Raw genomic sequence first — 47,672 nt, 5'->3', positions numbered from 1 at the left:
TACAATATGAAAATTAAGGGTACATCGTGCCGCTGAAAACAAACGATAATTTTAAAGGCAATTCTGATTAATGAGGGTACAGTGACACCTGGCTTCAGACATTGATAGGCCGACGCCCGGTCAAGGTTGCTGCAGTGGCCGTTGCACACAAGACGGCTCGCGCACTTTTTTGGGCCATGATCCGGCGTGAGGAGACGTACCGGAAGCCCGCCGTGTTAGAAGCCGCCGCCTGACAGAGATCGGCGCCGCTCAGGACGCGGCGCTGGCTTGCAAGGGAAGCAAGCGATGATGGCAGACCCGAGCAACCGGGGTTTGGCAAAGGCCCATGAAATGACATGAGCCGACGTGAGCTCGTCCATTTGTCTGGCCGCCGAACCGCGGAAACCATCAAGGCCAGTGACGATGACGATGACGCCGCACAGGCAGGCCGGATACACGACTGCAAGCACGGGTATCGCCATGGTCGAATAAATCCCTTGCAAAGAAGAGGTGGTCCATACACGTCGTTCTGCTCGCACAGCACGGCGCCGATCAGGCGCATGATGGACGGCTCGTCGAGAAAGATGCCAACCACGTCTGCGCGGCGCTTCAGCGGCGCATCGAGAAATCACTTGCAGGGGAAGGCAGTTCATACATACCCCAAAAATCGGACAGTGACATAAGCTACGATGTGACGTCTGCTGGTCGCCAGAACGAGGACAAGATGAATCACCAACGAGACTTGTGCATCAGAGCCCCTGTGGAGGGTACACGATTGTACGAATATTTTAAGAAATGGATGCCGGATGTTTGCAAAGTGGTGTGACTTTGACAGACATATACGGAAACAACGGCAAGGATGTCAGGATCGCGTGTAGTTCATCAGTGCTGTCGACATCGAACAGGCTGACGTTAGCGTAGCGCCCTACCACGCGATATATGCCAATCCACTGGCCGCTGGTCTGATAACTCTTTGCCAGTGCGGCCTCTGCCGTCTGAAGCTGCTTCAGTTCATCATTTCCGATGGTGTTTGGAATGGAAATGTCGATTTCGACCATAAAGAACATCAAATCTTCCCTTCTGTTGAGGCACTTTTGTAGATTCGGCGTCACGCGCGTGCCAAGCGACAATTCATCAGCCATGCTCACAGTTTTTTTCATGCAACCTAGGATCCGTGGACAATCATCGTGAGGCGATGAGAGTTGTTGCGAGGTTACAACAGGAGGCATAGCTGCAGTCTGTCTTCAAAAAGCGCCAGATCCTGTCCAGGGAATGGGGAGCACCTCACCTCGCGCGCTCCGGCATCCAGATCGACCGCAGCACCCTCGCGGATTGGGCCGGGACAGCCGCGTTCCACCTCGGCCCTGTCGTTGATCGGCTTTCCGAGCACCTGAAGAGATCGGCCAAACTCTTCATGGACGAAGCGACGGCGCCTGTTCTCGACCCCGGCCGGGGCCGGACCAAGACCGGCTACCTCTGGGCCCTGGCTCGAGATGATCGAGGATGGGGTGGCGATGACCCGCCCGGGGTCGTCTTCACCTACCAACCCGGCCGTGCCGGTGCCCATGCCGAACAGATCCTGCAGGGCTTCGATGGTATCCTGCAGCTCGACGGCTACACCGGTTATGACCGGCTGACGCGCCCCTCCCGCAAGGGCGGCGCGCCGATTACGGTTGCCCATTGTTGGGCCCATGCGCGTCGGAAGCTGAAGGAAGTCTTCGACCGCGACGGCTCGGAGATCGCCGCCGAGGGCTTGCGCCGGATCGCCGAACTCTACCGCATCGAGGCCGAGAGCCGTGGCATGGGCCCCGGTCAGCGTCTCTCCGCCCGCCAAGCCCGCAGCGCACCTATCGTCGCCGAGTTCGGCGACTGGCTGCAGGCACAGCGCCTGCGTGTCTCGGCCAAGTCACGGCTGGGTGAGAAGCTGACCTATATCCATCGCCAGTGGGGCGGTCTGCAAACCTTCCTTCACGATGGCCGCGTCGAGATCGACTCCAATTCCATCGAGAACTTGATCCGTCCGATTGCCCTGACGCGAAAGAATGCGCTCTTCGCCGGACATGATGAAGGCGGCCGAACCTGGGCCCGCATCGCCTCACTGATCGCGACGGCAAAGATCAACGCCGTCGAGCCCTTCGCCTATCTGAAAGCTACCCTCGAGGCGATCTCGGCCGGTCACCCGGCCAGCAGGACCGACCAGCTGCTTCCCTGGAACTTCACCACATCAAGCTGAACAAGTGTGAGGCGCAGACACCGCTTACCGAAATTGGGCTATCTCAGCCCTATGGCATTTGAGGAAAGCGCTGTGCAAACCTAACTCTGTGTCCACGGAACCGGCAGCAGGCCAAGTAGCTCATGGAGCCTATTCGTTGAGTTTTCGTAACTGTTGCATTGATAATTTGTGACGTGCACATTCAACCCCTTTGGCAGTAAAGTCTTCCACTAAATCGGCCTTCAAAATGCTTCTAGGCCTGTTTGGGAGGTGGCAATGAAATAGTTCGGTGCTTGGGCTAGTGGCCTTTCAGGGCCCAGTGTAAGCGAACGAAATCGTTAGCTTGGCTTTGAACAATCCTAAGTTTGTGGTCTCGCGTTATCAGTATGTGTTAAAGGTTTGGCCCTCTTCGGCCCCCAAATTGCGACGACCTCTTCGGTGAGGCCGAATTTCTTCTATACTCTTTCGTTCCTTTGGGCGCCGTGTGGCAAAGACTGGTCTGACTGCGACGGATGAAACATCTTCCAATACCCGACGATACGAACCGGCTGTTCGCGTGTTCAATCGCAGCGACTGCCAATGATTAAGGAAAAAGAGCATGCCCGCAGACACTACCACCTACAAAATCTTTATTGAAAACGAATGGCACGATAGCGCTTCGGGTGAACATTTCGAAACCAGAAACCCCTTCACGGGCGAGGTTTGGGCTCGCATCCCGAAGTGCGGCCCTGAAGATGTGAATGTGGCGGTGGAGGCAGCCCACAAAGCGCTGCGCACTGGAGCATGGCCCAACTTGACAGCTACACAGCGCGGCCATCTTTTGCGCCGCTTGGGTGATCTCATCAATCGTGACGCCGACAAACTCGCCGCAATCGAGGTTCGCGACAACGGGAAGCTTTTTGCTGAGATGTCTGCCCAGCTTCGCTACCTACCACAGTGGCTTTATTTCTACGCAGGTTTGGCTGACAAGATCAATGGTTCTGTCCCACCGATCGACAAGCCGAAAATGTTCACCTATACGCGTCGCGAACCGGTGGGAGTAGTGGCTGCGATCACTCCCTGGAATTCTCCCTTGATGCTTACGGCATGGAAGCTTGCCCCGGCGCTGGCGGCGGGCTGCACTCTAGTCGTTAAGCCGTCCGAATACACTTCGGCGTCTATGCTGGAATTCGCGGCCCTAGTCGAGGAGGCGGGCTTCCCGCCTGGTGTAGTCAATGTCGTGACTGGCTTTGGCGCCGATGTAGGTGATCCTTTGATTCGCCACCCCAAAATCAACAAAGTGGCCTTCACTGGTGGCGAGTCAACCGGGAGCCGAATCGTAGAGGCCTCGGCACAAACCTTTAAGCGGTTGACACTGGAGTTGGGTGGCAAATCTGCCCAGATCGTTTTTGCCGACGCGGATTTGTCATCCGCAGTTTCGGGGGCAGTCTCGGGGATCTTCGCTGCAACTGGCCAGACCTGTATCGCGGGATCGCGTCTTCTTGTCCATGAGAGCATACTGAAAGAGTTCACTGAAAGCTTCATCGAATTGGCCAGAAGCGCGCGCATGGGTGATCCGATGCTGCCCACGACGCAGGTTGGTCCCGTCACCACACGCCCTCAATATGAAAGAATTTTGTCCTACATCGACATTGCCAAAAATGAGGGTGCGCAGTGTCTACTTGGCGGGGTAGCTGCTCAACGACCCGAATGCGGCAATGGTTGGTTCATTGAACCTACGGTTTTTGGAAATGTTGACAACTCCATGCGTATCGCTCAGGAAGAAGTTTTTGGCCCGGTTGTCTCTATCATACCATTCCGCGACGACGAAGACGCGTATCGTATTGCAAACGATACTGATTATGGGCTAGCCGCCGGCATCTGGACCAACAGCTTCGAGCGCGCGTTTGAAGCACCAAAGCGGCTTCAGGCAGGCACGGTCTGGGTCAACACTTATCGTGCAGTCAGCTTCCTGGCGCCGTTCGGCGGGATCAAGAATTCGGGGATAGGTCGCGAAAGTGGGACTGAAGGTATCAACCAGTATCTTGAAACAAAAACCGTCTGGCTTTCGTGGGGAGAGACGCCTGCTAACCCCTTTGTAATGCGGTAGCGTGTTGATTTGACCTAATGGGATGAACTGCCTTCCCACCAACCCGCTGCTACCGTGGCGGGCATAGGTGGAGAGAGGAGCATCTGATGGACATCAAGGTTCTGGGCATTGATTTGGGCAAGACTGTTTGCAGTCTTGCCGGGCTGGATGAAGCGGGAGCGCTCGTGTTTCGCCAACGCCTCTAGCGGCATCGGCTGCTGGACATTCTTGACACGCTCCTGCGCTGCATCGTTGCGGTGGAAGCCTGCGGCGGGGCGCATCGCATCGGGCGCTTCTGCCTTCAGAAGGGGCATGAACCTCGGTTGATGTCGCCTCTGTATGTCCGGCCTTATATGAAGGTTCACAAAAACGACGACCGTGATGCGGAGGCCATTGCCGAAGCCGCGACCCATCCAACGATGTCATTCGTCGCAATCAAATCCGAGCCAGGGTCACAGACTACAACACCGCAAGGCCCCCTTCGGCCCTCGGCTATCAGACCCCGGCAGGCTTCGCCCTGCACCTAACCACCGCAATCACCCGACCCGCTGCACGCGACAAAAGTTCCCCGCGCCGGGCGATGGCTCAAACCGCGCCAACAGGTGTAAATAACCACCGGGCTCTTGTCGCAGCTGAATGAAAGTCAAGTGGCAGTTAACGCTTTGCGAAAACGTTTCCAAAATTTGGATACCCAAAATTCGGCTCACCAGTTGCAAGCGCTGAACAGCTAGGGTAGTGCGTGCACACGGTCTACCGCTGCAATGGAGGCCTTCGGGCTGCGTGCCGAGTGGCATTCTGCCTCTAGCCAGCACTGGAACCGGCGCAAAGCGACGTTCCGAAGTCGATTGCGTGGATATACAAGATAGTATGTAAAATCCTCGCGGTCCACGGTCGGTCCGAAAGGTTGCACCATAAGCCCGGCGGCGAGTTCGCGCTCAAAGAGACTTTTCTGTGCCAACATGATGCCCTGGTGATCCAGTACAGCCTGCGCCACTAGCATCGAGCTTGCGTATTTTGGCCCAGCGTACCAGTCGATCTGCCCGGCCATGCCCGCAGTCTCTATCCAGCTTCGCCAGTCCTCGGGCCGTGCCATCGAATGCAGTCGCCGTGTTCGAATTAGATCCCGTGCAGAGCACAACGCCACCTGGTCAGCATATTTCGGCGTGCAAAGCGGAGCAAGATTGTTCTCGACCAACCGGATGGTTTCGAGCCCCGGAAATCTGCCATCCCCAAGCCTGATCGCGGCATCCACGCTTTCGCGCTCGAAATCCACTGCCTCGACAGAGGTTGACATGCGAATCTCGATCTCCGGATAAGCCTCCGCGAAAGATGACAGACGGGGAATCAGCCATTGCCCGGCAAAAGTGGTATAGACCCGTAGATGAACGATTTCTTGCAGTTTACCTCCAACCAACATCTTCGTTGCATGGGCAATCTCGTTTAGGTGTAGAGTGATAGATTCGAAATATTGGTCTCCTTCAGCTGTGAGAGAAATCTCACTCGGTAGGCGGTGGAAAAGGATATGCCCGAGAAAGGTTTCGAGCGCCTTTACTTGCCGACTTATAGCCCCTGGCGTCACAAATAATTCTTCAGCTGCCTTCCGCATGGATTTGTGTCGGGCGGCAGCCTCAAAGGCACGAAGTGGGTTAAGTGGCGGAAGGTTCTCCATTGCCAACCTTTTTTCCATCAGTCCGCACCATGCGAGATGATCTGGCTCCGAAAGATCCTAAAAGCGCCCTGTGCTGTGGCGATGAGTTGGCCATCTTCGCAGGTTACCTCGCCTGTCGCGAAATACAGTCTCTTACCCGTTCGTGTAAGATTTCCTCGTGCAATTAGACGGCCTGTGCTGACCTTGTTCACGAAGCTAACGTTGAGGGTCACGCTTGCCGAGTTTTCAATTGCAACGCTGTGGGATGGATCCAACCCGCTATACCCGCAGGCAACGTCCAGCAAGGTCGCGATGACCCCTCCCTGAAGGTTGCCCTGGCGGTTCAAATGGTAATCCGTAATCGCAAGATGGAACTCCGCCTCGCCTCGCTCCCAGCGGATGAGCTGGACGCCGAGGAACTGGAGCAGCGGATTTTCAAAGGGGATGTGACTTGCCATGATGTGCCTTGTTCATGAAAGCGCTGGCCGCATGTGGCGCGGCCAGCCTTTTTGTTACCTCTTTTTCGTGGGCCCGTATTCAGCGGCCCGGCAGGAACAACACGATGTCGGGGACCAGCCAGACCAGCGCCAGAACCATCAGCACCACGATTAGAGATGGAATCGCCGCGCGGACAATGACCTCGATCCTTTCGTCCGGCAGGATCGATTTGAGCGCGAATAGATTCATACCAAGCGGGGGGGTAATCACCGCCATCTCCATATTGATGACCATCATGATCCCGAACCAGACGGGGTCGAGCCCGTAAGCGAGAGCGATTGGCACGAAGACTGGCACGGTTATCAGGATGATCGAAATCACCTCGAGGAAGCAGCCCAGCACGAGCCATATGACGTTCATGATCAACAGAACGGCCCAGACTGGAACCCCGGAGTCCATGATCCAATTCGAAAGGTACTGCGGCAGCCCGATCAGGGTCAGCGCCGAACCCAGCACCAGTGCCCCGACGACTATGGCTAGCAAACCCGCCGAGTGGCGCGTCGCGCTGATCAGAACATCAGGCAGTTCTTCTAAACTGAGGCTGCGACGCAGAACCACCGTCAGAAAAAGAGCCAAGACGACACCGATCCCAGCAGCTTCGGTTGGGGTGTATATCCCGGCATAGATACCGCCAAGTACAATCGCCGGAAGAGCTAGGTCGGGGAGCGCGCCGAAAGTGATGCTAAGGGCATCCCGCGCCGACCACCGGTCGACTTTCGCCGAGCCTTCTTTCGGCGCAACCAAGATGACCCAAATCGAGAGCAGCCCGGCGATGATCAGCCCAGGAACAATCCCCGCGAGGAACAGCTCAGAGGGCGACGCCTCGGCAAGAGATGCATAAAGGATGAGGGGAATCGAGGGAGGAATGAGAATCCCCAGCGATCCTCCAACGACAGTCAGGCCGTATTGCAGCCGTTTCGGGTAGCCGACCTTCTCCATTTCCGGCAAAGCCACACGACCGATTGTCAGCACTGAGGCCATGGATGAACCGACGATCGCCGCGAAAAAAGTGAAGGCCGTCACGGCCGATACCCCGGTGCCACCGCGCAGGCGCCCCACCCAGGCATTCGCAACGTTAAATAGCTGCTGTCCGACACGGCCTTGATAGAGAATCTCGCCCATCAGGATGTACATCGGAATGGCCAGGATAACCGGGTCAGCTAGGGCACGCTGCAATGTCAGCGGCACCTGAATGAGAAAAGGTATTCCGGCAGCAACCACGATAGTCGTCGCGCCGGCGAGCCCCAGGGAGAAGGCGATAGGGACCCCTGCTATTAGGCACACCAGAAGAACCCCGATTAGCACAAGAATGATCGAACCCGAAATCATCTAGTTGCCTCGCTGCCATGTTCGGAGCAAATGATGCCATAGCAGCGCTGCGCCACTGCAAGCACCAGCAGGGCACCCCCGGCCGGAACAATTACGTAGACCATCCACAGCGGCACCTGTAGGAGCGTGGGCGAGAGCATTCCGCGTTCGAAAGCGCGGATCGTATATGCTGCGCCAAACCAGGTTAACACCCCAGCGTAGGGCAGTATGGTAAGGGCCGCGATGCACTCCGTCACCCGGCGAGTCAGGCCGATACGGCTTTCGATCCAGAACGTCACCCGCAGGTGATTCCCGTCAAGCAACAGCGCTCCCGGAGTCATAAAAACAAGGAACTGAAGCAGGTAGATCGATATTTCCGTCGCCCAGATCGTTGGCGTGTGAAACACGTATCTCACCAGAACGTCGTAAAAGGTGATCGCCGGAAGTGCTGCCAGGGCCGCCGCCGCCGCATAGAGCACGGCGACTTGTATCGCAGATACAGTCGATAGGATCGGTCTCATGTTAAGCCTTTGGTATCGGGAAAGTTTGGGCGGGCCGATCTGGCCCGCCCCCGCGCGCAACTTCGCCAGGATCGAAGGCGGGGCTTGGATCAGCCAACCGGATGGGCTGCGTTCGCCTCGGCGACCGCCGAGAGAATCGCTTCGCCCTCCGCACCGTTCTTGGCAAGGTAATCATTGAGCACCGGCTTGGACGCGGCGGCCCAAGCCTGACGTTCTTCAGGAGAGGGATCCGTGATCTCCATGCCCTTCGCGCGCAGTTCCTCGGCGACTTGTTCATTGTCGGCGCGGCATTGCTCCCGCGAGGCTTCCTTGGCGACCATCGCCGCAGCCGAGACGGCCGCACGCACGTCTTTCGGCAGCGTGTCCCACCACATGGCCGATGCCGAGCAGACCCAGGGCAGGCGGATCATCGCGGCGTTCGTGCCGTATTTCGTCACCTCATACAGCTTGCGACCGAGCACCGACGACGGCCCTGTCATGCAGCCATCGATCGTCCCGCGCTGCAGGGCTTGATAGATTTCCTGCGAACTCATAGTGACAGGTGATGCGCCTAGCGTCGACAGCAGCTGCGTCGCATCGAGCCCGAAAGCTCGCAGCTTGAGCCCCTTGAGATCCTCAGGCAAACGCACCGGCGCGTCGGTGTAAATTTCGACCGTGCCATACGACAACCAACTAAGCATGGCATGGTCGTATTTCGCGAGCTGACGGGCGAAGGTGCCGGTGATCACCTCGCTGTCCTCGGCAGCCCATTCGGCTTCCCAAGTCTCGTAAAGGAACGGCATCGCCCAGATCCGCAGAATCTCGGCATCGGCACCGGCGATGAAGCCGATATTCACCTGGCCGATATGCGCCGCGCCGGTCGAAATCGCGTCGGGCAGCTGGGCGTCGTTATAAAGCTGGCCGTCCGGAAAGGTCTGCGGTTCCAGCTTGATCGAGGTCTCGGCCGTGCGCTTGGCGATCTGCTCGGCAAGCACCTCAAAATAGGTGCCGCTGGCATGATGCGCGGGTAGATTGTAGGCGATCTTTATGTGCTGCTCGGTCTGGGCGCGGGCCAGAGACGGCATGGCCAGAACGCCAGCCGCGCCTGCGCTCAGCGCGACAAACTCGCGGCGGGTTGTGCGATGTGACTTCATGAGGGTCCTCCCTGTTGCCCGCAGTTCTTTGCTACCTCCATCGCGGCCGCAGGCGCGATCCGCGTCAAAGAGCTCGTGCTGCCGTCATGATCGACCATGTCGCGTCGATTTTGTCCGAACATTTTACAAGCTGTCCGGACAATTATAGGTCACGGCGGCGGGTGTCAATTTCTTTTTATCCTCTTGCATGCGCATGTTCGGACAATTAGATTCCCTTTATGGAACAGACCCAACGCTCACGCATCCCCCGCTATCAGCAGCTCCGCGAGACCCTGTTGAATGAGCTGGCCGAAGGGCGTTATCCCGTGGGTAGCAAGTTTCCGACGGAATATGAGCTTTGCGAGCGCTATCGGGTTGGTCGGCATACCGTGCGCGAGGCACTGCGGGGCCTGCAAGAAGCGGGCATGCTGTCGCGACATGCCGGATCGGGAAGCGTCGTCACCGCGCTCACTCCCCCGGACGACTACGTCTATCGCATTGATTCTATAGACAACCTGACCAATTACGCGCATCGCGCACAGCTTCACGTTAAACAGGAAAACGTCATTGTCATCCACGAGCAGCTCGCCCAGGATCTGGGCGTCGCTGTCGGCAGCCGATGGCTGAGGGTGGCGGGCTTGCGCCAATCCACGCATGACGAGTTCCCGATCGCCTGGACGGATGTCTTCATCGCAGAACCGTATATCGGCATCAGAAGCGAGATCGGGCAGGTTGTCCATGCGATCTACCAAAAATTGTCCGAACAATATGGGCTAAACATCGCCGAGGTCGAACGCAATATCTCGGCCAATGCCATGCCCACGGCTTATGCTATGGCGCTGAATTGTGCCCCGGGGTCTCCGGCGTTGGTCGAGCGCCGGAGCTACTGGTCCGATGCTGGAGAGCTTTTCGAGATCAGCGTTTCGTTCTATGTTGGCAGCCGCTTTTCCCAATCGATCCGCCTGAAACGCTCCACCTGATCCGCGCCCCGGAGGCGTGCCGACCGCTCTAACCCCCGACCGGCCGGAATAGCGTGGCAGCGCCCGAGAGTTCGGGCAGCGCTTCAAGTCGCTTCAGCCAGGCGAGCCGCGTATCGACGGCCGCGTTTGACGCTATCTCGTAACGACAGAGAGATTCCGCCTTTGCGAGCAGTTCATCCCAACCAAGCGGATTGCCGGGGTCGCCCTTCGGATCGTCGATCGCGCCGCGCAGCACTCGGCCGTCGCGCGTATGAACCGTCACCCGCCCCAGCCAACGCGACGGGTAGGCAACATCGACCTCAGGGTCGAACTGCATCTCGACCCGGTCACGGAATGCCGCGACCGCAGGATCGCTCAACGCGTGGCTGTCGAACTCCAGAACTCCGGCCTTTCCATGCACCGCAATCAGCCCCAGCACGGTTCCCATGGAGAACTTCGCCTGATGTACGCTCTCAGGCACCCGCACCGCCCCCAACACGTCGATGGCACCTTGGTGCACCAGGGCGATAACCTTCTCGATATCGTCGGCCAGCAATGCCTCGCGCGACAGCACCTCGGCGAGAGCATCCGCCGCGGGATGGGTATGACGGCACGAGGCATGCCATTTGTACGACATCTCAAGCGTGGCCCAGCGGCTCCCGAGCCCGGCAGATAGGCGCGCGGGATCGGCATCCTGCGACAGCGCCGCGGCCATGCCATGCGGTCCGTCGAAGATGCGCGCCGCTCCTGTCACGCCCTGTTGGGCTAGGAAAGCCGCGAACATCCCGTTCGCAGTCGCTCCGGCGGTGTGCACCTGCTTGGAATCCGCCGCATCGGCGAGAAACTCCCACAGGCCTGCCGCCTGTGTCCCTGCGGTGCCGAATGCGTGCAGCACCTGCCGCGCGTCCAGCTTCAGGAGTTTCGCGACAGCAGCGGCACAGGCCAACGTTCCCGCCGTACCTGTCGTGTGGAAGTGAACGTAATGCGAGCGGCCCAGGAACTCGCCGACACGGATGCCGACCTCATAACCGCAGACTGCGGCCTCGATGATCGCAGGGCCGTTCAGGTTGCGGGCCTCGGCCAACGCGAAAACCGCGGGGAACACCACTGCTGCGGGGTGAAACACGGCACCATTGTGAACGTCGTCTTGTTCAACCACGTGGCTCGACGCTGCGTTGATCATCGCTGCCGCATAGGCGCTGGCGCGGTTGCCCGACGACAGGACAGTGCTTTCGGATTTGCCAGACACGAGCGTGCCGCAGACGGCTTCAAGCGCCTGGACGGGCCTTGCGGCATGCCCAGCAACAGCCGAGCCATACCAGTCGACCGCAAGATCCCGAATCATCCTGACCACAGATTCGGGCAAATTGTCATATTCTAGATCTGCTACAAAACCTGAGAGCAGCGCGCCGTGCGAAGCCGTTATCTCCATTAAATATCTCCAGAATGCCGTATGACCGCTGAGCTCTGTTCTAAGCCGCCGCACCCGTAAATTGTACGGATAACTTGCGGTGTCCAATGAGACATAGTCGACGAAACCTCAGTTCGTTGCCTGAAAAAATATCAAACCGGGGTCAGGTTAACTCAATTGCGATGCCGCGCGCGTTCCAAATATGTCTGGTCCAACTAGGAGATGGTGCCGGAGGGAGGGCAATTTATGGATTTCGACCTGACGGAAGATCAACGGATGATCCGGGATGCGGCTCGTCGGATGACGGAAGAGACCCTGACGCCGCTGCTCGCCAGAGAGCCGCAGGACCAGCCACTGTCAAAGGCTGCGATGCAAGAAGTCTATGGCTATCTGTCCGATTTCGGGATCACCGCGATGCGCCTGCCGGCCGAGCAGGGCGGTAGCGGCATGACCATGGTGGACTATGGCCTTATTATGGAGCAGCTGCCGCCCGTCATCGGGCTGTCCTTAATTTCGCATGACGGCTCGACCACCCGGATCAGCACGGGTGCGACCCCGGAATTGCGCGCCGCACATGTGCCTGACCTCATCGCGGGCCGAAAAATCGCTTGCACGGCCACGTCCGAGGCCAATGCCGGATCGAACTCGAACGCGATAAGCACCCGGCTCGAACAGGACAGAGGGATGCTGCGCATCACGGGCCGGAAAATGTGGATAACGAACGCTTCGGTTGCGGATGTCTTCGTCGTGACCTGCACGTCGGGGGTGGACGAGCGCGGCAAGCCACGCAACCACCGTGTTCTCGTTGAGCGCAACACGCCCGGCGTCGAGGTTACCGAAATCCCGCTTACCGGTTTGCGCCAGGGACACCTCAGCGAGGTCAGCCTTGATGGCGTGGAAGTGCCTGAAGGCAACGCCATCGGCGAGCCGGGCGATGCGGGCCGGTTCATGACACTGGTCTGGAACGGCAACCGTCCGCTGCTGGGACTCAGCGCCCTGTCGATCGCGCGGCGGGCCTTCGACATGGCGCGCGAGCATTGCGGCACCCGGCAACAGTTCGGCCGGCTTCTGTCGCAAATGCAGTTAATCCAGCAAGATCTTTCCGAAATCGAAACCCTGATTGAGAGCGGTCGGCTGCTGTGCCTGAGCGCGCTGCATGCAATGGACAGGGATCGGCGCGCCAACGGCACTTCTGCCATGGCAAAGAAATTCGCGACAGCCAATGCCAACCGCGCCATCGACCTAGCGATGCAGTTGCATGGTGCACTCGGAATCACGACCGAGCTTGGCATTGAACAGATGTGGCGTGATGCGCGGATATTCCAGGTGCCCGACGGCACGATGGGAATCCTGTCGCTGATCCACGGTCGCGAGCTGACCTCGAAGGCAGCATTCTGAATGTCGCGCGCCGAAGAGCGGATGACCGTCTCGGTTCTGGGCGACACGCCTGAACTGCGCATCTACGCCGACTTGATGTCAAAGGCGGGCGCGGCCGTGCGCCGGGTCAGGCCCGACGAGAAACCGGCGCCGGCCGGCGTCCTGGCCTATTCCTCAGACGCGCTGCCGCAGGATATGGTCGCCTGGATCGATGCGCAGCGATCCGCCGTCCTGTGCGACATAGCAGGCGGCCGGGACTTGCTCGGGCCTTCGCAACAGCCGTTGACCGAATACCAGATGCAGGCAGCCGCCGCGCTGACCGAGACGACAGGCTTTCCAGGAGCCGCTCCGACGCGCAGCAAGGTTCCGTTCATCGCGGTTTCGACCGCGCTCTACGCCGCATCCGCCACTCTGTCTGCAATGATCGCGGCCCGGCCCGGCGATGGGAGACGCAAGATCGTGACCTCGCGGTTTCTGAGCGCCCTGAACGCCTTGACCACCTATCTGCCGTCCGCCCTGCAAGGCGCGACCCCAACCCGGATTGGCAATCGGCATCCGTCATCCGCCCCGTGGAACAGCTATCCGACATCGGACGGCTGGATTCTGATCTGCACCAGCAAGGACGACCAGTGGCAACGTCTTCGCGACCTCAGCGGACAGCCCGAACTGAATGATCCTCGGTTCGCTGTTCAGACCAACCGCATTGCTCTGCGCGAGACCATCGATGCACACTTGGCCCGGTGGACCCGCACTCTGACAACCGGAGAATGTGCCAAACTGATGGACGGGGCCTCGATACCGGCCGGTCCGATCCTCGGACTCGACGAGCTGTTCGAGGATGCGAATTTTCGGCACCGGCAACGACCTTTTGTAGAAGCGCACCGGCGCCAGTCAGATGCGACACAGAGTATTTCGCTCTTCCGCATCACTGAAGGTTACCGCACTCCGTCCTCGTTCCGTCCCCTGAGGCTGGACCCTGAAAAACCGCTTGCCGGTTTGCGCGTGATCGAGCTCGGTCAATTCACGACGGCTCCGCTCGCTTGCCGCCACCTCGCGGCGCTTGGGGCGGAGGTTCTGAAGATCGAGCCACCCTCAGGCGACGCAGGCAGGACCTGGGAGCCGGTTGTCGATGGTGTCAGCCACTATTTTACCATCTCCAACACCGGAAAGCGGTTCGAACGGCGAGATCTTCGCGATCCTGCGGACATGGCCTGGCTCAAGGGAGAGATCCGAAACAGCCATGTGTTGATCGAAAACATGCGGCCGGGCGTGCTCGCGAAACTCGGACTATCGGCTGCCGAGCTTCGGGACGTGAACCCGCGCCTGCTGACCTGCAGCGTGTCCGGTTTCGGCGCAGACAGTGCCTATCCCGGCCGCGGGGCCTATGACACCGTGATCCAGGGCATGTCCGGCCTGATGGCACAAACCAAAAGCGGCGTTCGCCCGGTCAAGCTTGGGATTTCGGCCTCCGACATACTTGGGGCACAGGTGTCGTTGTTCGCAATTGTCTCGGTCTTGAGTGCATTGGAAACGGCGGGAGGCAAGGCGATCGACATTTCGATGCAGGATATCTCTGCCTATGCCGCACTTCGCGGGACCAACCCGGAGTTCGAGGTGGCCTATGAGGCCGCAGAACGATGGCCATCGCGAACCGTGCGCAGCATCACGGAACACGCATCCTTTAGCGAATCCCTTTCGATGTTCGTACCTGACGACAAGGGAAACATGCGCCATGCGATCCGCCTGCCATATTCAATTTCGCTGATTTGACCGTGGTCGTTTCTCACGCGGAATACCTTGGCTTGCCATGTAGGAAAAATATAACAGCGATAAGGGTATATATGCGGATCATTGTGCCTGTAAAAAAGCGTGATCGACTACAACGTAAAGATTCGCGTGAAGGCGGACAAAAGCGGTGTCGATCTTGCGAATGTGAAGATGTCGATGAACCCGTTTGACGAGATCGCGGTCGAGGAAGCGATCCGGCTAAAGGAATCGGGCAAGGCGGACGAGGTGATCGTCGTGTCGATCGGCGTGAAACAGGCGCAGGAGACGCTGCGCACGGGTCTGGCCATGGGCGCCGACCGGGCGATCCTAGTGGTCGCGGCCGATGAGCCTCATACCGATATCGAACCGCTGGCCGTGGCCAAGATCCTGAAGGGTGTGATCGACGCGGAACAGCCCGGGCTGGTGATTGTCGGCAAACAGGCGATCGATAACGACATGAATGCCACCGGTCAGATGCTGGCCGCCCTGCTGGGCTGGTCGCAGGCGACCTTTGCCAGCGAAGTCGGGATCGACGGCGACAGCGTGACCGTAACGTGGGAGATTGATGGTGGGTTGCAGACGATCAAGGTCAAGCTGCCGGCGATCGTTACCGCCGATTTGCGCCTGAACGAGCCACGCTATGCTAGCCTGCCCAACATCATGAAGGCCAAGAACAAGCCGCTGGAGGAGAAGACCGCTGCCGATTACGGCGTCGATGTCACCCCGCGCCTGACGGTCATCACGACCACCGAGCCGGCGAAACGCCAGGCCAGTGAGATGGTGGGCTCGGTTGACGAACTGGTGGCGAAACTCAAGGAAAGGCGGGTCGTGTAATGGCTGTTCTTCTTCTGGCCGAAGTGAACAATGGCGAACTCAGCGTGGATGCAACCGCCAAGGCGGTGACCGCGGCCAAGGCGCTTGGCGATGTGACGGTGCTGTGCGCGGGGGCCTCCGCCGCGGCGGCGGGCGATGCGGCGGCCAAAACCGACGGTGTGTCCAAGGTCCTGGTGGCCGAGGATGCCTCCCTTAGTCATCGTCTGGCCGAACCGGCGGCGGCGCAGATCGTATCGCTGGCGGGGAGCTATGACCATATCGTTGCCCCCGCCACGCTAGACGCCAAAAACATCATGCCGCGTGTTGCGGCCCTACTGGAAGTGATGGTGATCTCGGACGTGTCGGGCGTTGTCGACACCGATACCTTCGAACGCCCGGTCTATGCTGGCAACGCGATCCAGACTATGAAGTCCAAGGATGCCAAGAAGGTCATCTCCTTCCGCACCTCGACCTTCGAGGCCGCTGGCACCGGCAACTCGGCTCCGGTCGAAACCATCGACGGCGCCGCCTCGGAGCTCTCGTCCTGGGTCGAGGACAAGGTCGCCGCCTCCGACCGCCCCGAGCTGACTTCGGCCGGCATCGTCGTCTCCGGCGGCCGCGGCGTCGGCTCGGAAGAGGATTTTACGCTGATCGAAGCCCTCGCCGACAAACTCGGCGCCGCTGTCGGCGCCTCACGCGCGGCTGTGGATTCGGGCTTTGCTCCGAACGACTGGCAGGTCGGCCAGACCGGCAAGGTCGTGGCACCGGACCTCTATGTCGCCGTGGGCATCTCGGGCGCGATCCAGCACCTCGCCGGCATGAAGGACTCCAAGATCATCGTCGCAATCAACAAGGACGAAGACGCCCCGATCTTCCAGATCGCCGACTTCGGCCTCGTCGCCGACCTCTTCGAGGCCGTGCCGGAACTGACCAGCAAGCTCTGAAGGACTAAGATATAATTAGCATAAGACGGATTATGCGAATTCTTGCAATGTATTGATATCATTGATTTTCGCCCTCTACCACCTCCCTGTGGGCGAAACCTTGGCGGCATCGGCTCTGTCGGTGCCGCCTCTTTCACCGGAATGGGATTGAGTTTGCCCTGAACTGCCAAACAAACGCGGCGGCCCACCCGACAGACAAATTGTACAAAGTGAAGGCGATCAAGAACCAGTGAGTATTGACAAGGAAGAAGCGGCTCCGGTCGCTCGACTCATCCGCAGCCCCGAAGGCCAAACTGTTGGCTGGGTCTATCAATGGAACACATCAGAGCTGTCCATACTATGGCTCGGCCTCGAGCGCGCGGTTGATCAAATCGATCCACCTCTGAGCACGGACATGCTCACTGCCGCGAAGGCAGTAGCCAACGATGCAGTCACAGATCTCCTTGAAAGGTTATCACGCGGGCGATCGATCTCACCGGACCTGCCCTAAACCTGAAACGGCCAGAAACAAATTCCGCGACATTGACATTCTTACAATAGTATACTATTGACGAACATAACATACGCATATCAGCCGACTGAGATCCTCCTAATGCGCAGTTTTCTTCGTCATTTCATCTTCGCATCGATTGTGAGCACGGCTTCCCTCTTCGGCGGCTCGACCAAAGCGTCGGCTCAGACCTACCCGATAGATTGCGCCATCCTGCTCTGCCTCTCCGGCGGCTGGCCAGCGTCAGAACCCTGCACGAGGGCGCGTATAGAGTTCATCCGCCGGATTACGCCCTGGCCTGTCGAGCCTCCATTGCAGATTTGGCGCTGTCCCATGGGGGCCTCCTTCGAACCTGTAGACGATCCCGGTCGCACTCCGCGTGTCTTTGACATCCTCTTCTCCAACGCTTCTCCCCTGCCCCAGAGCCTCGCAGAATCTGATCCCGAGAACGCTGGCGCCCTCTTGCCCGCCGTCCTGCGGTCGAAAGGTGTCGACCCCCTACCCCATCCTGACGGGTTCGCATTACATCTAATCCAGGACCGCGCCGACATCGACATGAGTGGACCGGAGTTCAACTTCGTCCGGTCGATCCGAGTCTACGATGTGCGCTACGCGCGCCAACACGAGTCCCGAGACAGCGGTTGCAATCGGGCCGATACCGTCCTGCTCGGAACCTATGGAGTCCAGGGCGATTTTTCCTGGTCTCGTTCGTCAGTTGCGGCGTTGCCCGAGGCCCATGTCGGCTTGGAACGTTGGGGCGATCATTGTCCTTCCATCTATCACCGCTCGGTCTTCGTCGACTGGCGAGACTACGAGGGCAATTACGGGTTCGAGCAGGTGAACTACTAAGACGTTTTCCTCTTCCCCAAACCTGCACCAGAGACCGTGCATCGAAGCGTCCCATAACAATCCGTTGTTATCATTGCCCTTCGGCCCCAGCGGAGCTTAATCTCGTCATACCACCCGAGGCGACCTGCCCATCGCCTCGTCCTAAATCCGGTGATCAAGTTCCGTCGCCGCCTCGGCCGCCGTCAGAAGCGTGCCCGCATCGATCTGCAGAGCACGCGCGAGTACGATCAACTCAACCACATCGACCCTACGCTCTCCGCTCTCCAGACGAGCGACAAAAGACTGGTGACATCTCAGACGCAAAGCGAGCTCCGCCTGCGTTAAGCCAGCCACCTTCCGCGCCGCAATCAAAGCGTCGCGAAGTGCCTCATGTCCCGAACTCCTGATCGTTTTCGCCACGTGTCACAAACCTCTTGTGACAGGGCTAATCTACTTTATAGATTATCTAAAAAGTGGATAATGGGTATTTACATGATGGTAGAGACTCCGAATTGCACGCCGCCGATACGGCCGGATGTCACAAGACGACGCCCCTTTGGAAAGATCGCGGTCACATCACTCGCCCATCAATTCCAGGAAGCGCCCGTAGTCCTGGCTTACCTCGCGCGCCTCTTCGAACGCCCGGACACGCTCCTCCTCCAAGCACCGAAAGTAGCTCTGGATGTCCCGGATGTAGACTTCAAAGTCGCTGCGGATGAGATCAGCATAGTCCCGCGCGGCTTCGGAATCGCTCGGCACGAAGGGCCTGGGCGGCGGCAAACAGGACGCGGCGGAGACTTCGCCTGCCAGGCACGCGACCAGAAGTATAGCTTGTGCCATGATCGACACGCACAACCTGAAGGCGTATAAACCCCTTATTTTCTTGATCAAATGCATGGGAACCGTCTATTCGTTAATTGAGCAAGAATCCGCTTGTCGCATCAAAAGTTTATCTTGTGCGTCAATACTATATCATCGTATGACTTGGCTTCAACACCTGAAGCCTGGTCATTCGCCCTATTGGAGAACGTGATCCGGGTGATGGACCTAGAAAAAGAAGCCCCGAATGTGGTCACCGAACCCAGATTCCGCGATCTGGTCGCCAGCGGCTATCGCGTCGAAGTTGTCTGCAAGGAAGACGCCTTCAAGAAAGGCCCCAACTGGCATGGGGTCTGGATCATGCGCGCTGTCAGCGACGACGGGATCGAGAAACTTCTGGTCACGGCCAGGACCCGGACCTCACGCAACGACATCAAGATCCGAGAAATCAAGACCGTCACCGGGGTCATCTCCTTCCTGCAAGGAATCGGTTTCTCACACGCCGACGTGCCCTTGGAAGAGGGCAAGCGGACGGTTCACAAGCTCTCCAGCGAAGAGATGGCTGCCAGCCGGGCTTAGCGTCCTTTTCTTTTCCTCCCTGGGCTTCCCGGCATCGGCAGACATGGTCCTGGTGATGGCGGGGGACGGCTCTCTTTCGCCGTCGCGCGCCCAGGAACGGTTCGCGCGCAACTACAATGACGGGGTCGGCGTTGGCTCGACCTCAGACGAGTTGCGCATCTTGGGCGAAGAAAGCCGCGCTGAAGGACGTGAAGGGGTGCGCAACGCGGCCTTGGCCCCTCGCGCGCTCACACCACGCCCGGATATCCTCGCCGCGATCGAGGAGACCGGACTGCGCTACGCGAGCCACCCTGGGCTCCGTGCGGCGGATATCACCGTCACGGACTGGCTCCACCTCTATCGCGCCAACATAGAGATCGAGAGTGCGTACAATCCGAACGCCGTCTCCCATGCCGGGGCGGTCGGTCTCGGGCAGTTGATGCCTGACACCGCCCGTGCGCTTGGCGTTGATCCCAACAACTGGCGGCAGAACCTCGATGGCTCCGCGCGCTACCTCGCCCTGATGTTGACGGAGTTCGGCGATGCTCGTCTTGCGCTCGCCGCCTACAATGCCGGGCCCGACGCCGTGCGCGATCATTCCGGCATACCCCCGTTTCGAGAAACCCAAAACCACGTCCAGCGGGTGCTGGCCGTCTTCAACCGGCTGGAAGGAGCGTCCCCATGAAGCCATTGACGAAATCCCTGATCACCCTTGCCGCTTTCCTCATCGTTGCGGCAGAACCGGCCCTGGCCCAGAGCATCGACCTCTCACCGATTCAGAGCTTGCTTCAGGGCATCGTGGACGCGCTGACCGGACCGCTTGGAGTCGTCATCGCCACCCTCGCGGTCCTCGGCGTATTCCTCAGCTGGTTCTTCAACATCATCGATCTGCGCCAAGCCCTCTGGGTGCTGGTGGGCATCGCGGGTGTTGCGGCCGCGCCGACCATCGTTGCCGCCGTCTTCGGGTCGTAACCGGGGGTTCTCGTGGCCGAACGATCGCCGCTCTTTCTGGGCCTTGTGCGCCCGCCGAAGCTCCTCGGCCTGCCGATCATGTATGCCATGGTCTGGCTCTTCGGCTCTGTGCTGCTCTTTGTCTGGGTGCAGCACCTGGTTGTCCTGGGCATCGCGGCGGTGCTCTATCCGGTTCTCTGGAAAGCGGCTGACTGGGACCCGCGTTTCATCGACGTGATGATGACGGTGTTGCAGGAGACGCCGCCGACGCGGAACCGGTCCATCCACGGGGGCGATAGCTATGCGCCATAGTGAAGCCCTGGACGAGACCGTCGATGAACGCACCCTCATGCCGGACTGGTATGCCCGCGAGAAACGCCTCGCGCATATGCTGCCCTATGTCAGCCTCGTCGATGATCAGACAGTCCGCACCCGGGTCAACGAACTCTTCCAATGCATTCGTCTCAGCGGGGTCAACAGCTACACGACGGACGATGCCTATCTCGACAAGGTGACGGCGCTCTTTGCCCGGATTATCGCGCAGCTGGGACCCGAGTTCAGCTACTACGTGCACAAGGTCTCGAAGTCGATCACCCCGGACCTGCTCCCGGTCAAGGGGGACGGCTTCGCGGCGGCGGTGGATGATGCCTGGCGCGCAAAGCTGGCCTCGGCAGGTCTCCGGGACAAGACCCTCACACTCACAATCATCCAGCGCCCACCGCCCAGAAGCTTCCTCGGCTTCGTGAACCGTTCCGCACCGGAACGTTTTAAGGAGGAGACCGCGAAACGGGTCCGGCGGCTTAAAGAGGCAGTCGGGGTTTTCACCTCCGGCCTGGCGGAACTCAAACCCCGCATTCTCTCAGCAGCCTCCGGCGAGTTGGTCGGGTTCCTCGGCGCGCTCAACACCGGCCGCGAACTGCCGCTCTATCCCGCAAACCGCTACGGGTTTCTGGCCTACAACGTTGCCAATACTCGCGTGACGTTTCTCGAGGATCACTTCGAGCTTTCGGGTGGCGTTGTCGGCCACCGCTTCGGAAAAAGCTTCACCATCGGAGAATATGCCGAGGGCACGACCTGCACCATGTTCGACATGCTGAACCTGCCGGTCGACATGATCGTCACCCATTCCTTCACGCCGATCAATTCGAACCTGATGGCGGGCCGGATCAAACGCCAGAAACGCCAGATGCAGGCCTCGCAAGACGCCGCCCTCTCGCTCCTAGAGGCACTCGACATCGCGCATGATGATCTTGAGGCCAAACGCCAGAGCTTCGGTGAGCACCACATGGTGGTGACCGTCTTCTGCGACAGCCTCGAGGAGTTGCAAACCCTCGGGGCCGAGATCGTGAACACCGCGGCCGCCGAGGGCGTGAAGATGATTGGCGAGCGGATGGCCGCGAAATCGCACTACTTCAGCCAGCATCCGGGCAACCAGCCGAAACGCGTCCGCGCCAGCGCCGTCACCAACCGCAACTTCGCGGATTTCGCGGCGCTGCACCGGACACAACTCGGCAAGGAGAAACACCAGCTGCCCTGGGGCCAGGAGATCACACTCTTTCCGACGCCGGAACAGAGCGCCTATCGTTTCTCCTACCACGAGCAAGGCTCGCCCGAGAAAGAACCCACCAGCGGCCACACCCTGATCCTGGGCCGTCCCGGTTCAGGCAAATCCGTCCTCTCGGCCTTTCTGATGACACAAGCACGGCGGGTCGGTGCGCGCATCTTCGTCTTCGACTACCGGCTCGGCATGGAGATGGCCGTCCGCGCCAATGGCGGGCGCTATGCCTCGATCAAGGCGGGACAGGCGACCGGCCTCAACCCGCTCTGGACCGAGATCGATGAGCGCGGCACGGCCTGGCTCTCGGATTGGCTCGCCTCGCTCCTCTATCGCCCGGACAAGCCCCTGACCCCGGCCCAGACCAACCGCATCCAGGAGGTGGTCCGCCAGAACGCCACAGCCACCAACCCGGCCTTGCGGAACTGGAAGGACTTCGCCTCGCTCTTTGTCTCGACCGACGACAATGGCGACCTGCACCAACGCCTTCTCGAATGGACTGAGGACGGCCGCTTCGGCTGGATCTTCGGCCAGAGCCTCGAGGACACCTTCTCGCTTGACGGCGATGTCGTGGGGTTTGACCTGACCGGCATTCTCGACAGCGAGAGCGAAAAGGAGCGCATGGCGGTGCTCTCCTATCTCTTCCGCCGGATCGAGCGGGAGATCGAGGACCGCCGTCCCACCATCATCGTGATCGACGAGGCCTGGAAAGCGCTCGACAACCCATACTTTGCCGAACGGCTCTCGAACTGGCTGGTGACCGCCCGGAAACAGAACACGGTCGCGGTAATGATGACACAATACGCAAGCCAGTTAGAGCGCACGCGCACCGGCAAGACCATCGTCGAGGCGGTGCCAACCCAGATCCTGCTCCCGAACATCCGCGCCCACGCATCGGACTACGCGATGCTGAACCTCTTCGAGAAGGAGCTCGACGTGCTCTTGAACACCGGCAGCGACAGCCGTCTCGCCCTCATCCGCGACGACAGCGGCTCCGTGGTGGTCGATGCCGACCTCTCCGCCCTCGGTCCTCTCCTCACCATCCTCGGCGGCATGGAGAAGGGCGAAGCCCTCGTCGGCCCCGACTACCGCGACCGTCCCGATTTCTGGAGGCTCTCATGATCCGACCCCTCATCCTCCTCGCCGCACTCGGCGTTCTCTCTTCCTGCGCCGAATATCGCGAACCCAAGGCCAACTGTTTCGCCTTCCGCGCCTCGCTCGACCGCGCCGAGCCGGATTGCATCTTCACACCCATCGGAAACCCGGAAGACGGCGTTGAGGTCTAGGGTCGCACATATCCTCTTGGCGGCTCTCCTGCCGGCAGCTGCGCTCGCCCAGGGCGTTCCCACCAACGATTCCGGGCTAACGGCCCGCGATATCGTCGAGACGGGCGACCGGGACGCCGACCTCGCCGTCCAACGTGAGAAACTCACCGTCGAAGAGTTGCTAACCGAGATCGAACGGGAACAGCTCGCCACGCTGCGCGCGATCCTCGACGCGCAGACGAGCTTCGGCGGCCAGGGACTGCCGGGCATGGTCGCCGATCTCGAGGGCGGCGGCGATCCGGACCGGTCCGCAGCGGCTGTCTACGGCTCGGGCGATGTCGATCCCAATCCGGGCGGCGCGGGAATGTTCGGGGATGCGGCAGAAAACATCGAGCAGCTGATCATCCGGGTCGCCCAGGAGACCCACGGGCGGCCCGGGGTCGGGCGGGCCGGTCTTTCCGTCGTGCAATGGCGCGCCCTCCTGCAGGCGCTCATCTGGCAGGAGAGCCGCTTCTCCATCGGCGCACGCTCGCCCGTGGGCGCCTTCGGCCTCACCCAGATCATGCCGGGCACCGCGAGCGATCTCGGGATCAACCCGGAATATTATGACAGCCCCTACCTGCAGGTCGAAGGCGGCGCGCGCTACCTCGCGGCCCAGCTCAACACCTTCGACGGCAACGTCGTCAACGCGCTCGCGGCCTATAACGCCGGGCCTGGCCGTGTGTTCGAATATGGCGGCGTACCGCCCTTCAAGGAGACCCAGCATTACGTCACGGTCATCCCCGAACGCTACAATCTCTACCTTGCCCGGATCGGCGGCATCGAGGCTCTCGGCACGATCGACCCCGCGCTTCTTGCCAATGCCAATCTCTCGCTCAGCGGGTTTGGCGCCGCCTTCTACGGCAGCAATTCCCCCGCCGCCATCCGGCAGGCCGCCCTGCGCGTCCAGGACATCGTCACCCGGATCGGCGCGACCCAGGACATCCAGGAGAGCATGGCGCTCAACACCTATGCCCGCGCCGAACTGGTCCGGCTGATGGCCGCGCGCATTCGCCTGAAAGCCGCCCGGACCCGACCGCTCAGTGCCGCCCAACTGGCCCAGGCCGCGGCCCGCATGGCCGAGAACGAATTCATGGAGTTCACATTGGAGGACCTGGATTGATGCCCCGCAGAATGTTCATTTCAGCACCACTTCGCAAGTTGACCCTGGCCAGCATCTTGGCGCTTTGCTCGCCTTTCGTGACCAGCGCCCCCGTCCTGGCCCAGGGCGTGCCGGTCGTGGACACCCAGAACATCGCCCAAAACATCCAGCAGCTCCGACAGATGATCGAGGACGAGATCCTGCAAAACGAGCAACTCGTGCAGCTCCGCGAACAGCTTGCCACGCTCACGGAGCAGCTCGCCGAGCTACAACGAACGTATGAGGCGTTGACGCGTCTGGCAGAGCTGCCCGAGATCATCCGGACACAGATGGAAGACGAACTGAACGGTCTCCTGGACCAGGAGTTCGGCGACATCATCGCCACAATTGAGGCGATCAAGACGGGGGATTTCTCCGGGCTGACCGGATCCGGTGCCGGCGAGATCGAAACCCAGATGGATAGAGTGCTGGCCGATCTTGGTTTCGACGAGGACACGCTCTCGGAAATGGCCCGCAGTGGTAATCCCGGTGCCGAGCGCGTGGCGACACAGGCCACGACCGGCGCGCTGGTCTCGGCCGCCGCCCAGAACAGCTATGAGGATGCGGGGCAGTCGCTCGAACGCGTCGACCGGCTCGTCGGGCTCATCGACGACATGGATGAGCTCAAGGAGAGCGTCGATCTCAACACGCGGGTGACGGCAGAGCTTGCCATCGCGCTCGTGGCCATGTGGCAACTCGAGGCGATCCAAACGGTGGGTGATGGCACCGGCGGCGTGATCGATGCCGCCACCATCGCCGAGGAACAACGCTTCATGGAGTTCACGCTCCCCGAGTTGAGCGCAGACTAAAGGCGAAGGGCATTGGAAGAAGAAACAGCCATCATCGAGGAGGAACTGGTCTACGGCGCACTGAGACGGGAACGGCTCTGGCAGCGTCTGGGGCTCTTCGGCCTTGGCTTTGGTATCCTGGGCTGCCTCAGCGCGGCCGCCGTGGCCATCCTCGATGTCGATCCGCCCCCTGTGGTGGTGCCCTACGACCCCGCGACCGGCTTCGCCCTCCCCGAAGCCACCGTCGGGGCCACCACCGTCACCGAGAACCGCGCCATTATCGAGGCGGAGGTCTTCCGCTACGTGACCGACCGCGAGGTTTACAACCAGCTCGACAATGACGTGCGCATCCGCAGCGTGTTGCGCCGTTCGGACCGTGCAGCAGGGGCCTCACTGCGCCAGATCTGGAACTCGGCCAATGCCGACTATCCCCCGACCGTCTATGGACCCAACGCCCGCCTGGACGTCGAGATCCTCAGCATCAACCTGATCGGAAACAACCGGGCCACGGTGCGGCTCCGCAAGCGCCTGACCTCGATCCAAGGGGTTCAGGCGGGTCTCTTCACCGCGACGCTCCTCTTCGAGTTCCGCCCCGAGGAGAGCCGCTCCATCGACCAGGTTTGGACCAACCCGTTTGGCTTCACCGTCGTCGAATATGCGATCCGCTCGGACAGATTGGAGAACCAGTAAGTGCGTTTCTGGAATACATTCTCAAAAAGCTTGTTGCCAATGTCCCGAGAGCGCGAAGCGCGGCAGGGTATTGGCAACACAATAAATTCCAGAAACGCACAGGCGTTTCTCGTTGCCGCCTTCTATTTCGCACTTCTCCCTACCCTTGCCACCGCAGAATCCATTCCGCGCGGGGGACCCAACGACCACCGCGTACGGGTCGCGTCCTACCAGGAAGGCCAGGTCTACAGGCTGAACGTTTCCCTGACCCATGTCACGACCATCGAGTTCGGGACAGGCGAGAGCATCCGCTCAATCATCGCCGGCGACACGGAAGGATTTGAGATCGACGGTGTGCCCGGCGGGCGGGCCTTTGCGATTAAACCCGTCGCGCGCGGCGTCCACACCAACGTGACCGTCTATACCAACAGACGGAGCTATTATTTCAACGTGAACGAGGTCTCGAGCCCGACCTTTTATGTCGTGCAGTTCCGCTACCCCGAGGACAATCGCCGCCCTTCCAACGCCATCGCGCGCGCCGCACCGAACACCAATTACGGGGCCAGCGCACGGACGGAATTCACGCCGACCCGAGTCTGGGACGACGGCACCTTCACCTATTTCTCCTTCCCACGGAACGCACCCGTTCCGGCGATCTTCCGGTACACGAACGGGCGCGAGCGCACGGTGAACACGGGCGCGGTCGAAGACGGTGTGATCCGTGTCTCGGGCGTGGGGCGCCAATGGGTGCTGCGTCTGGGCGAGGACGTAGTCTGTATCGAGGCGACCCCGCCCGCGGAGGCCGCCTCATGAGTGACAAGAACACCGATCTCGAACAGCGCCTCGCCGCACTCGAACGGGGCAACCCGCGCCACGGACCCGCCCCGAAACGCCGCTCACCGCTCCTCGCCCTCCTCCTCGCAGGGCTCATCCTGGCGGGCGGCTTGGTCCTCTTGCTGTTTTCGGGTCCGGGGGAAGAGGTCGCCCTGCCGACGGCCACCCCGGACGAGTTCCAAACCGAGGGTGACGGGTTCGGAGAGATCGAACCCTTCGTGCCGCCGCCCGCCCCGGAACCCGAAATCGTTCTCGTCGACCCGGAACCCAACGCCGAACTTCTGGCGCAGATCGCCGCACTCCAGGCCCAGATCGAGGAGCTGCGCGACGCGCCGGACACCGACGTCGAGGCGGACAGCGCGGCAGCGGAGGCGATCGATGCGCTGACCGCACGGATCGCCGCCCTACAGGACGCCTCCGAGACTGCTCAGGAACAATTCCAGGCCGAACTCACCAAGCGAGATCGGGAGCTGCAACAGCTGCGTATGGACCTGGACCTCGCGCGGCTGGAGGCCAACAAGCCGGCACCCGCACCGCTCGGCCCCACCGACGAAGAGTTGCGCGCCCGCGAAGAGGAGCGGCTGCGGCGCGAGGAAGAAGCGCGGCGGCTGGCCGAACTGCAACGCCGGGCCGAGGAGGAGCGTGCTTTCCAGGAACGGCGGATTTCCTCCCCCGTCATCGCCTTCGGCGGAACGGGCGGCGCCAATGCGGGCGAGACAGAACTTACCGAACGCACCTTCGGCGAAGTGACGGATTTCGTGCTGAACGGCGCGTTGCCGAGCGCCATCACACAAGCCGAAGTCATCGCAAATCCCTCGAACACGGTCATTCAGGGCACGATGATCCAGGCCGTGATGGAGACCGCACTCGACAGCTCCCTCCCCGGCCAGACCCGTGCCATCATCTCCGAAGACGTCTTCAGCTATGACGGCTCACGGCTCCTGATCCCGCGCGGCTCACGCCTGATCGGGCGCTACCGTTCCGGCATCGAGATCGCCCAGAAGCGCGTCACCATCGCCTGGGACCGGATCGTCCTGCCAAACAACCAGACCGTCCAGATAAGCTCCTTTGGGGGAGACGCGTTGGGCCGTTCGGGTGTCACCGGCTTCGTCGATACCCGCTTTGATGAGCGGTTCGGTTCCGCCGCGCTGATTTCGATCATTTCGGCCGCCCCGAGTGTGGCCGCCGCCCAGGTCGAGGATGAGACCACCGCGGACGTACTTGAAGATGTGGGCGATGACCTGGCCGACGCCACCGACAGTGTGATCAGCGAATATCTCTCCATCGGCCCAGTCATCTATGTCGACCAGGGCGCACGCGTCACCGTCATGGTCGATCGCGATCTGGAGATGTTCTGAGATGACGCTCTCCTATCTCCAGACCTCGCTCGATAAGCTGAAGGACGCCGCCCGCGATGACGTCATCGAGATATGTATCAACCCGGATGGCTCTTGCTGGGGTGAGTTCCAGGGGGACCACTTCATGCGGGCACTGGATCAGCGCCTGACGGTCACGGAGGTGCGTGATCTCGGCAACCAGATCGCCTCCTCAGCCAACACGACGATGAGCAAGGACAAGCCCATCGTCTCGGTCTCGATCACCTATCGCGACCGCCCCATCCGCGCCCAGGTCGTAACCCCGCCCGCGGTGCTCGCGGGCATGTCGATCTCGCTCCGCTTCTTCTCGAGCCTGCCCCTCGACAAGATCGAACTCCACTTCCTCTACGGCGAAGAACGCAAGCTCGAGGAACTGCGCCAGGAGAAAAACCGCGCGCTGCGCGAGGTCGTCGCCTCCGGTGACATCTACGCCGCCATCCGCTTCTGCGTCGAGAACAAGCTCAACATGATCGTCTCCGGCGGCACCTCGACGGGCAAAACCGTCGCGGCTCGGAAAATCCTTTCCTACGTTCCCGATGAGGAACGGATCGTCACCATCGAGGAAGCCGCAGAGTTGCTCCCGGCCCAGCCGAACGCGGTGACCCTGATCGCCAACCGCGATGCGGAGTTTCAATCCGCCGATGTGCTTCTGACCACGACGCTGCGCATGAGGCCCGACCGGATCATTCTCGGCGAAGTCCGCGGTAAGGAGGCCATGACTTTCCTCGAGGCGATCAACACCGGCCATGGCGGTTCGATGACAACCCTCCATGCCGAAACCCCGCAGCTCGCCGTCCAGCGTCTCGCCATCGCCGCGCTCAAGACCGAGATCCCGATGACCTATCAAGACATGGTCCAATACATCGAAAGCTCGATCGACGTGATCATCCAGGCGGGCCGTGAAGACGGTGCCCGCGGCATCACCGAATTCTATCTCCCCGGAACCGATCTCAGCGGAGGCATGACCCATGAAGAAGTTTGAATACGACATCCTGTTCTGCAAGGTGAAGAAGCAGAAGGACTATGAAGAGATGCGGCGCGCCCTGAACGAGCGAGGTGCCGAAGGCTGGGAGGTGATCTCCGCCGAGGCGGGCGATTATGGCTATACCGCGTTCCTCAAACGCGAGGTCATGGACCGACCGGCGGAGTCGGTGACATGAAACGCACGACCTCTCTCGTCTGCCTATTTCTTCTTTTGACGGGCACCATTGCATCGGCCGAACGCGACTTGGTCCCGACGCTCAATAATCAACCCGATGTCTGCCCCGATCTGCCGCCCGAGCCGGAGTGGATGCGGAACACCGAAGCGCGCGATGCCCACAAACGGCTCTTGGTCCAGCAAATCTACCGGTTTCAGAGCATGGAACGCATCGTCGACGCGCAGAGCTGCACATGCGTCACCCGGTATCCGTCTTGGGAGGCCGCCGAAGCGGTCTATTTTGATCGCTATTCCGCAGCTGACTATTGGAGCGTGGTCGAGGCGACGTCAGACTATCGCCGACAGGCGAACGATCTCCGAAAGCAGGCCATGCCGATCTGCGAAGCGGCCGGCAACTGGTAGCGGGGCATGAGCGTCGTCGCGTATTTTGTGGAAACCGCCGAAGGCTATCTGGACTCGGCAGCGGAAACCCAGTTCGGGGCCGTGGCCGCCACGGTCGGAACGATGCTGGTCCTCGGAACGACGCTCGTGGTCATCCTCATCTGTCTCAACATGATCTACCAATACCGGTCCATGGACGGCCGGACCGCCTTCTGGCTCGCCGTGAAGATCGGCTTGATTGGCATATTCGCGACCAACTGGATCCAGTTCAACGCACTCGCATCCGCCATCCTGAACGGAATAGACAGCATCGCAGGATCGCTGGTCGCGTCGGTCGGCGGCGGGACGCCAGGACCGTCAGGGACCTTCGCCGAAGAGTTCGATCAGCTGATAGCCGCGCTTGGGGATTACTTGAACGCTGCGGGGTCCGAGTTGAACTGGATGGCTGGCGCGCTTCTCGACACGCTCGGCGTTCTCCTGCTCTCGATCCTCGGAGGGCTGGCGGCCTTCATCGTTGTCGCCTCCAGGCTCATGATCACGCTTTTGATCGGGATCGCTCCGGTGATGATCTTCCTGACCCTCTTCGAGGTGACCAAGGATTATTTCGCACGCTGGCTCTCGGCGCTGATCTCCTTCGCGATCTACCCCATCGTCATCGCCGGCGTTTTCGCGACCATCACCGGAGTCTCGCGCGCATTGCTCGCCGAACTTGGTGATCCGGAGGGGGCTTCGAACATCGGCGCCCTCCTGCCTTTCTTCATGATGGTCCTCATGGCCAAGGGGTTCATCATCGCCACCCCGTTTATCGTCCGATCGGTCTCCGGAAACATCATGATGCCTGCGCTCTCGGCAGGCTTTGGCGGAAGCTACGCCTTCGCCCGGGGCCTGGCAGGCAGCCAGCAGGTTTACAACCGATACGCCATCGGAGGCGCGACTGGTGCCGAATATGCCGCGCTTCGGGCCAGGCAGTTTCTCGGCGTTCAGGCGCTCCCGACCCGCCCTAATGCCGCGGGTGGCGCACCGGCTGCACCTTCAGACAACTCATCCGGCACCGGTGCCCGCATGCTTGCGCAACTGGCACGGCTGAGCAGGTTGGGCAGACGGTAGCGCAGACCGGACGAGGCAGGTCTACCCGGAACAGGCTGTCCGCGGACAAAATCTTTGCTGCCTGCTGGGATCATGACAAACAGCATGAATGGTTTTGCGTTGGTGGCATCGTGCCGCGTCTGGGGACGCCACTCTGCTATAGGATCAGGCGCTACGGCATCAGCGCCGGTGTTTCTGTCTGGGACGTCCGTCCTGTATCCCGTTCTCAGATCAAAGCATTTGACGGCAAGCTTCCTATGGGAAATTGCCGGTAGCGGGCAGCAGATTGCAGCGACGTTTTGCTAAGCCCTTAACTTGTCACTTGACAATTTAAAAGAGTGGAGTATCTAAGGTGCCAAGGAAGAAGCACACATCAAAGGAAATCGAGGCCGTCATCCAGGAGCTCGAAGAGTTGGGATGGGACCTTATTGAGGGCAAGGGGCACGCGTGGGGAATCCTCCGATGCCCGGCCAACGATAAGGATTGCCGCTGTGGCGAGTTTTGTCAGATGTCTGTCTGGTCGACCCCGAAGAACCCGCAGCAGTTCGCGAAAAGGATCCGACAGAAGGCCCTGGCCTGCGTGAAGCTTCAGAAGAACGACGAAGGTAATGCCAATGGCTGAAGAATTCGAATTCGAACTGGTCTTTGCGCTCCCCGACGGAGAGCACGATGCGTTCGCGCTCTCCGACGCGGTCTTCGAAGCGGGTTTTGAAGATGCCCTCGTGGGCACCGGTCATGCCGGTCTGCTGGGTGTAGAACTGGAACTTGAAGGGGATGAGGCCGAGAGCGCGATCCTTGAAGCGGCGCGGGCGCTGATCAAGGCGCTGCCGCAAGGCACTGTCCTGCGGGAGGTCCGTCCCGACCTGGTGTCTCTCGCGGATGTCGCCGAGAAGCTCGAGGTGAAGCGACAGGCGCTCCAGCAGCGCAAGATGCCCCTCCCCGTTGCGGGTGGCCTCTACCGCATCGATGAGATGATCGAGGTGCTGATGGAAGCCTCAAAGCCAGCGAAGGGACAGCGTCGTCCGCGTTTCAATCTCGCTTCCGCCGCGAAGTGGTTTCGTGCGGGCCCCGCGGCCCGCAGGGTGAACGCTCAGTTGACGATGCGTGAGATCGACCCTGCGACGATTGAGCGAGCCCCTCGACCAGAGCGCGACGACCCTGGCTTTCTTCACCCGTGACAATGGTCGGCTCAAGGGCGTGGCCACAAGACGCCATCGCGGCATTCTTTCGTGTCACCCGCATGTCGGCTTAGCCAAGCCCGAATTTCTCGCCCGTGTCGCTGACGTTTGCTTCCGAACCGGACATCTCCGCCTCCAACCGCTCCAGATCACTCACGGCGTCCTGTACCCGGACGACGTCGTCTTCTGTCGCAGCCCCCACCTCGAGATCTGCCTGCCGCCCGAACTCCATCTCCAACTGCCGCTGATCGTCCGCAAGAACAGCGGCCCGACCGCGCCGAGGCGCTTGAGCCGGACCGGGCTCAATGGGTGCACTCCCTCCGGAGTCTGTTAACCCCATCCTGGCCTCGAAATCGCGTTCCGAGAGACCTGACCCACGCGGCGCCGAAGGCATCGCCCGGACACTCAGGGGCAACTCCCCCATCGGAGGAACTGGGCCTTTCGGGAAGGGCAGATCCCCCTCCTGCGCCGCGTGGATGCCTTTGAAAAACGGATCCTCGTAGTAAACAACCCGCTTCGCCCGGACCGGCATCTGCGCGTCCACGACCACCACGATCTCATCAAGCGGCAGACGTCGCGCCTCATCTTCCGGCAGGAGCGCGACCTCCTCCGTCCGCTCGGACTGGCTGCGGCCCTCGAACGGGTTCTTCCCGACCGCGCGGGAACGTGTGACCACAGTCTTCGTGGTCTTGCCCACGGCCTTGCTCAACTCCTCGACGGTCTTTTCGTCCGAGGGCGTGAGGTAGAGCTTGATCCCGGCGTTGCCCTGCAAGGCGCGCCGCGTGTTCTCGCCGTAGATCTCGTCGATGGCCGGGATGGTCTGGGTGACCACCGCGAGATGCCCGCGATAGGCGCGCAGCACCTCGATGCTTTCGGCCACGATGGGCATCTTTCCGAGCCGGTTGAACTCGTCGAGCATGATCATCACCGGCCAGGGCTCGTCCCGACCCGGCTCCTTGTCCTGAAGCGCCGACAGCAGGTCCGAGAAGAAGAGCCGGATCAGCGGCGCCAGCGGTTTCACCATGAGGGGCTGGACCACGAGATAGACGCTGAAAGGCTTCTTGCGGATTGTCCGAAAGTCAAAGTCTGAGGTCGCCGTCGCGTCATCGATCGCCGGGTTCTGCCACTGATCGAGACCCGAGGTCATCAGGAGCGAGACATAGGAGGTCAGCGTGTCGTTGTTGGTGGACGCGAGCCGCGTGAATATCAGTCGCGCCGCGGCGTTCTGGACCTCTTGGGCGCGCGCGAGATATTCCTTCTGCTTCTGTCCTCCCGAGGCGGCGATGCGGTAGATCTCCCCGAGCGTCGGCCTGCGGCGCTGGAACGCGAGTAGCCCGGCCGCGACGAAGAGGTCGATCCCGCCTTTGAGGAGGCCCTGCACCCGGTCGTTGTCGTTCTGCAGGAAGAGCGTTGCCAGGAGCTGCAGTTCCATCTGTTGGCGCGCCGGGTCTTTGAGCTCGTAAATCCGAAGGAGTGGGTTGTAGCGATGCGTGCGCCTGTCCTCCCAATCGGTCGGCGCAAAGCGATAGACCGTGTCGCCCTGTGCCGCCCGGTGGCGGGCCGAGGCCTCGAAGCATTCGCCCTTCACGTCCAGAACGACCGCCGAGCCCTGCCAGGTCAAGAGGTTCGGGATGACAAAACCGGTGGTCTTGCCGCGCCCGGTCGGGGCCACGATCAGCGCATGCGGGAAGGTCCGGGAGCAGAGGAACGGTGCACGCGATCCGGGCTTGCCCAGCTTGCCGATGACAAAACCCGTGCCCGGCGCGCCGAAGAAGCCGTTCCGCTTCATCTCGCGGCGGGTCTGCCAATGGGTATAGCCGAAGCGGGTGAGCGCCGAGCCCGACATCGCCAGGCTCATCATGAGGCCCGCCACCCCGGCCCCGCCCATGATCAGGTTGATCAGGCGAAAATCATCGGCGCGGACGGCCCCGATGGCGCGGTAGTTCTGGGCGATATAGAAGAAGTCGATCTCGGCCCGGAAACCCAGGTCCCGGAACGTCACGACAGCCGAGGCGATGACATAGCCGATCGCGATAGCGACCAGTGTGACCAGCGCGACGCCGAGGGCGAGACGGCCCTTCCCCACCCCTCCCATCAGTGCGTCTCCCCGCGCTCGGTCTCGCCATCGACAAGATCGGCGCGGTGGAGCTCGAACTCGCGGTCGGCGATCTCCTCGACCACGGCGCGGGTCGCCTCGCTGTTGGCGGTGGCCGCGTCCGACTGCAGGTAAGTCTTCGCGGCGTAGAGCCGATCGAGACGGTCTTCGATCTGGGTCTTCAGCACGTCGACATCCCCGTCCCGCAGCCGGTCGATCTGCGCCGCGTCGAGCTCGCGCTCGACGGCGTCGCGGTAGGTCAGTCGCTGACCGTCGTCCTGGAACGGCGAATGCAGATTGCCGGCCCGCTCATGGTCGACGACCCGCCGGATGTCCGGATCGGCAATCGGCGCGCCCTCGACAGCTACTCCCTCGCGCGCGTCCGACAGCCGCCCGTCGCGCAGGTCGAGCGCCACCTCCCGCAACTCGTTTTCGCGGCGGACCTGGTTGAGGGCCTCGGTGTCGCGCAGATCGGTGACGGAAGCATAGGTCGCGCCAAGCCCGCGGGCGAGATGCGACGGCATATCGGGATAGCGCGCGCGGAACTCGTCCGTGACGGCATCCGCAACGGGGGTCCGCGCGTCGCGACCTTCCATGATCCGGTCGACTTCGCGGGTGATCTCGCGGGCCCGGGCCTCGTCGGTGATCCGCTCCCGATAGGGCTCGGACCGGTCGATCACGTCGCCCGGGCGCGCGAGCAGTTCGGGATGCGCATCGAGGTAGCTGCGTTGCTCTTCTTCGATACGCCGCTCCGCGCGGGAGACGATCTCCCACTCGCGGTCTTCGATCTGCTGATCGGTCAAACCTTCCGAACGCATGTCCTGGCGGATCGCGCGCTCCATGTCCTCAGTGGCGTCCCGATGATAATGGACCCGCTCCATCACAGTGCGATCTTCCACGACACCGTCTTCGCGCAGGACCCCTGCCCGCTCCAGTGCGACGCCGAGCTGGACATGAGCGCGGTTGAGGGTCTCGCGCGCCGCCTCCAGATCCGCGCGGCGCTCGAGGTTGAGACCGTCCCTCTCGGCCACTCGTGCCAGATCGTCCGCGATCCACTGGCGCTCAAGTGCCGCGTTCTGCGCGCCCGTCTCCATCCGCGCGACGACGACGGACGAACTGATGCCGGTTCCGCGCAGCGCGGTGTCGACCTGCGCCCGTACCTCGGGGTCGCGCAACCGGTCGAGCCGGGCCGCATCGATATTGTTTTCGGAATAGACCCCGCCCTCCGAAGGCTTTTCGGTCAGTGTCACGGAGCGGAGCCCCAAGGGCTGCATATGCGCGAGCCGCGACTGGATCTCGTTGAGGCTGCGCTCGAGCCTCGGCCGTTCGGCCTCCGGCTTCGCATCAATCATGCCCTGGACGCGCGCGACCTGATCGGCATAACGGGTCCGCAGGTCCTCGAACGATTGCTCCTCTGCCATGTAGACGCCTCCTTCCGATGTGAGTTTGCCGCCCTTCGCCAGAAGCTCTCCCGAGCGGAAGAGGGCATTGGCAATGTCCTCGCGATTGTCCGCAGAGGCCTCGGCGGCAAGCGAGTGATAGATGATCCGTGTATTGGCGATCTCTTCGAGGGCGCGATCAAGATCGGCCCCGACCCGTGGCCGCGGTTCCGCTGCCCGCCCCTCAACCTTGGCCGCATAGACCTCGCGGGTGCGCGGCGGGTAGTACACGACACCTCGGTCGAGCCGCCGCGTGGCCTCCAGACGCACGCCGAATTTCTCGGCTTCCTCGACCATGGCGAGGCGGAAATCGTCGTAGTTGAACCGGTGGTCCCGGCCCAGGAAGAAGAACTCGCCCTCCTGCGACCGGCGATTCAAAACTATATGTGCGTGGGGGTGATCGCGATCCTCATGCACCGCGATGATGTAGTCGAAATGCCCCTCTTCGGACTGAAAGAACCGCTCGGCGACATTGGCGGTGATGTCGCGCACATCCTCGCCCCGGGTGCCGATCGGGTAGGACATGAGCATGTGCGTCGTCTGCCCGAGCTTCGGTTTGAACCCCGCGCTCCAGCGCTTCGAGAAGCGGTCCGTGAGGTCCTTGATTTCGGCCGCCTCAAGCCTCGTCTTCCCGTCCAGGAACCCGCTGCTGTCCACGATATGCGAGGACTTCGTGGTGAGGTAATCGAGCTGGTTCATGAGCTGCGACTTGGTATGGGTGCCCCCGCCCCGGATCGCCTTGAAGACCGCCGCACGATGCCCTGCCGCCGCCCGCACGAGCTGCCTCTGCCGGGACGCCCGCAGCCCCTGCATCGAGCCCCGGATCCGGCTCCAACCGTCCCGGAAGACCTCTCCGATGACGTCATGGACCGCATCATTCAGCCGCATGGGCAAACTCCCTCAGCGCGGCGGTCGCGGATAGCTGCATGGCATCCCGACGACGGCGCAGCAGCAGATCGATCTCGTCAGCGGAATCAAGGATGAACCGCGCCAGCCCACGCATCTGCGCGAAGCGCAATTCGGACAACTCTGCGTTCGGTGCGGAGCCTTCCCACTGCCCCGCCCGGCTGGCTTTCATCATCTGCTTGGCGATCTGCACGACGCCGTTGCCGACCTCGTGCAGGGAGGCCCGGTAACGCGCCATCTCAGCCGCCAGCTGCGCATCCGGAACGAAGCTTCCCCCCGCCGCCTGGATCAACCGCCGGACCCCCTCTGTGCGGGTCTCGATCCCCGCCGCGGCCAGCACCTCATCGAGCGATTCAAGCTCCTCAGGGGTCAGTTTCACGGTCACTGCGGCCGTGGCCACGGCCGCATCCTTCTGGCGTTCTTCGTCCGCTTTCAACGTGTACTGGATGGCCCGCGGCGTGACCCCGAACCGCTCCGCGAGCACGGAAGTCCCCACACCTTCTCCGGCCTCACGGATAATCTCCGCTCGCTCCGTCTGTGTCAGTCTCTTGGTCCGGCTCATACGAAGAAAGCCCCCCTATTTCCTGCCACCTTCATTCAAGGTCGCCCTCATCATACGAAACTATATGTTACGGTCAATGGAATATTATTGTAGATTGCCCCCAGGCGACCTTGAATTCCGCTTCTGGCCGAGCACCGCAGGTGCGAGGCCCGGCCCGAAGGGCCCAGAAAACCCAACCATCTCCAACCGCACCTCGGCCGCCCGTTGTCATGCTCGCGCCCGAGGGTCTGGCCGAACACGCATGTGTTCGGACGGAAGCGAGGGGCGGCGCATCTTCTTACCGACGGGGCTGATGGACAGGGTCAAGGGCGGCCAGATTTGGCCCGCCAAATCTCTGCCGGAAAAACCGGCGGGCGCAGCCCGACTGTTATTCCGGATGGCCCCCTTGAGGCTGGCCGACAGACCTGTTCCAGGCGATCTCTCATATCCCCGTCAGGACCGCGTGCGGTCCTGACACCTTCCCGGGGACGCCGGCCGAAGGCAGGGGTCCCCGGGTACCGCGCAGCCTTCCCTGGAACAGGGAAAGGACCGCCCTAGGGCGGTCCATCCTCGTGGGAGGATTACTCCTGCGGTTCCTTGGAGCTCGGCGGGAACATCACCAGCTCCTGGACCGCGACGGGGAAGTCGAGTTTGAGGCTGAAGAACTCCGAGCTGTCCCCGTTGCGGGTGTTGCGGAACATCGCGCCGACGCGCTGGAAGCGGGTGCGCACCTGACCTTCGTTGTCGGTGAACTTGACGGGAACGGTGGCGACGTAGTGGTTGGTCATTTGGGTCTCTCCTTTTTGCGATGGGGATCACCCGGCACGGGGGAAAAGGGAGGTCCGCAAACACAAATGCGGAGGGTCCGCGCGCTCCGCGCGTGGAAACCGTATTTGTGTTTGCCGGAGCGTGAGCGGAGGGCACGGACCGCCCGCCCCCGTGCGATCCACATCTATGAGCAAAGAGGGGAGACCCGGATGTGCACCCCGCCCCTCAGCCGCCTTCGGTCCTGTCGAGTTATGTCAGACCTGACCAGGTCCGCGCCCCTCTCATCCAACGCGTCGGCGCGATGGTTCGCGTGCGCCCGATCGGAACGTCCGCGATCGTCTGCCTCAAGCTCAGCATCCCCATCGCCGGTCTCGCGATCATCCGGGGCGGTGATGCATCCGCGGGTCTGGAAGCAGTGTTGCCCGCCCGGACGGGTCGCCGTCATCGGGCGGCGCGGTTGCTGCGCTGCGCCCGCCCCAGCGATCTGCACCCGGACGGGCGGATCGCGGGGTTTCTGGCGCGCATGAAGGCAACCCCGGCGGCCGGCTCCGTCAGGAGACCGCCGCCGGGGTATGCCGCTCAGCGTGGCCAGAGGCCTCGTGTTCCGGGTGGAGGCCGGCACGGCCGGAACCTGCGAGCGCGGTGACGGCGGTGCAACCGCCGGCAGGGGCCCGTCATGACCGACGACCGATCATCACCGACCTTCATGTCATCTGCGTCTGACTGAGGGGCCACAGACAGTTGAATAGTGCAGCAGTCCCGCCCGGCCCAGGCCGGGCGGGACTGCTCTCGTGGATGGTGTCGCAGTCATCGGTGACGCGGAAGGTTTCGAGAGAGGGATCACCGGGCGACGGGGCCGCCCGGTGAAAGGCTATCTTCAGGCGAAGAGAGACTCGCTGAGATGCCCGCAATGCGCACAAACCTCACGCCAGTGGAAATTGACACTCCCGCCATCGATGGTCTCCCAGTCGGTCCGCAACGCGTCTTTGCCGCAGGCGGTGCAGGGGACGACATGGCCGCCATTATCGTGATGGTCCTTCCCGGTGACCGTTCCGGGCTGCGTGGTGCCCGTGCAGTCGCAATGTCGGCAAAGGTCGTCCTCGGTCTTGTTCTCGTTGGTCATGATCTCATCTCCAGATGTTCGAGGGACCACCACGTGAGTGTGGTGGCATGGCCAAATGCCCGGTTTCCGAAACTGTCCGGGTCAGGGACGGCGCAGCCGCCGGCTTGCCGGGCGCAAAAGTTTTCCGGGCGCATCGCTCACCACAAGTATGGCATCGAACACTGGATCGCCCTCTCCTCCCCCGCCGCCCTCGCCGAAAAGTTTTGCGATCCTTGAGGCGGGCGGGTTCGGGGGCCATCCGGAGGATATGCTTCCGCACTCATGTGTGTGTGATTGACGGCAGGTTTGCCCGACACGAGCAGGCAAGGGGCACGACCGGACGCGGGAGGCGGATGGAGCGGCGGGATCGTTTTGCCCCGCAAAACAGACCAGAGCGTAATCCGGCGGAGCGGCCGGGGCGCGACGTGCTCGCGAGACGGGCAAACCGGGACGCCGGGTGCAACGCCGTGGTGAGGCCGCATGGCCGAATACGCGATCGGCCTCAGGCCGATATCTCCACCGCGACTTGGCTTACCGTACGGAGGAGGCCGCCAGTTTACGGGCAGGCAGATGAAAACGACGAAAGGGCCGCCCGAAGGCGACCCTCTCTTATTCATTCATCCGCTGTTTTCTTCGCCGGATCCGCGACCCGCATGACGGTGAGCCCCTTCGCCTCCGCCTTCTGTCCGAGATTGAGCGCGACCCCGTTGCCACCGAAGAGCACAACCCCCGTCGCCGCGAACTTGTCGTCCAGCATTTCGTCGTTGCACTTGAACGGTGCCGCCCGCCCATGCGCGGACCAGCGCGGATCGAAGCGCGCCTGCGCGACGCCGCGCGCCCGAGCCCACCGGGCGGCGATCATCTCGGCCCCGTGCTTGCCACCTTTGTGGCAGAGGAAGATCTCCTGGTTGCGGTTCTGCCGGATGCGCTCGCGAACCTTGTCGAGTGTCGAGAAGATGACGTCGATATCGGTCCAGTCGGTCGCCCCCGACACGATCAGGGGAACCCCCTCGACTTTCGACTTCGCGGCTGTCTCGCGATCGTGCTGTTCCAGCAACTGCCGGGCCTCAAAGACCGCTCCAGTCTCCTGTGCGCGAGCGCTGGCGCGCGATCCCGCGGCCGGGATGAAGGCGTGGCCGGTCTCGACCTCGTAGCATTCCGCCGCCGCCTCGCTCATCACCTCGATGGCCCCGACGATCTCGCGGACCTGCAGGAAGCGGGCCTGCGCTTCTTCGAGCGCGGTCTCGGCGATCTCCGACCCGTCATGGGATTTTGCCAGGGCGCCGATCTTGTCGGCGGTGCGGTCGAGCTCCTTGCCCAGAGCGATCTTGCGGCGCTGCAGAATCGTGGCGATCCCGTGCGCGAGCGGTTCGATCTCGGCCTCAAGGCCGGTGCCGCGCAGCTGGCCGAGCAGGGCCTCGAAAGTCTCGCGGACGATGCTATCGGTCAGGACGTGATCCTCGGGGATGGGCAGCTCCGCGTCTTTCTCCGTCAGGCCGAAAAGTTCGATGGTCTCGTAGGCGTTCGCGTTCTCGTATGTCATGTTGGTGTCTCCAGATGTTCGGGGAACCACCACGTGAGTGTGGTGGCATGGCCGTACGTCTGGTTCACCGAATCTGTCCGGGTCAGGGACGGCGAAGCCGCCGGCGTGCCGGGCGCAAAAGTTTTCCGGGCGCATCGCTCACCACAGGCGCGGCATCGAACACTGGACAGCCCATTTCACCCCCGCCGCCCTCGCCGAAAAGTTTTTCGATCCTTGACGCGGGCTGATTTGGGGGCCATCCGGAGGATATGCTTCCGCACTCATGTGTGTGTGTTGTTGACGGTAGGTTTGCCCGACGCGAGCAGGCAAGGGGCGCGACCGGACGCGGGAGACGGATGGAGCGGCGGGATCGTTTTGGCCTCGGGCCAAAACAGACCGGAGCGCAGTCCGGCGGAGCGGCCGGGGAGCGACGTGCTCGCGAGACGGGCAAACCGGGACGCCGGGTGCTACGCCGCGGTGAGGCCGCATGGCCGAATGCGCGACGGGCCGAAGGGCCGTTCTCCCCTGCGACACGCGCAGCCGAGCGGGGGAGGCCGCAAGGCTTAGGAAGACATGTGGCGGACATCAGGGATCAAGCCACTTTCTATGCTACTCCGCCCGCATGTCCCCGAGGTCCGCGTCGAGCAGATCGATGGTGGGATCGCCCAGGGTGACGAAGCCGCCGTCGACCGCGCCTCGTTCGATCGACAGGATCGCCTCGGCATAGGGAATCTCGGTGACGCTGACGCCGAGCGCCTCCAGTGGGCCGACGACGAGGCCGCGCGCCGATTCCGCGAACCTCGGAATCCGCAGCTTGAGGCCCTGCAACACGTCAACGCCCTCAAACTCCGGCTCAAAGACCGTGTCGGCTGCGAACACATTCCGGCCCTTGTCCGGATCGTAGAGCAGGATTAAGGGGGTGATGGATTGCTGAACCCTGGCCCAGTCGATCCGACGCAACAACACCCGGTAGGCATCGCTGCGTACCTGTCGATCCGGGTTCTGGATGAAGACTGTGTAGTACCTGTCCGGGAACACCACCGAGACGGAACTGTGCCTCGTGACCTCCAAATCGTTTGCGGCGGTGGCCGTGGCAGATACTGAATACGTCCCGGGGACCAGGAACCTGCACATGAGTTGCGCGGCCACGGCATCACATTGCGCGACATGCGAGCGGCCCACCGGTTGCCCCGCGACACGCCATGTCAGTGTCCTCACATCCGGATCCGCAGTCGCGTTGAATTCGGTGTCGAGCCCGACCTGTGCCGTGACGCTTTCGGGGGTGATCTCGAGGGAGGGCGGCTCCGCAGGCGCGGTCGCACGTCCCAGGACCCACCCGCCGATCCCCACGATCGCGGCCACCGTCACACCGACCAGAATCTGCCCGCTAAGACTCTCTGAGGACATCGGCCTACTCCGAGACGGTCATCACGATCGGACAATGATCGCTCGGATAGGCTTCCGCAAAGGTCAGGACCTTCCCGTCGGCGAAGGGCTGTAGGCTCCCGTCGCATCGGGTCAGCGCGGCGCCGGGATCGCGGAACACGTAGTCGCCCGTCAGCTCGATCTGATCCGCCGTCAGCGTAACACCTTCCGCGAGGTTCTCCACGACGAAGAAGTCGATCTCGGCGCTGCTGCGGGGCGTGAAGAGCCATAGGCGCAGACCCTCGGCCTCGAACTGCGGGTTGTTCGCCATGGCCTCTTCGCCCAATCGAGCGAAATCGAACGCGAACGAGGACCAGCACGCGCGCGTCTCGGCACCCGGCAGGATGTGTCCCTGCGGCACGTTCGGGAAGAATTCCGCCCGGATGTTGTCCGCCCCCTCGAGAAGTTGCCGGTTGAAATCCCCCGCGAGGATGATCGTCGCCTCGTCGTCCTGGGCGTCCATCCAGGCGCGCAGGCGTCGCACCTGCTCGCGCTGCGTCGCACAGTCGTCCTCCGTGCCAGGTTCGACGGAATTGTTCTTACAGGTCGCCTTCAGGTGGATCGACGGCACCAGGTAGCGTCGCCCGTCGACCGACAGATCGACGCCCACGCCGCCGCGTACCGGGCGCGCCGGCGCGCCGCATTCGTTCGGATGCGGCACGGCGAGCTCATAGATCTGGAAGAAACCGTGCGCGAACGTGTCCCTTATCGCGATCGCGTTGTATATGTCGTCGGCATCCGCCGCGCATTTCTGTGCGTTCTCATAGCAGCGGGTCTCGAACCGGAAGCTGTACCCGTCGGGGAGGACCGCTTCCAGCGCCGCGACGCTGCCAATCTCCTGGAACGCGATCACGTCCGCGTCGATGGACGAAATGATCTCCCGGATTCGGGTGTAGTCATCCCCGGTGCGGTCGAACCCGCGCAGTTCCGAGCCCGGAGCGCCAAGGTTCGCGATGTTCCAACTGGCCACCGTGAAGGATTCCGTGAGACCGATGGTCGGCACGAGCAAACATGGAAAGACGAAATGAAAGCCCCTCAACTTAAACCCTCTTCGCAGAATTGATATCATCGGAAAATCGTTGGTCTTGAGACCACGATACGACAGTATCGATGATTTCGCGACCCGAGATCCTGTGAGGATTTCAATAGGGAAAAAGAAAGACGCCATCCCGGGAGGTGGGATGGCGTCTGATCTCTTCTGCCCGCGCCACGGGAGGAGGTGTGGCGCAAACCTGAGGCCGGTCTCCAGGGAGGAGGAGAGGAGAGCGATCTCAAAAGTAGGCTAGCCCGAAATGCTGCGCCGCAACAAGGTCAAATGCTGCAATGCAGCTATGCGCTTCACGCAACACTACACTACGCGGCCCTTCGTATACTATTGTCGAGTGACAAATATGGGTGACCCGTCAATATTCGATATGTGCCCACAGGCGTTTGTCTAAGTAATTGCGAACGCGGAACCACTGGCTACGCGACGCCTGTTCGTCCGGCATTTGCCCGGAAAGGCCGACGGAGATAGGCTTTTGCAAGTTCAAAGGAGAGAGTCTCAGGTGATGCGAAGGGTTCACTACATAGACCGCCCCAGCTTCCCTAACGATCTGTTCGCAGACGTTGACTCGGCACAGTTGCGGATGGCGTTGAGAAACCTCCAGTCCGCGGTGCGTGCCGTCACCGGTGCCATGCGAGACATGTACGCCTTCCCTGACGGCAGCGATCTCAAGGTTGGCGTTACTCCGGAGACCCACCTGAACGCAAGGGCCCGCCAGTCGCGCGTCGGCGGTCCGTTCTCGATCGAGTTTACCTCCGGCTACGTCCTTTGGGCAGCTGTCGTAAGCTCGGTACTCGCCCGCATGGTGGCCTCCGGGTTTCGCCTCGAAAGGACCGTGTCCCTGTCGTTCCGTGACTTCGCTGAAGACGTGGCAACGTCCGGAGTGCAAACCTGTGTCGACCTGACGATCAACGAGATCGGTCCGGACATCGAGGGCAGTTGGCTCTTTTTCTTCGAGTCACTCTATCTGCCGGTCTTGTTTCACGAGCTGGCCCATGTCGTCCGAGGGCATCTCGGCCTGCTCCGACAGCGACAGGGCGGGGCGGGCCTGTGCATGGTGGACGAGTTGATGAGCCAGGATGCGGGCAACACGCCTCCCGGCTTTCCGCTACGCGATGTCGAGATCGATGCGGACGTCTACTGCTCGGGTCTGTCCGGCGAGTTCGCCTTCGCGCGATCCGCGACCCTGCCGCGCTGGCAGTATATGACAGGCAAAGAGAACCTTTATGCCGAATTCGTCGGATACGCACTATTCGTGGTCGGCCAGGAACGCATGGCACGCGACAGGATCGGAATCCGCGACACCTACCCGTCGCCAAATCTGCGGTTGCTCCTGCACTCTGTCGCCCACAGGGCGCGTTGGAATGTGGAACATCCCGAAAGTGACTATTTCGCGGAGATCTTTGAGCCCGCCATGGAATTATTGGCACCGCTCGAACCGGCGTTCCCCGAGCTCGATCTCCTCCGGGACACGATTACCAGGGAGGGGGAGGCCGACCTCAAGAGAGAGATCGCCGCCTATTTCGATCAGGATCCCGAAACGGAGGACGGGCTTTTTGCACCCTTCGCGTTCGACGCGCGATGGAGCGACCCCATCCCGAAATTCTTTGGGATATCGTGATCGAATGGAAGAGGTCTCGCGTGCGTATTGGAAGGTAGATCCCATCGTCAGGTCTATGGGCGGATATCTCGACGTCACGGGGCTCACACCGGTCGAGACGACACTGGTGCACTGGACCGAACATGTCTTCGACATCAACATAGGCCTCCTGGACGCGCGCGATCCGGACCTCGACATCAAGGGGATCGACCTCGTGATCTCAGCCGGCGATGCGCCGAACGCGGTCGCGCGCCAATCGGGCGATCGCCGTGCAGTCATCATAAGCCTCGGCCTGCTTCGGAAACTGTGGCGGTTCCTTACGGCCGCAGCCCATCATCCGGACGTGCTTTCGCGCGCGCATCCCCTGAAGGATCCGGGCGTATCTTGGAAAGAGGCGCTCGACGGCCCGCTCATCGGCTTCGATGACTGGTCGATGGAGGCGGAGCGTGCGGAGTATTTCGTCGACATACTGATGCAGATGTTCGACTATGTGATTTCGCACGAACTCGCGCACCTCCTGCGGCGGCATATCGATCTCCTCTTTCCGGACGCGACACCCGGCTTCGTCGACGAAGCGGCAACATATCTGGACCAAGTCCCCGGCCAATCGCCAGACATGCTGCCGGAAACGCTACAGGATATTGAGTTTGACGCGGATGCGAACGGGCTGAACCAAATGCTCCTGAGCATGGATGAGAAACATCCGTTTCGGACGGGCTGGACCGCGGAGGATGGGCTCGAATACGGCTTCCAGCTGGCGTTCTCCCATATCCTTGTCATGCGCGCGCTCGACACGAGGCAGGGACCGGTGGATCGACCCGGGACGGAACATCCCTCCCCGCTCTTTCGGGCGATGAACTTCACCAACCTGGTGTTCAGATCCCTTCACGACCTGGTGCCGTGTGACTTTGAAGAGTCGGTGCGCGTCCACGACACCGCCTGGTTCGAGGCGAGTGAGATCTCCAAGGACATCGGTTTCGGCGACGGCAGATGGTTCGGGGAAGGCCCCTCGGACGCGGATCACGAGAAGTTCCTCGTCAGCGAAGCACGATATTTCGAGGCCACACGCCGGATCGATCGCATCCTCGACGGTGCTGACAATGGGTGAGGAAGACCTCGAAACCCTGACCATGATCCGCGTCGCCGGAGAGTTCGTCACCTACGTGCTCTTCCCCGGGATCGACGAGACAGCCTTCGCCGAACGGATAGACTGGAGGCACCGCGAAAGTGCGGGCCTTGACGCGATCATTTCGCCTTGGCGCAAGGATCGCTATCGCATCGCGATCGGAACCGCCGTGCCCGATCTCATCCTGTCTCGCCTCCAAGCCGTCAACATCGAAGGAGAGACCGCAGCTCAGGCCGAGCGGTTGGGCGGGATCGAACCCGCAATGACGCTGGCATGGTTTGCCGGTGTCGCCTTCTTCGCCACGCACGAAGCCTGCCACGCCGCAGCAGGCCATGTCGCCTATCAGAAGGCGCTGAATCCGGACACAAGCACGGGTGACTTGCCGCGACCTCTGGATCTGGCGACGTTCCGGCTCCTGTCAGAGCTTGAAGCCGACGGAGCCGCCGCGGCAAGCCTCCTTTCGGCGGATCATGAACTGATGCGCACGATCGAGGGGCTTTCGTCCGACGGTGACGATAAAGCCGACAGCGCCATGATGTTCATCGTCATCGGCGTCTTCGCGACCCTGGAACTTCTCGCCTCGGAAGGGCCCTTCGAGGATGGGTATCCAACGCCCGAGACGCGCTACCTGAACGTGGTCGCGGCCGTGTTCCGCCACGTGGCACCGCACCTTCTCCTGCTGAAGTCGGGCGACTATGTTCGCCGCGAGGCGAGCGGCGAAGAGGTGCAAAACGTCGCGAACAGGTTTCGCCACTCGGTCCTTCCGGCGCTCGCCGCCCTGAACCACTTCGATGTGACCGCGCCCTTCGGGGAAGACATTGCGGCGCTTCTCGGCGGGGCGATCCCGAACAAAAGTGAAGCGGGGCGAGACCTTGCGCGCTATAGTCGCAACCGGGCCCGATTCATGCGGGCATTGAGTGGATTTCGAGAGACACGGATGTGGGACGATTTCAATGACTGACGTTGTGGTGGTGATGCGCCTTGCCGGCGATGACGCGGACGCGTCCAAACAGGATATCCTCGCGCTGTTGGAAGGCGTCGCCGGTGCGGACGTTACCGACAGCTCGGTCGACGCGGCCCTGGGCATGACCGCAAAAGAGCTTGTGCTGACCGTGACGATCAGTTTCGCGACGTCCGTCTCGGCGAATTTCGCAACCAAGGCGATCGAGGACGCGTTGCAAGGACCACTACCCGACCAGGTGACGGTCGAAGAGATCTTTTGTGAGACGCCCTCCGAGAACGATGGCACGGTGGAAGAGACCTCGGAGTGATGCTTTGCCAGCGGGGCTATCGCACCGGCGAGTTTCGCCATCACCTTGCGACGGGCAGGCCGTTGACCTCGAACTGACCGGCCACAAAGAAAAACGGGAGCCGCGTTTCCGCAGCTCCCGTAGGCGAGGTAGACCGGGCCGGTCTAGGCCGACCTCGCTTATCGATCGGGACCAGGTCCTGTCACATCAGGACACCAGAGACAATCCCGCACCGGCGTCCCGCTCGCGCGCACCGCTCTCGACGAAGGGAATGATCGAGAAGGTCTGGCCGCCGCGCTGCTCCTCGTTTTGCACGGCATTCACCCGCAGATCGCCATCCGGCGTGTTGATGAGGAGCGAGACGTAGTCGTTGCCGGTCCGGTTGCTCTTCGCCATCCAGGCCGAGCCGACGCGGATCGGATGGCCGCGCGGCGAGCTGACTTCGATCCGGTAGTCGGGATGGGTCTCCTCGGTCTTGAACTCGTTCTCGATGAGCATGAAGTCGAGGTCAAACATCATGTTGGCGATGTAACCGGCGAAGGCGTTGTCTGCATCCATCGCGGTCAGCTCGCCCGAGATCGAGCCGGACTTCATGGCACCGTTCGAGACGAGCGGGATGATCTCGAACTCACCGGTCATTGCTTCGCGTGCTTCCTTCGTCTGCACGGCGTTGACCCGGAAGGGCCCGAGGCCGACATCGATCTGCATCGAGATGTAATGGTTACCGGTGGTGTTGCCGGTCTCGTTCCAGGCCGTGCCGATACGCACCTTCCGGCCCGACTTGTTCACCGCAGTCACATCGAAATCCGGGCTGCGCTCGGACATTTTCGTGCGGGTCTCGAGCTGGATCGCGATGTCGAACCGGCTCGAGTGGATCATGCCGACATAGGCGGTGGCTGCGGTCTCGGCGTTCTTGGTCAGGGTTCCTGCGAACATAGGTCTTCTCCTTGGGTTTGCCGCTGCCCGACACTTGGCCAGAGCACACGGGATTGCTTTTCGACCCCTCATGGGATCACCAAACCAAAAGGCCTTCTTCCGTAATGGGGCGGGCCTCTGTCAAGGGTTTCGGGCAAGTCACAAATTCCGGCGAAGATCTCATTCCTCACCAGGTTTAAGACA

At 61.6% G+C, this 47,672-nt stretch carries 45 protein-coding genes and 4 pseudogenes; 30 read left to right on the top strand and 19 right to left on the bottom strand.

The annotated features are described in order from the left end of the window. Positions 1 to 502: 502 nt before the first annotated feature. Positions 503 to 604: pseudogene (locus PVW51_RS22205) on the bottom strand (transposase); the annotation flags it as partial. A 163-nt stretch (positions 605 to 767) separates the two neighbouring features. Next, on the bottom strand, positions 768 to 1,139 hold the full coding sequence (locus PVW51_RS22200) for a muconolactone Delta-isomerase (RefSeq protein WP_274577641.1): 372 nt from the start codon (positions 1,137 to 1,139) through the stop codon (positions 768 to 770). 128 nt (positions 1,140 to 1,267) lie between these two features. Here PVW51_RS22200 and tnpC point away from each other — a divergent pair. The 3 genes and pseudogenes from tnpC to PVW51_RS22185 form a co-directional block, all read left to right on the top strand. Further along, positions 1,268 to 2,212 (top strand): annotated as a pseudogene (gene tnpC / locus PVW51_RS22195) (IS66 family transposase); the annotation flags it as partial. 577 nt (positions 2,213 to 2,789) lie between these two features. After that, a complete protein-coding gene (locus PVW51_RS22190; RefSeq protein WP_274577638.1) occupies positions 2,790 to 4,280 on the top strand; it encodes an aldehyde dehydrogenase in 1,491 nt (496 codons plus the stop codon). A gap of 86 nt (positions 4,281 to 4,366) precedes the next feature. Then, a pseudogene (locus tag PVW51_RS22185) lies at positions 4,367 to 4,705 on the top strand (IS110 family transposase); the annotation flags it as partial. A 281-nt stretch (positions 4,706 to 4,986) separates the two neighbouring features. On the opposite strand, the gene PVW51_RS22175 reads toward PVW51_RS22185, so the two are convergent. The 5 genes from PVW51_RS22175 to PVW51_RS22155 all read right to left on the bottom strand — a co-directional run bounded on the left by PVW51_RS22175 (position 4,987) and on the right by PVW51_RS22155 (position 9,367). Further along, positions 4,987 to 5,946 carry a LysR substrate-binding domain-containing protein gene (locus tag PVW51_RS22175; RefSeq protein ID WP_274577635.1) on the bottom strand — a complete coding sequence of 320 codons (960 nt, stop codon included), beginning with the start codon at positions 5,944 to 5,946 and terminating at the stop codon, positions 4,987 to 4,989. Then, a complete protein-coding gene (locus PVW51_RS22170; RefSeq protein WP_274577632.1) occupies positions 5,946 to 6,365 on the bottom strand; it encodes a PaaI family thioesterase in 420 nt (139 codons plus the stop codon). Before PVW51_RS22170 ends, PVW51_RS22175 begins: the two co-directional genes overlap by 1 nt. 79 nt (positions 6,366 to 6,444) lie before the next feature. Further along, positions 6,445 to 7,734: a TRAP transporter large permease gene (locus tag PVW51_RS22165; protein WP_274577630.1), complete on the bottom strand. Its 1,290-nt coding sequence runs from the start codon at positions 7,732 to 7,734 to the stop codon at positions 6,445 to 6,447. Next, positions 7,731 to 8,234, bottom strand: a complete 504-nt coding sequence (locus tag PVW51_RS22160) for a TRAP transporter small permease (protein WP_274577627.1) — start codon at positions 8,232 to 8,234, stop codon at positions 7,731 to 7,733. Before PVW51_RS22160 ends, PVW51_RS22165 begins: the two co-directional genes overlap by 4 nt. 89 nt (positions 8,235 to 8,323) lie before the next feature. Continuing rightward, positions 8,324 to 9,367: a TRAP transporter substrate-binding protein gene (locus PVW51_RS22155; RefSeq protein WP_274577623.1), complete on the bottom strand. Its 1,044-nt coding sequence runs from the start codon at positions 9,365 to 9,367 to the stop codon at positions 8,324 to 8,326. Between the two features lie 218 nt (positions 9,368 to 9,585). Between PVW51_RS22155 and PVW51_RS22150 the strand changes: the two genes are divergently transcribed. Beyond that, positions 9,586 to 10,326: a GntR family transcriptional regulator gene (locus PVW51_RS22150; RefSeq protein WP_274577621.1), complete on the top strand. Its 741-nt coding sequence runs from the start codon at positions 9,586 to 9,588 to the stop codon at positions 10,324 to 10,326. 28 nt (positions 10,327 to 10,354) lie between these two features. Here PVW51_RS22150 and PVW51_RS22145 read toward each other — a convergent pair whose 3' ends face one another. Further along, positions 10,355 to 11,737 carry an MmgE/PrpD family protein gene (locus PVW51_RS22145; protein WP_274577618.1) on the bottom strand — a complete coding sequence of 461 codons (1,383 nt, stop codon included), beginning with the start codon at positions 11,735 to 11,737 and terminating at the stop codon, positions 10,355 to 10,357. A 225-nt stretch (positions 11,738 to 11,962) separates the two neighbouring features. Between PVW51_RS22145 and PVW51_RS22140 the strand changes: the two genes are divergently transcribed. From PVW51_RS22140 to PVW51_RS22120, 5 genes and pseudogenes are all read left to right on the top strand, one after another. After that, on the top strand, positions 11,963 to 13,114 hold the full coding sequence (locus tag PVW51_RS22140) for an acyl-CoA dehydrogenase family protein (RefSeq protein WP_274577616.1): 1,152 nt from the start codon (positions 11,963 to 11,965) through the stop codon (positions 13,112 to 13,114). Next, positions 13,115 to 14,863 carry a CoA transferase gene (locus PVW51_RS22135; protein WP_274577614.1) on the top strand — a complete coding sequence of 583 codons (1,749 nt, stop codon included), beginning with the start codon at positions 13,115 to 13,117 and terminating at the stop codon, positions 14,861 to 14,863. Positions 14,864 to 14,934: 71 nt separating this feature from the next. Further along, positions 14,935 to 15,694 (top strand): annotated as a pseudogene (locus PVW51_RS22130) (electron transfer flavoprotein subunit beta/FixA family protein). Further along, positions 15,694 to 16,617 carry an electron transfer flavoprotein subunit alpha/FixB family protein gene (locus tag PVW51_RS22125; RefSeq protein ID WP_274577611.1) on the top strand — a complete coding sequence of 308 codons (924 nt, stop codon included), beginning with the start codon at positions 15,694 to 15,696 and terminating at the stop codon, positions 16,615 to 16,617. The pseudogene PVW51_RS22130 and the gene PVW51_RS22125 overlap by 1 nt, the downstream one beginning before the upstream one ends. A gap of 592 nt (positions 16,618 to 17,209) precedes the next feature. Then, on the top strand, positions 17,210 to 17,956 hold the full coding sequence (locus PVW51_RS22120; RefSeq protein WP_274577609.1) for a hypothetical protein: 747 nt from the start codon (positions 17,210 to 17,212) through the stop codon (positions 17,954 to 17,956). A gap of 141 nt (positions 17,957 to 18,097) precedes the next feature. On the opposite strand, the gene PVW51_RS22115 is transcribed toward PVW51_RS22120, so the two are convergent. Together PVW51_RS22115 and PVW51_RS22110 are read right to left on the bottom strand one after the other, a co-directional pair. Then, on the bottom strand, positions 18,098 to 18,355 hold the full coding sequence (locus tag PVW51_RS22115; protein ID WP_274577605.1) for a helix-turn-helix domain-containing protein: 258 nt from the start codon (positions 18,353 to 18,355) through the stop codon (positions 18,098 to 18,100). A 156-nt stretch (positions 18,356 to 18,511) separates the two neighbouring features. Next, positions 18,512 to 18,775 carry a hypothetical protein gene (locus PVW51_RS22110; protein ID WP_443288640.1) on the bottom strand — a complete coding sequence of 88 codons (264 nt, stop codon included), beginning with the start codon at positions 18,773 to 18,775 and terminating at the stop codon, positions 18,512 to 18,514. A gap of 201 nt (positions 18,776 to 18,976) precedes the next feature. On the opposite strand from PVW51_RS22110, the gene PVW51_RS22105 reads away from it, so the two are divergent. The 17 genes from PVW51_RS22105 to PVW51_RS22025 all read left to right on the top strand — a co-directional run bounded on the left by PVW51_RS22105 (position 18,977) and on the right by PVW51_RS22025 (position 31,734). After that, complete coding sequence (locus PVW51_RS22105; RefSeq protein WP_028093938.1) at positions 18,977 to 19,333, top strand: hypothetical protein; 357 nt, start codon at positions 18,977 to 18,979, stop codon at positions 19,331 to 19,333. A 43-nt stretch (positions 19,334 to 19,376) separates the two neighbouring features. Continuing rightward, positions 19,377 to 19,997, top strand: coding sequence for a lytic transglycosylase domain-containing protein (locus PVW51_RS22100; protein ID WP_274577594.1), 621 nt, complete (start codon positions 19,377 to 19,379; stop codon positions 19,995 to 19,997). Then, the gene (locus PVW51_RS22095) at positions 19,994 to 20,284 is read left to right on the top strand and encodes a TrbC/VirB2 family protein (RefSeq protein WP_274577591.1); all 291 of its coding nucleotides are present in this window, start codon (positions 19,994 to 19,996) and stop codon (positions 20,282 to 20,284) included. The genes PVW51_RS22100 and PVW51_RS22095 overlap by 4 nt, the downstream gene beginning before the upstream one ends. Positions 20,285 to 20,296: 12 nt before the next feature. Continuing rightward, positions 20,297 to 20,575: a type IV secretion system protein VirB3 gene (locus tag PVW51_RS22090; RefSeq protein ID WP_274577588.1), complete on the top strand. Its 279-nt coding sequence runs from the start codon at positions 20,297 to 20,299 to the stop codon at positions 20,573 to 20,575. Further along, the gene (locus PVW51_RS22085; protein ID WP_274577585.1) at positions 20,565 to 22,940 is read left to right on the top strand and encodes a type IV secretion system protein B4; all 2,376 of its coding nucleotides are present in this window, start codon (positions 20,565 to 20,567) and stop codon (positions 22,938 to 22,940) included. The genes PVW51_RS22090 and PVW51_RS22085 overlap by 11 nt, the downstream gene beginning before the upstream one ends. Then, positions 22,937 to 23,104, top strand: a complete 168-nt coding sequence (locus tag PVW51_RS22080) for a hypothetical protein (RefSeq protein WP_274577583.1) — start codon at positions 22,937 to 22,939, stop codon at positions 23,102 to 23,104. Before PVW51_RS22085 ends, PVW51_RS22080 begins: the two co-directional genes overlap by 4 nt. Positions 23,105 to 23,120: 16 nt before the next feature. Further along, positions 23,121 to 24,245: a lytic transglycosylase domain-containing protein gene (locus PVW51_RS22075; protein ID WP_338019774.1), complete on the top strand. Its 1,125-nt coding sequence runs from the start codon at positions 23,121 to 23,123 to the stop codon at positions 24,243 to 24,245. After that, complete coding sequence (locus tag PVW51_RS22070; protein ID WP_274577577.1) at positions 24,245 to 25,072, top strand: type IV secretion system protein; 828 nt, start codon at positions 24,245 to 24,247, stop codon at positions 25,070 to 25,072. Before PVW51_RS22075 ends, PVW51_RS22070 begins: the two co-directional genes overlap by 1 nt. Before the next feature lie 12 nt (positions 25,073 to 25,084). Beyond that, positions 25,085 to 25,741 (top strand): virB8 family protein, encoded by a 657-nt coding sequence (locus PVW51_RS22065; protein WP_274577574.1) that lies wholly within the window; start codon positions 25,085 to 25,087, stop codon positions 25,739 to 25,741. A 39-nt stretch (positions 25,742 to 25,780) separates the two neighbouring features. Beyond that, positions 25,781 to 26,533 carry a TrbG/VirB9 family P-type conjugative transfer protein gene (locus PVW51_RS22060; RefSeq protein ID WP_274577572.1) on the top strand — a complete coding sequence of 251 codons (753 nt, stop codon included), beginning with the start codon at positions 25,781 to 25,783 and terminating at the stop codon, positions 26,531 to 26,533. Beyond that, complete coding sequence (locus PVW51_RS22055) at positions 26,530 to 27,912, top strand: TrbI/VirB10 family protein (protein ID WP_274577570.1); 1,383 nt, start codon at positions 26,530 to 26,532, stop codon at positions 27,910 to 27,912. Before PVW51_RS22060 ends, PVW51_RS22055 begins: the two co-directional genes overlap by 4 nt. Position 27,913: 1 nt before the next feature. Next, on the top strand, positions 27,914 to 28,912 hold the full coding sequence (locus PVW51_RS22050; RefSeq protein ID WP_274577568.1) for an ATPase, T2SS/T4P/T4SS family: 999 nt from the start codon (positions 27,914 to 27,916) through the stop codon (positions 28,910 to 28,912). Beyond that, positions 28,899 to 29,090 carry a hypothetical protein gene (locus PVW51_RS22045; RefSeq protein WP_174147567.1) on the top strand — a complete coding sequence of 64 codons (192 nt, stop codon included), beginning with the start codon at positions 28,899 to 28,901 and terminating at the stop codon, positions 29,088 to 29,090. Before PVW51_RS22050 ends, PVW51_RS22045 begins: the two co-directional genes overlap by 14 nt. Then, positions 29,087 to 29,491: a hypothetical protein gene (locus tag PVW51_RS22040; protein ID WP_274577560.1), complete on the top strand. Its 405-nt coding sequence runs from the start codon at positions 29,087 to 29,089 to the stop codon at positions 29,489 to 29,491. The genes PVW51_RS22045 and PVW51_RS22040 overlap by 4 nt, the downstream gene beginning before the upstream one ends. 6 nt (positions 29,492 to 29,497) lie before the next feature. Then, a complete protein-coding gene (locus PVW51_RS22035; protein ID WP_274577558.1) occupies positions 29,498 to 30,577 on the top strand; it encodes a type IV secretion system protein in 1,080 nt (359 codons plus the stop codon). A gap of 331 nt (positions 30,578 to 30,908) precedes the next feature. After that, positions 30,909 to 31,178, top strand: a complete 270-nt coding sequence (locus tag PVW51_RS22030) for a hypothetical protein (protein ID WP_222481150.1) — start codon at positions 30,909 to 30,911, stop codon at positions 31,176 to 31,178. Next, on the top strand, positions 31,171 to 31,734 hold the full coding sequence (locus PVW51_RS22025; RefSeq protein WP_048534205.1) for a hypothetical protein: 564 nt from the start codon (positions 31,171 to 31,173) through the stop codon (positions 31,732 to 31,734). The genes PVW51_RS22030 and PVW51_RS22025 overlap by 8 nt, the downstream gene beginning before the upstream one ends. Positions 31,735 to 31,804: 70 nt before the next feature. Here PVW51_RS22025 and PVW51_RS22020 read toward each other — a convergent pair whose 3' ends face one another. The 8 genes from PVW51_RS22020 to PVW51_RS21985 form a co-directional block, all read right to left on the bottom strand. Next, positions 31,805 to 33,820, bottom strand: a complete 2,016-nt coding sequence (locus tag PVW51_RS22020) for a type IV secretory system conjugative DNA transfer family protein (RefSeq protein ID WP_274577643.1) — start codon at positions 33,818 to 33,820, stop codon at positions 31,805 to 31,807. Between the two features lie 8 nt (positions 33,821 to 33,828). After that, positions 33,829 to 36,156 carry a relaxase/mobilization nuclease domain-containing protein gene (locus PVW51_RS22015; RefSeq protein WP_274577556.1) on the bottom strand — a complete coding sequence of 776 codons (2,328 nt, stop codon included), beginning with the start codon at positions 36,154 to 36,156 and terminating at the stop codon, positions 33,829 to 33,831. Continuing rightward, entirely contained in the window at positions 36,143 to 36,736 is a 594-nt protein-coding gene (locus PVW51_RS22010) for a transposase (protein WP_274577554.1), read from the bottom strand. The genes PVW51_RS22015 and PVW51_RS22010 overlap by 14 nt, the downstream gene beginning before the upstream one ends. A 560-nt stretch (positions 36,737 to 37,296) precedes the next feature. Next, positions 37,297 to 37,503, bottom strand: a complete 207-nt coding sequence (locus PVW51_RS22005; protein ID WP_274577551.1) for a hypothetical protein — start codon at positions 37,501 to 37,503, stop codon at positions 37,297 to 37,299. An 857-nt stretch (positions 37,504 to 38,360) separates the two neighbouring features. Next, positions 38,361 to 38,606, bottom strand: coding sequence for a hypothetical protein (locus PVW51_RS22000; protein ID WP_274577549.1), 246 nt, complete (start codon positions 38,604 to 38,606; stop codon positions 38,361 to 38,363). A gap of 592 nt (positions 38,607 to 39,198) precedes the next feature. Beyond that, complete coding sequence (locus tag PVW51_RS21995) at positions 39,199 to 40,128, bottom strand: DUF2493 domain-containing protein (protein ID WP_274577547.1); 930 nt, start codon at positions 40,126 to 40,128, stop codon at positions 39,199 to 39,201. 588 nt (positions 40,129 to 40,716) lie between these two features. After that, positions 40,717 to 41,514, bottom strand: coding sequence for a hypothetical protein (locus tag PVW51_RS21990; RefSeq protein ID WP_274577545.1), 798 nt, complete (start codon positions 41,512 to 41,514; stop codon positions 40,717 to 40,719). A 4-nt stretch (positions 41,515 to 41,518) separates the two neighbouring features. Next, on the bottom strand, positions 41,519 to 42,535 hold the full coding sequence (locus PVW51_RS21985) for an endonuclease/exonuclease/phosphatase family protein (RefSeq protein WP_274577542.1): 1,017 nt from the start codon (positions 42,533 to 42,535) through the stop codon (positions 41,519 to 41,521). Between the two features lie 547 nt (positions 42,536 to 43,082). On the opposite strand from PVW51_RS21985, the gene PVW51_RS21980 reads away from it, so the two are divergent. From PVW51_RS21980 to PVW51_RS21965, 4 genes are read left to right on the top strand one after another with little or no spacing between them, the layout of a single operon-like run. Next, positions 43,083 to 44,198: a hypothetical protein gene (locus tag PVW51_RS21980; protein WP_274577540.1), complete on the top strand. Its 1,116-nt coding sequence runs from the start codon at positions 43,083 to 43,085 to the stop codon at positions 44,196 to 44,198. Between the two features lie 55 nt (positions 44,199 to 44,253). After that, a complete protein-coding gene (locus tag PVW51_RS21975) occupies positions 44,254 to 45,285 on the top strand; it encodes a hypothetical protein (protein ID WP_274577537.1) in 1,032 nt (343 codons plus the stop codon). Next, positions 45,278 to 46,264: a hypothetical protein gene (locus PVW51_RS21970; RefSeq protein WP_274577535.1), complete on the top strand. Its 987-nt coding sequence runs from the start codon at positions 45,278 to 45,280 to the stop codon at positions 46,262 to 46,264. Before PVW51_RS21975 ends, PVW51_RS21970 begins: the two co-directional genes overlap by 8 nt. Then, positions 46,257 to 46,574, top strand: a complete 318-nt coding sequence (locus tag PVW51_RS21965) for a hypothetical protein (RefSeq protein WP_028288521.1) — start codon at positions 46,257 to 46,259, stop codon at positions 46,572 to 46,574. Before PVW51_RS21970 ends, PVW51_RS21965 begins: the two co-directional genes overlap by 8 nt. A 186-nt stretch (positions 46,575 to 46,760) precedes the next feature. On the opposite strand, the gene PVW51_RS21960 is transcribed toward PVW51_RS21965, so the two are convergent. After that, positions 46,761 to 47,489, bottom strand: coding sequence for a DUF736 family protein (locus PVW51_RS21960; RefSeq protein WP_274577528.1), 729 nt, complete (start codon positions 47,487 to 47,489; stop codon positions 46,761 to 46,763). Between the last annotated feature and the right edge of the window lie 183 nt (positions 47,490 to 47,672).

This window comes from Sulfitobacter sp. PR48 (assembly GCF_028807335.1).
Classification (GTDB): domain Bacteria; phylum Pseudomonadota; class Alphaproteobacteria; order Rhodobacterales; family Rhodobacteraceae; genus Sulfitobacter.
Note: the sequence above shows the minus strand (reverse complement) of the source record. Positions and strands in the feature narration are given on the sequence as shown.

Excerpts from the sequence above, each read along its gene's own strand:
- PVW51_RS22200 (WP_274577641.1), bottom strand. The coding sequence starts at position 1,139 with ATGAAAAAAACTGTGAGCATGGCTGATGAATTGTCGCTTGGCACGCGC.
- PVW51_RS22190 (WP_274577638.1), top strand. The coding sequence starts at position 2,790 with ATGCCCGCAGACACTACCACCTACAAAATCTTTATTGAAAACGAATGG.
- PVW51_RS22175 (WP_274577635.1), bottom strand. The coding sequence starts at position 5,946 with ATGGAAAAAAGGTTGGCAATGGAGAACCTTCCGCCACTTAACCCACTT.
- PVW51_RS22170 (WP_274577632.1), bottom strand. The coding sequence starts at position 6,365 with ATGGCAAGTCACATCCCCTTTGAAAATCCGCTGCTCCAGTTCCTCGGC.
- PVW51_RS22165 (WP_274577630.1), bottom strand. The coding sequence starts at position 7,734 with ATGATTTCGGGTTCGATCATTCTTGTGCTAATCGGGGTTCTTCTGGTG.
- PVW51_RS22160 (WP_274577627.1), bottom strand. The coding sequence starts at position 8,234 with ATGAGACCGATCCTATCGACTGTATCTGCGATACAAGTCGCCGTGCTC.
- PVW51_RS22155 (WP_274577623.1), bottom strand. The coding sequence starts at position 9,367 with ATGAAGTCACATCGCACAACCCGCCGCGAGTTTGTCGCGCTGAGCGCA.
- PVW51_RS22150 (WP_274577621.1), top strand. The coding sequence starts at position 9,586 with ATGGAACAGACCCAACGCTCACGCATCCCCCGCTATCAGCAGCTCCGC.
- PVW51_RS22145 (WP_274577618.1), bottom strand. The coding sequence starts at position 11,737 with ATGGAGATAACGGCTTCGCACGGCGCGCTGCTCTCAGGTTTTGTAGCA.
- PVW51_RS22140 (WP_274577616.1), top strand. The coding sequence starts at position 11,963 with ATGGATTTCGACCTGACGGAAGATCAACGGATGATCCGGGATGCGGCT.
- PVW51_RS22135 (WP_274577614.1), top strand. The coding sequence starts at position 13,115 with ATGTCGCGCGCCGAAGAGCGGATGACCGTCTCGGTTCTGGGCGACACG.
- PVW51_RS22125 (WP_274577611.1), top strand. The coding sequence starts at position 15,694 with ATGGCTGTTCTTCTTCTGGCCGAAGTGAACAATGGCGAACTCAGCGTG.
- PVW51_RS22120 (WP_274577609.1), top strand. The coding sequence starts at position 17,210 with ATGCGCAGTTTTCTTCGTCATTTCATCTTCGCATCGATTGTGAGCACG.
- PVW51_RS22110 (WP_443288640.1), bottom strand. The coding sequence starts at position 18,775 with ATGGCACAAGCTATACTTCTGGTCGCGTGCCTGGCAGGCGAAGTCTCC.
- PVW51_RS22105 (WP_028093938.1), top strand. The coding sequence starts at position 18,977 with ATGGACCTAGAAAAAGAAGCCCCGAATGTGGTCACCGAACCCAGATTC.
- PVW51_RS22100 (WP_274577594.1), top strand. The coding sequence starts at position 19,377 with ATGGTCCTGGTGATGGCGGGGGACGGCTCTCTTTCGCCGTCGCGCGCC.
- PVW51_RS22095 (WP_274577591.1), top strand. The coding sequence starts at position 19,994 with ATGAAGCCATTGACGAAATCCCTGATCACCCTTGCCGCTTTCCTCATC.
- PVW51_RS22085 (WP_274577585.1), top strand. The coding sequence starts at position 20,565 with ATGCGCCATAGTGAAGCCCTGGACGAGACCGTCGATGAACGCACCCTC.
- PVW51_RS22080 (WP_274577583.1), top strand. The coding sequence starts at position 22,937 with ATGATCCGACCCCTCATCCTCCTCGCCGCACTCGGCGTTCTCTCTTCC.
- PVW51_RS22070 (WP_274577577.1), top strand. The coding sequence starts at position 24,245 with ATGCCCCGCAGAATGTTCATTTCAGCACCACTTCGCAAGTTGACCCTG.
- PVW51_RS22060 (WP_274577572.1), top strand. The coding sequence starts at position 25,781 with ATGTCCCGAGAGCGCGAAGCGCGGCAGGGTATTGGCAACACAATAAAT.
- PVW51_RS22055 (WP_274577570.1), top strand. The coding sequence starts at position 26,530 with ATGAGTGACAAGAACACCGATCTCGAACAGCGCCTCGCCGCACTCGAA.
- PVW51_RS22050 (WP_274577568.1), top strand. The coding sequence starts at position 27,914 with ATGACGCTCTCCTATCTCCAGACCTCGCTCGATAAGCTGAAGGACGCC.
- PVW51_RS22045 (WP_174147567.1), top strand. The coding sequence starts at position 28,899 with ATGAAGAAGTTTGAATACGACATCCTGTTCTGCAAGGTGAAGAAGCAG.
- PVW51_RS22040 (WP_274577560.1), top strand. The coding sequence starts at position 29,087 with ATGAAACGCACGACCTCTCTCGTCTGCCTATTTCTTCTTTTGACGGGC.
- PVW51_RS22035 (WP_274577558.1), top strand. The coding sequence starts at position 29,498 with ATGAGCGTCGTCGCGTATTTTGTGGAAACCGCCGAAGGCTATCTGGAC.
- PVW51_RS22025 (WP_048534205.1), top strand. The coding sequence starts at position 31,171 with ATGGCTGAAGAATTCGAATTCGAACTGGTCTTTGCGCTCCCCGACGGA.
- PVW51_RS22015 (WP_274577556.1), bottom strand. The coding sequence starts at position 36,156 with ATGCGGCTGAATGATGCGGTCCATGACGTCATCGGAGAGGTCTTCCGG.
- PVW51_RS22010 (WP_274577554.1), bottom strand. The coding sequence starts at position 36,736 with ATGAGCCGGACCAAGAGACTGACACAGACGGAGCGAGCGGAGATTATC.
- PVW51_RS22005 (WP_274577551.1), bottom strand. The coding sequence starts at position 37,503 with ATGACCAACCACTACGTCGCCACCGTTCCCGTCAAGTTCACCGACAAC.
- PVW51_RS22000 (WP_274577549.1), bottom strand. The coding sequence starts at position 38,606 with ATGACCAACGAGAACAAGACCGAGGACGACCTTTGCCGACATTGCGAC.
- PVW51_RS21995 (WP_274577547.1), bottom strand. The coding sequence starts at position 40,128 with ATGACATACGAGAACGCGAACGCCTACGAGACCATCGAACTTTTCGGC.
- PVW51_RS21990 (WP_274577545.1), bottom strand. The coding sequence starts at position 41,514 with ATGTCCTCAGAGAGTCTTAGCGGGCAGATTCTGGTCGGTGTGACGGTG.
- PVW51_RS21980 (WP_274577540.1), top strand. The coding sequence starts at position 43,083 with ATGCGAAGGGTTCACTACATAGACCGCCCCAGCTTCCCTAACGATCTG.
- PVW51_RS21975 (WP_274577537.1), top strand. The coding sequence starts at position 44,254 with ATGGGCGGATATCTCGACGTCACGGGGCTCACACCGGTCGAGACGACA.
- PVW51_RS21970 (WP_274577535.1), top strand. The coding sequence starts at position 45,278 with ATGGGTGAGGAAGACCTCGAAACCCTGACCATGATCCGCGTCGCCGGA.
- PVW51_RS21965 (WP_028288521.1), top strand. The coding sequence starts at position 46,257 with ATGACTGACGTTGTGGTGGTGATGCGCCTTGCCGGCGATGACGCGGAC.
- PVW51_RS21960 (WP_274577528.1), bottom strand. The coding sequence starts at position 47,489 with ATGTTCGCAGGAACCCTGACCAAGAACGCCGAGACCGCAGCCACCGCC.